We start from the raw sequence: 57,671 nt of genomic DNA on the forward strand, positions 1-57,671 counted from the left end.
TTTTCACTAAGGTACTTTTTCCACTACCTGAAACACCTGTTATCACAGTTAGTACACCAAGCGGGAAATGCACATCGATATTTTTTAAATTATTTTCCCTAGCACCAATAATAGCTACATGGTATTTTGATGTTCTACGGGTTTTAGGAACTTCAATTTTTAGCGTTTCATTTAAATATTTTGCGGTTAAGGAGTTTGAAGCCAAGATATCGGCATAAGTGCCGTGAGCTACTACATGACCACCAAATGTTCCCGCTTCTGGACCAATATCAATAATACTATCGGCAGCTTTCATAATGTCTTCATCATGCTCAACCGCAATAACTGTATTTCCTAAATCGCGCAAGGCTTTTAAAACCACTATCAGTCGCTCGGTATCTTTAGGGTGTAAACCGATACTGGGTTCATCTAAAATATACATAGAACCCACCAAACTGCTCCCTAAAGATGTAGCGAGGTTGATGCGCTGGCTTTCTCCTCCAGATAAGCTGTTCGATTTTCGATTTAAAGTGAGATAATCTAAGCCAACATTGGCTAAAAACAAGAGTCGATTGTTTATTTCTTTTAATAATCGATCGGCAATTTTTGTATCGTACTCATTCAGCTCCAAGCGCTTAAAAAAGAGCGCTAATTTATTTAAGGGCATTTCAACCAAATCGGTTATGGTTACATTCGCAATTTTAACATAGTTAGCTTCAACACGAAGTCGTTTTCCGTTACAGGTTTTACATTTTGTTTTCCCTCTATAACGAGAGAGCATAACTCTGTTTTGGATTTTATAAGCTTTGGATTCTAGTTCTGAAAAAAACGAATTTAAGCCTTCAAAGTGCGCATTACCCGTCCAGATAAGCTGTTTTTGTACATCTGTTAGTTGAAAAAAGGGTTTATGAACGGGAAAATCAAATTTATGGGCATTATTTACCAATTGATCACGATACCAGCTCATACTTTCGCCACGCCATGGAAAAATTGCATTTTCATATACAGAAAGCGCTGTGTTTGGGAAAACCAAATCATCATCTATACCTACAATATCGCCGTAACCCTCACAAGCAGGACAGGCCCCGTAAGGATTATTAAAGCTAAACAAATGCACATTGGGCTCTAAAAAGGTTAACCCATCCGCTTCAAATTTATTGCTAAACTGGCGGATATGGCCTTCTTTTAGGGGCTCGACAAGGCATTCCCCTTTGCCTTCAAAAAAAGCAATTTGAACGGCATCGGCCAAACGGTTATGAAAATCTTCTTCGTCTTTCATAATAATTCGGTCCACTACCAAAAACACAGGGCTTTTGGAATGTTCAACATTATCCAAGTCATCAATTCTCTTTACGGTATCGTTTATTTTTACTCTAGCATAACCTTGTTTTTGAAGGGCTTGCAATTTGTCTTGAAGTTGGCGTCCTTCTTCTAAATAAATAGGAGCGAGTAAGAGTAATTTTTCTCCTGTAGGAAATGTTTTTAAATAATTAATAACATCAGAAACCGTATCTTTTTTTACTTCAACGCCAGAAACAGGGGAGTATGTTTTACCGATTCTGGCAAATAATAATTTAAGATAATCGTATATTTCTGTAGTGGTGCCCACGGTAGAGCGTGGATTTGTGGAGTTTACTTTTTGCTCAATAGCAATTGCCGGTGCAATTCCTTTGATATAATCCACTTTGGGCTTATTCAATCTGCCTAAAAATTGACGTGCATAACTGGAAAGGCTTTCTACATAACGCCTTTGCCCTTCAGCATATAGGGTATCAAAAGCTAAACTTGACTTTCCTGAACCCGATAAACCTGTGATAACAACCAATTTATTTCTTGGTATTACCACATCTATATTTTTTAAATTGTGCAATTTCGCACCTTTAATGATGATATTTTGCTTCGGATTTACTTCTGAAATATTAGTGCTCATGGGGTTTATAAGAAAAATTATTGCAAAGGTAGCATAAGTATTTTAACTGTTATAAAATTAAGGCTTTCAACTTAGTTTTTTAAAAAGTTGAAAAATATGTTGTGAATTAGAAACGATTCTTGTTATATTTGATTTCACTAAAACAAATTCAGCCTATAGTAAAACATTACTTTTCAAACTATTAACACCAAGCAAAGGCACTATTTCTTTGCGCTAAAAGTAATGACTATGCAAGAAAACGAACTTATTTCAGACGCAGCTCTAGTAAGCTCATATATTAAAGGAAACGAAAGCGCTTTGGAGGCTCTCATTGTAAGGCACAAACAAAAAATCTATAATTTTATTTATTCTAAAGTATATGATCGTGATGTTACGGAAGACATTTTCCAAGATACCTTTATAAAGGTTATTAGAACATTAAAACGAGGCGCTTATAATGAAGAAGGCAAGTTTCTACCATGGGTGATGCGTATTGCGCATAATTTGGTAATTGATTTCTTTAGAAAAAATAACCGCATGCCCAAATTTGATAACTCTGGTGAATTTAATATTTTTTCTGTACTCGGCGACCCAGCATTAAATGCAGAAAAAAGAATGATTAAAGAGCAAGTTGATTACGATGTTAGGCGCTTAGTGGACGAACTTCCCTTAGACCAAAAAGAAGTTTTATTGATGCGTATTTACGAGGATATGAGTTTTAGGGAAATATCAGACAAAACAGGGGTTAGCATTAATACCGCCCTGGGCCGTATGCGCTATGCCTTAATTAATTTAAGAAAGATTATAGAAAAACATAATATCGTTTTAACCCATTGATGCTATTTTTTTAGTGTTTTTTGCAATAAAGGTAATTTTGCTGCGTTATTGAGACTATAAATCTTAAATACAGTAACATGGCAAAAATTTACTCTGAGAATTCTTTAAAAAAAATGACAGCATTAGAGCCTAAGGATGAAACCGTTCAATTTCTTCTAAATTACTCTAAGGCTCTAAGTGTTATAGACTGTAGTACATTTAAGTTTGAAACACTTTTAAATTAGTTTTAAAAAATCCTGATGCGCTTGTATCAGGATTTTTTTGCTTTATAATAGGCATTCAAAACCGATTTTCTGCCAATGGTCTTGGTAATGATGTCTTTTTCTAAATCCCACCCTCGGGCAGGCGAGTATTGTCTGCCATACCAAATAATTTGTAAATGCAATTCATTCCAAAGTTCTTTTGGAAACAAGCGTTTAGCGTCTTTCTCTGTTTGCACCACATTTTTACCATTGCTTAAGTTCCATCGGTACATCAACCTATGAATGTGGGTGTCTACAGGGAAAGCTGGCACACCAAAAGCTTGAGACATTACCACGCTTGCCGTTTTGTGGCCAACAGCGGGTAATTCCTCTAAAGCTTCAAAACTTTGGGGCACCTTGCCATCATGTTTATCAATTAAAATATGCGACAATCCGTGGATGCCCTTACTTTTCATTGGCGACAAGCCAACAGGTCTAATAATGTCGCGTATGTCTTCAACAGAAAGCTTTATCATATCATAGGGATTGTCTGCAACTTCAAACAACAAAGGCGTTATTTGATTTACACGAACATCTGTAGATTGAGCAGAGAGGAGTACCGCTATTAAAAGCGTATAGGGATCTTTATGGTCTAGAGGAATTGGAATTTCTGGGTAAATCTTATATAAGGTATTAATTATAAAGTTTACACTTTCTTTTTTGGTCATGGTATTGTATTTTAGCAGACAAAGTTATAAAATATGAACACATTAAAGGTAGGCGATCAAGCGCCAAATTTTGAAGCTCTTGATGAGGAAGGTCGTACTATTAAATTATCTGATTATAAAGGGAAAAAGCTTATCGTTTTTTTCTATCCAAAAGCCAGTACACCTACCTGCACCGTAGAGTCTTGTAATTTAAACGACAACTACGAGCTATTGGAAGAAAAGGGCTATGCTATTTTGGGCGTTAGTGCAGATTCTCAAAAAAGACAATCTAATTTTAAAAACAAATACGGATTTCAATATCCATTATTGGCAGATGTTGAGAAAGAAGTTATTAGTGCCTTTGGAGTTTGGGGGCCTAAAAAATTTATGGGACGTACATTTGATGGGATTCATCGCACCACTTTCGTTATTAATGAGAAAGGTGTTATAGAAAAAGTTATCGATAAAGTAAAAGCTAAAAATCATACCGAACAGATTTTAGAAGACTAAAAAACTTGTCTTAATAGAGAGGGTGTCTGCTTTGATATTTTACAGCCGGTATAAATTTTATAATTTAAAATAAAATTTATACCGGCTGTGCTTTAAATTATACTTTAGAAATCTGCTTTAAATAGATTTTAAGAATCTTTTCTTTTTCTTAAAAGCAAGGGTTTTCTGGAGTAGCCAAAAAGGCGATAATCTTTAATTAAATGTGCCGTGCTTTCTGGCACCATATCTTCCCAACCTTTTTTACCGTTGGAAATCATATCCAAGATCTCTCTGGAAAACACATTCATTATCTTTTCGTCGTAATCTTTAATGTCAATTACTTTTCCATTATATTTAAAGAATTTGTACAGTTCTTTCATGCGTGGGTGCACCTTCAGGTTTTCGCTCGTAATCAATTCTCCAGTATCTAAATCTTTCATAGGGTAGAGATAGACCTTTAAATCTTTAAAGAACAGTTTGCCAAACGCCTCAAGAATACCACCGCTTAAATGACGGTAATATTTCTCGTCGAAAACATCCACCAAATTGCTAACTCCCATGGCTAAGCCTATTCTGGATTTTGTATAATTGGAAAAATACTCCACTACTTTATAATATTCTTGAAAGTTAGATATCATTACAGATTGCCCAAGCGAACATAACAAGTCTGCACGATCCATAAAATCCTGTTCATCAATTTTTCCTTCAGCCCTTAAGTTTGAAAGCGTAATTTCAAAAACGACCACCGTTTTATCTTTATCTACTTTATTTTCTTTGGTAAACATCTCATATGATTTCTCATACATAGCCATGTTAACCCTAGTTACAGGTCTAAAACTTCCTCTAAGAGCCAGTATGTTTTTCTTATAAAATACTTTTGCGGGCAGTACATTTTTACCGTCTGGACCAAACATAACAGCATCGGTCATGCCATTTTTCACCAACTGTAAACTCATCAATCTATTGTCTACATTTTTAAAAACGGGGCCTGAAAAGTTTATGGTATCAATTTCCAATTGATCTTTATCCAAATGATCATATAAATGACGTAGTAATCTTTTGGGCTCATTATACTTATAAAATGCACCATAAATCAAATTAATCCCTAACACCCCCAAAGTTTCCTGTTGTAAACGGGCATCCGTTTCTTTAAAGCGCACATGTAGGATAATTTCGTTATAATCTTGATGCGGATCTACTTGGTATTTAAGACCTACCCAGCCGTGCCCCTTAAATTGTTTGGCAAAATCGATAGTAGCCACAGTATTGGCATACGCGAAAAACAACTTATTGGGATTTTTTTCACGAGTAAGCCGAGTTTCCATATGCTCCATTTCTTGGGTGAGCATTTTTCTTAACCGGGCTTCTGTTACATACCTACCATCTTCCTCTACGCCATAAATAGCATCGCTAAAGTTTTTATCGTAAGCAGACATCGCTTTGGCAATAGTGCCAGAGGCCCCACCAGCTCTAAAAAAATGACGGCAGGTTTCTTGCCCTGCGCCAATTTCTGCAAATGTTCCATAAATATTCTCGTTAAGGTTTATGCGAAGCGCCTTAGACTTTAAAGAGGGTATGTCGTCAAATTCTTTGTCACCTTTTATGGTAATCTCCATGTATTATAAGTTGTTTTCGTATCATGTAAAGGTATCAAATAAGCAAATGAAAGAAAAATTAATCTTATTTTTGTTTCCTTAATAGCATTAGCATTTTGAAAATCACATTTTTAGGCACCGGTACTTCCCAGGGTGTTCCTGTTATAGGAAGCACGCACCCTGTATGTTTAAGCACAGACTTTAAAGATAAGCGGCTTCGGGTTTCTGTTCTTATTGAATGGGATTCTTATGTGTATGTTATTGATTGCGGACCCGATTTTAGGCAACAGATGCTTAGAGCGTCTTGTTCTAAAATAGATGGTATTTTATTTACTCACGAACATTCCGATCATGTTGCAGGTCTAGATGATGTTCGTCCGTTTTACTTTCGTCAAGGCGATATCGATATTTATGCACACGAACGGGTTTTAAAATCATTGGCCGTGCGTTTCGATTATATTTTTAATACCGGTTATAAATACCCTGGTGTTCCTACGCTTACAACGCATGTTGTAGAAAACACTCCTTTTAAATTACACAATTTAGAGGTTGTACCCATACATGGCATGCATCACAAATTACAGGTTTTTGGATATCGGTTTGGTGATTTTGCATACTTGACGGATATGAAAACGGTTGAAGACCATGAAATAGAGAAAATAAAAAACATAAAAGTACTAGTGGTTAATGCTTTAAGAGAAGAACCGCATTTATCGCATTTCAATTTAAAAGAAGCATTGGACTTTATAGAAAAGGTGAATCCAGAAACCGCTTATATTACACACATTAGCCATTTGATGGGATTTCATGAACAGGTGCAAAAAAAATTACCCAAACATGTGTTTTTGGCTTATGATACTTTAGAAATTACGATTTAAAATTTTAAAACAATAGTTATGAAACAAAAAATTTTTATGTATTTATTTATTTTCACAGCCCTTATTGTGCTGTTTCAATATGTAAGTTCAAAACGTATCATGATATTAAAGGGGCATAAAATAGAAAGCCTTGAAAAGCGTGTTGAAAATTATAAAGATTCTATTATTTCATTACAGGACCAAACTTATAGCCTGTCACATTTCAACCTAGATAGAAATGAAGATGCTATTGGCTATTTTGAAAAAGAGGGGTATGATGTGGATAGCCTCATTCCTTTTATTAAAGATGAAATTTATAAATTAAATGAAGTAAAGGGGCAGCACCCTTTAGTACCGTATGCTTCAAGTTCAGGCAGAAAACTAATGGTAAACACTATCAAGCTGTTAAACCACAAATGGATTATTGCCGATTTCTCAGACGGTGAGTTTTGGGGTGAATTGTTTATAACCTACCAAGTGACCTCAAAGAAGGAAGTTGAATTTCAAGTAGTAGAATCTTTTCTGTATCCTTTAAATTAATCGGCTTTATAAGCTATCCCTTTTTGTTTTATAACTTCTCCAACATACGAATACTCAAAGGTGTATGATGAGTCTGTGGTGGTAAGTATTTTTAAATGAATGTCCTTCTTATCGTTCATGCTCTTCGGGTTGATTGTTTTAAAAACAACTTCACAATCGTTGATCCATCGTAGTTTAGAAGAATCTATTTTTTTATTGTACACTTCCACCTGTAAGGTATCTGTTCTTTTAAAAGTAGAACGGTACACAACGTTATCGATTGTAATTTCACTGTAAAAACTTCCCGTTTTATAATCAACACAATGCCGTTCTGATTGATAACAATTAAAAAGCCCGAACAGACTTAAAGCTACAATACCTTTTTTCATGAAAAAATCTTTTGCCAAAGTTAAGGAAAGCAGTTTGTTTATACCAATTAAAATCGCTCGGTTGCTAGATTAAATGCCCTGTTAATATTGAAGGTTTTTAATTTTGAAAGCTTTTAAAGCTACCGTCTGTATAAAAGATAACAATACGCTCAATGGCTTTTTCTTTAGAAGAGACTTTAACGTCTTCATTCCGTTTTGGCTCTGTATTTTGAAAAAGCGAGGGTGCAGGTGCTTGTGTTTTAGGAGTAGATGGAAATGTACCTTTACCATTTAGCAACCAATAGAGTTCTACTTCAGGATATGTGTAGATAATTTTCATAACAAAATCTAAACTCGGTTTATTTCTACCCGAGATGATATGGGAGATGCTAGAACGCTGCACGCCAATTTTTTCTGCGAAGGCCGCTGCAGATTCTCCATAATAATCTATTATAGTTTCAAGTCTTTTAGAGAAATCCTCGCTGTTTACCATTGTAAATTTTAAATTAACTTTTCAAGTGTTACAAATGTAACTATAATATAGTTCATAATGAAATAAATGTGATTTAAAATAAAAATCAGTTAAACAAAAACTTAATTTAAGGCACTTTAAACAACTAGTAAAGAGTATTTTAGGTGTGAATTAATCATAAAACAAATTTTCTGTATACATTTCTAAAATACAAGTGTTTTAAAAACTGTTTTTGTTGTAGAAGTGTAAACAATCATCTCTTAAAACCTTGTTTACAAATGTAAATTAGTAAATGTTTACATTTGTACAATAAATATTTTTCAATGAAACCACTGTCTATTTATACGCTATTTGAAACGCATAAAGAATTAAGCCTTTCTCATCGTTATATCACTAACACACATATTAAACCACTTTTAAACACACTAGGTCCCGACTTTACAGTAGAGACTATTGGCGCATCTGTTATGGGCGACTCTATATATGCTGTTAAGATTGGTAATGGGAAAAAACGAATTTTAATGTGGTCGCAAATGCATGGCAACGAGTCGACCACGACCAAAGCTATTTTCGATATCTTTAACACACTTGCTTTCGGCGGTGCAGATGTGCGTCAGATTATAGAGGACTGTACCCTTTACATTATTCCTATATTAAATCCGGATGGTGCAAAAGCCTATACCCGTATCAATGCCAATGCAATCGATTTAAATAGAGATGCTCAATTGCGCACTCAACCAGAAAGCCAAGTGCTGCGTGCCGTTTTCGAGTCGTTTAAACCCCATTTCTGCTATAATTTACATGGCCAGCGTACGATATTTAGTGTTGGACGCACGAATAAACCCGCTACCGTATCGTTTTTGTCCCCCGCACAGGATAGCGCCTGTACAGTAACTCCAAATAGAAAAATAGCCATGGAGGTTATAGGCGTTATGGATCAGACGCTCCAAGAATTGATACCAAACCAAGTTGGGGTGTATGATGATGCTTTTAATTTAAACTGTGTTGGGGATACGTTCCAAAGTGAAAACGTACCCACCATGTTATTTGAGGCGGGCCACTTTCCAGACGATTATGCACGTGATAAAACCCGTGGGTATATTTACACAGCCATGATAGCTTCTTTGCTCTATATTGCTAAAAACGATGTTCTGGGCGATCATTATAAGGCTTATTTTAATATTCCTGAGAATGGAACCTGTTTTTACGATATCATCATTAGGAATGCCAAAATAGAAAATATAAATCAAGATATCGGAATCCTCTATAAAGAGGTGTTGGTAGATAATAAGGTGCATTTTTCTCCTGTTATTATGAAAATAGAAGATTTAAAAGGCTCTTTCGGACATAAAGAAATTGACGCAGCAGGCCGTGAGGTGCGCACTGAAGGCTTAAAAGGCCTGTGTGTGGATAGTGTTTGTTCATCTGTTTTAATTGAAAACAACATAGTGTCTTTAGAATTAGAATAAAATGTTGAAAGCATATATGTTTATTGATGATAATGTATTATTTTTGAGCTTTATTTAAATTTTCAATAAAGATGGGTAAAATTAAGTTAGACGAAATCGATCATCAGATTCTTGACATGTTGATTGACAATACAAGGATTCCATTTACAGATATTGCAAAAAAATTGTTAATATCTGCAGGAACTGTACACGTTCGTGTTAAAAAAATGGAAGAGTCGGGCATTATTAAAGGGTCTTCGTTAACATTAGATTACAAAAAACTAGGGTATTCCTTTATTGCCTATGTGGGCGTGTTTTTAAATAACACCTCTCAAACGAAGTTTGTTTTAGAACGTATCAGTGAGATACCTTTTGTTACTGTGGCTCATATTACCACTGGAAAATTTAATATTTTCTGTAAAATACGAGGTAAAAGTACCGAACATGCTAAAGAAGTTATTTTTATGCTCGATGATATTGAAGGGGTGTATAGAACCGAAACCATGATTTCTCTCGAAGAAAGTATTAATGATAAAAAACGTTTAATGCATTCTATATTTAATGATATGTAAGCCTTTTAAATAGGTAGTTTTTAATAAAATAAAAAACCAGACACATTTATTTGTGCTGGTTTTTTTTAAAAAAAAGATTAAGGTTTTACTTTCGAATAGATGCTTTTAACTTTAATTATATTTACCTCTAAAATATAATGTGATGTATGGCGTTAGGTCTCTAAAGCCATTATGATATGTGTTTTTTTGGCTTATGCTATTATTAAGCTTATTTTGGTTGATAAATGATTAAAATGAAAATATGTTTTTTAAATATTAAAAGTTTTGATTTATAAGATGTATCCCAAAAATGAATTTTCATTAACATGAAAGAAAAATATTCTGTTTTAATACCTGACGGGAATAGTAAGTTGCTGACCGTTGTTATTAATTGCTTATCAGAACATAAGGGTTATGATATTTATATAATTTCAGATGAAAAACGTAAAGAAATCATTTATCCTAAAAACCTAAAACAGATATTTGTATATCCAAATCTTAATCATAACACTAAGAATGAATGGCTTGCCTACGTGGATAGCTTGGTGGAAAAGTACAATATAGATGTTGTTATGCCTATTGATGTTACGGCAATTAGATGTTTATCAAAATATAAAACAGCCATAAATAAAACAAAGGCTCTAGGGCTTTTGCCTCCTTTTGATAATTTTGATACGGCGAACCATAAAGATGAATTGTCCAAACATTTAATTTTAAATCAATTACCTGCTCCTAAAACCCTATTATACTCCAAAGGGGAAGTCTGTACGAACCCTCCTTTAAAATTCCCTATTATCATGAAGTTGTGTAAAGATTATGAAGGCGGTGGGGAAGGCCTTCATTTTTTTAAAGACCAAGTACAATTAGAACAGTTTTTTTTTAAAACCGAACTCGATTGCTCTTATCTTTTACAAAGCTATATTTCTGGGTATGATATCGATTGTAGCGTGTTATGTGAAAATGGAAAAATATTGGCTTTTACCATTCAAAAAGGGTTTATGAAAGGAGAAAGTGATTTTACGCCACAGCTAGGGGTGGCTTTTTTGTATGAAAAGGCCTTGTATGAAGTTGTAGAACGCTTAATGACGTCTCTTAATTGGTCTGGTGTAGCACATATAGATATGCGGTATGATGAAAATGAAAAGGATTTTAAAATTATAGAAATCAATCCTCGGTTTTGGGGTTCTCTCGATGCTTCGATAATTGCAGGTGTCAATTTTACCCATTTTTATTGTTTGGCCAGTATGGGAATTACTTTTGACGTACCTCAATATAAAAATATACGATTTTTAAAACTATTGGGACTGGTTAAAACCATTAAAAAAAACAAACTGTTTTTATTTAATTTTCGGTTCTTGTTAAAAAACACCCCTTTAAAATTTTATAAAAAAAATCCATGGCCTCTCCTTTATATTGTATATTACAAATTAAGGGCTGGTGTTACAAAAAGAATTTCAAAAACTAATAAAACTTCTTAATCTTAAAAAAACGCTTATTCTTTTCTTTATATAGGAATAAAACACTCTAAATTCTTTTCTTTTTCCAAAAATAAGGATGTTATTGTATATTTACCTGTTTTAATATTTAAAGTGCCGATTTATGCAACTTATAGATGATTTAAAAGATGCTTTTGAAAAGCATGAAGAAAACAATGCTTTTTTCATAAATGACACATATTATACTTATAGGGATTTAGCGCAAGGTGTTTCTAATATAAGGCAGGCCATAAAACCACTTCTAAGTGAGAAAGGGGCTAATATAGGTTTGGTTGTTCATGATAATATCGAAACCTATGCTTCTATTATTGCCTTATGGCTGGAAGGAAAAACCTACGTGCCTTTGCACCCAGATTTTCCAGAAAACCGTAACCAAGCTATCATTGATCAAGCACATATAAATGCTGTGCTAGACGCTTCAAATCAAAACACATTTCAAAACACTTTTACTATACAAACGTGTGCGCTTCCTACATCTAAAATCAATTTAAATCCAAGTACGCTTAATCGAAGTGAAAACGCCTATATTCTATTTACCTCTGGCACTACAGGGGTTCCTAAAGGTGTTCCTATTAGTTTTAGAAACCTATCCAATTTCTTAAAAGCGTTTAATGCGCTTTGTCAAGTGAATAAAAAAGACCGATGTCTTCAAATGTTCGAATTGACATTTGATATGTCTGTGGTCTCTTTCTTGGTACCTCTTCTGGCCGGTGCTTGTGTATATACCATTCCTAAAAATAAAATAAAATATAGTTTTATTTTTGAATTAATGGAAGATTACAAACTCACTATTGCTATAATGGTACCTTCTATTATAAATTATTTACGACCTTATTTTGATGAAATCCATTGTCCGGACATGCGATTTAATCTTTTTGCCGGAGAGGCTTTATATTTAGATGTTTTAGAAGAGTGGAGTAGGTGTTTACCTCATGCCAAAATAGTAAATGCTTATGGCCCCACAGAAACAACCATTATTTGTACCAGCTATGATTTTAATCGGGAACTGGAGAATAAAACCCATAACGGTATCATGTGCATAGGTAAGGATATGGAAGGAACACTCAGTATTGTTGTTGGAGAGCAGGATCAGGAACTTGAAGAAGGGGCAACCGGCGAACTATGTATTAGTGGCAAACAGGTTACGCCAGGCTACTGGGAGGATCCCGAGAAAAATAAAACGTCTTTTTTTTACAAAGACCATAATGGTGAAAATTTAAGATTTTATAGAACCGGAGATGCTTGCTTTAAAGATGCTAATGGTGATTTTATGTATGTGGGAAGAGTAGATTTTCAGGCCAAGATTCAAGGTTTTAGGGTCGAACTAGCAGAAATCGAGTTTCATTCCAAAGCTTTTTTAGAAAAGATAAATGTAGTAGCAATCGCCCTTACAAATCAATTAAATAACACAGAAATTGGAATGGCAATTGAATCTGAAACAATCCCCACAGCAGCATTGATGAGTTATTTGAAAACAAAACTGCCACATTATATGATACCTACACAGGTTATCTTTACAAAACAATTTCCATTAAATTCAAATGGAAAAATAGATAGAAACACATTACGTACATTATTTATAAATAATTAAAACCATATGGAAAAGGACGCTATAATATTAAAATTGGAAAGTATTCTTGCAAACACATTACATCATAATAATTTTGAAATTACAGATGATTTAACAGCAAAAGATGTAGATGGTTGGGATTCCTTATCGCACATGATTATTATATCGGAAATCGAAAAAGATTTTGGTATCACATTTAAATTAAGGGATTTAAATAAACTCAATAATGTAGGCGCTTTAATAGATGTGATTCAAGCGAAGCTTTAAACCAATTATAACACGTATCGGTTTATGATTTTCAATTCTTATGATTTTGTTGTCTTTTTTGTAATAGTATTTGTACTATACTGGTTTGTGTTCCATAAAACCAAAAAAAGTCAAAACATTCTATTGCTACTATCCAGTTTACTTTTTTATGGGTGGGCCGATTGGCGCTTTTTAGGTATCTTGGTTTTTAATATTCTGTTTAATTATTTTTTAGCCAAAAAAATACACAACGCTGATAAGGAAAAACGAAAGCAAAGTATATTATGGATTGGTATTGTTGTTAATATTGGAATTTTAGGTTATTATAAATACTTCGATTTTTTCTACGAAAACCTCTTGCATATTTTTGGGTCTGGTTCTAGTTTTACAGCTTTAAACTTGCTTATTCCCTTGGGCATTAGTTTTTTTACCTTTCAATCTTTAGGGTATATTATCGACGTTTTTTACGAAGAAATAGAACCTTATAACGATTTATTATTGTTTTCCACCTACATGGCATTTTTCCCGAAACTGCTATCCGGTCCCATAGAAAAAGCCCAATTATTTATCCCTCAGATTACTGCTAAAAGACAGTTCGATTACTCCTTGATTGCAGATGGATTGCGCCAAATATTATGGGGGCTATTTGCTAAAATTGTGATAGCAGAAAATTGCGCGGTTATTGTAAACCCTATTTTTGAAAATTATGAAAATGAAGCAGGAAGCACTTTGTTATTAGGTAGTTTCTTTTATATGATTCAATTATATGCCGATTTCTCGGGATATTCCAATATGGCCATTGGTGTTTCTAAGCTTTTGGGCATCAGGTTATCGAAAAACTTTGCAACGCCTTTCTTTTCACTAAATATAAGTGAATTTTGGAGGGGTTGGCATATGACTTTGACCAATTGGATGATGGACTATATTTTTACTCCCTTATCCTTTATACTTCGGTCCTATAAGAAAATAGGATTAATTATCGCTGTGGTTGTTACCTTTTTAATTGTGGGTTTATGGCATGGAGCAAACTGGACCTATATTGTTTTCGGGTTGGTTCATGGCTTATATTTTATACCTGTTATTTTTATGGGCACTGCGGTAAAAACAGCTTCTAATGTGGTGGCTAAAAATAGTTTTTTTCCATCGCTGTCCGAGATCTTAAAAATGCTTGTACTGTTGCTTCAGGTTATGCTGGCATCAGTTTTTTTTAGAGCGGAAAGTGTTTATAAAGCGATAGCGTATTTAGGCGGTATTTTTAATGGCTCTTTAGTACAGTTGCCCTATACTATAATAAATGGCAGAAATGCTTTAATCGTTATGCTTATTTGCTTTTTTATGTTAATAGAATGGATCAACAGGGCCCGGTCGCATGATTTAGATATAGCTCAAAAGCCACTATTCATAAGGTGGTTTCTCTATATTTTTATCTTCATCCTTTTATTGTTTGCAGGTAGAGCAGCAGAAACTTTTATTTATTTTCAATTTTAAAACGATATGGTACTTAAACTAATTAAGAAACTGGCCTTATATACATTGATATGTCTTGGTATTGTAACCTTTTTTTTGGAAACCCAGGGCAGGCACATAGATGCTTTTTATGAAAAATTTACCACACCTAAGGTCAATGCCATGATTGTAGGCGATTCCAGAGGTTTTCAAGGCATAACACCGTATGTCATTAATGAAAAACTATCTTCTGCATCCTATAGTTTGCCTATTTATAATTATAGTTTTACCATTGGTCAAGCGCCCATAGGGCCGCTATATAGAAAAAGTATTCTTAAGAAATTAAAACAAGAAGAAAATAATGGCTTGTTTTTAATAGCGCTTACCCCTTTAATGCTATCCTCTAATAATGAAAATATCAATGAGGCTGGTGAGTTTTCAGAAAGGAAAGAACCGCCACATAACATGATTTTTGTGGATAAACGTCCTAACTACGAGTATTTTATAAAAAACATCAATTACTTTGAGTTTAAAGCTATGTTCAAAAAAGAATATACCGTACATAAAGATGGTTGGATGGAAATCAATCATATCTCAAAGGATAAACGTGTGTTAAAAGCCTGGAAAAACACCCAAATGGATCGATTTAAAGAAATGGCCAAAACGAGTAGTCCTTCTAATTACCGTTTAAAAAGTTTAGACACCTTAGTACAGACATTAAAAATATTTGGTGAGGTGTATCTGTTAAGACTACCTATTGATGCTGATTTTTTAGATTTAGAACATGAGTATTTTCCTGACTTTAATACTAGGATCGATGACGTCGCAAAAAAGAACGGAGTAAAATATTTTAATTTTGGAACGACTGATACTACAGACTATTTTGCTTTTGAGGGCCATCATCTGGATGTAGAATCCGCAGAGTTGTTCAGTAAGAACGTGAGTGATTCCATAATAAAATATAGCACCGCTAATAAATAATATCAGAATTCAGATGGGGCTTTTAATCAAATAGCCAAGGGTTTTTTGCTTTAAGTTTTTTAGGTATTTCCACATATACCGTTCGTCTTACAAAAAAACGCCATTTAGTCACTTGCAGTTTATGGGGTCTGGCTTCTAGTTTTATGGCTCCTTTTAAAGACTCAATATTACTAATTTCTATACAACTTACGGCCCATCTGTAACCTAATTCCAATGCTTTTTTACCTAGGTGATAATTAACAACAGAATAGATATTCATGCCTCTATAGCGCTCAACAGCATACGCTCTTTCAAAAATACACTCATCCTCCTCTAATGAGGGAAAGTTATGGCCAAAAAAACTTTTTATTTTTTCGTTTTGGGAAGGCTCTATAAACCACTCCCTAAAACAAGGCGTACCATCTTGGGTAACTGCCACATAACACGTTGGTATGTTGGCGTTTAAAAGCATGTCGTCTAAAGGTAGCCCCTTAAAATGTTCGTAATCGGAATCTCTGTATGGACGGATGCTTACTTCTATCTTCGCTTCTGGAATATAGGTAATGCCACGATTAAGGTCTCTTCTAAAAAAATAATAAGAGGTATTAGAATAAATTCTATTTTTTATTATTTTAAAAATTACTGTAATATCGCCATGAGTTAGCAGGCTAAAAAATACCTTAATTTTGTTTTTCATAGTAGGGGCGGGGTTTTCTAATCGACAAATATATTAATCTTAAATTTATAACAAAAATTAAAATAGGCTTATCCTTATAAAATAAGGCCGTATTTTAATCGCAGCGATAAGAAGAAAAGGCTGTTTTTTTTATTGGAATAGGCCTTAGTCATCAGCACAAGATTAGCCATTAAACAGCATATAAAAACCTATGGTTTTAAAAGCTTAAGACTTAAAGTTTGTTTTTTGTTTTTCCCTATAATTAAATAATCCTGATTTGCTTTAATCTCGAAAACATTCAAGTCCTTTATATGCTCTTTATGCATGTATAAAAATTCATTTATAGGTTTCTTTATAAAAACGAAAGCTGGACTCTCTTCAGTAATTTGATTAAGGCCATTCGTGTCTATCGCTTTAACATCTTCAAAAGTAAATAAAAACGCTTCTCGATAAGGCGTGTTCTTTTTAAATTTACACTTAATAGTATCCACTAAAACATCTATGTTTTTAGATTTTAAATAATTTTTGATATTTAATTTCTGAATTTGAATAGCCGCCGCTATTTGGGCTAAAGTAGTATGTTTTGGATATAGGATATGATGGTTAAAGCTGTAAATAAGGTTGCTCCAGCGCCTTTTGTATTCTAAGTCGCCATATGCCATATCCATAAGATCGTACTTGTTTTCCACACTCCATTCTAACAACTTATAAAGCGATATGTTTCCTAATGCAAATTTCGCATAGTCTATATCATAAGAAGGTACTGAAACAAATAGTATATTATTAAAATGATGGTTTAAACAGATATGCACAGGAACGGTATTATGATAAATCACAAATAAAGAAGCCTTTTTTTCTTTTATTAAAGCATAGCTTGTTTTTAGGTAATCGTCCCAATGTTTTAAAACCTTATTCGAATCGTTACGTTGGTTAAATCTATGGGTTAACATATGATGTAGGGTATTCATCAAGAAGTGATAATGCGCTTCTGAAATATCACCAAAATACATATGGTACTGTGCATTAAAACAACTTTCGAATCGGTTTACAAATCTTAAAATATTGGCTCTAAAACTCTTTTTGAACTCCGATTTAAAAAGGGTCTCTAGATCCGCATATTCTTTTAAAAGAATGGCATAACCTGTTATTTTATTTTGGGGCATTTCAACAACATTAAACGGAGTGTTGCTATTAAAATTAGGATGCAAATAAGAAGGGAATAGGGCTACATTGGTTGTGTTTTTAATAGTAGCATTCTCTTGGCTATTAGAGGTGAATATGGTTTTTTGATTGTGTTCAAATACTAATTGGCGGTAGCCATCCAAAACCTTGTTTTCTTTAGAAAGCGTATTGTAAAAGTCCTTTTTTACAACCTTATAGTTTTTAAATATCAAATCAATCCGATTTTTTAATGTTAATACTAGATGGGTTCATTTTATAAAATAGCGCCCTGCTCATTTTACTTTATAATGTGTGCTATATTACTCTAGCTCTCAAAATTCAAATATTAAGATATCAATTTTACTGAAACTTTTGGACATTCGACCGTTTTATAATTTATTATTTTCATTTTAAACGCCACATTATTAGTTCCGTCAAGTATTTAGGCTTATTATGTGAGCTAATTGCTACACGGAGTCTGTTTTAAAGCGATATAGAAGAGTCGAAACACAGGTGAATGGCTTTTGTCTTTCCCTTAATTATAATACAATTGTTTTGATTTTTAATTTTATACACTATTATATTATCTAAATGCTCTTGTGTTTTATATAAAAAATCATAAATGGGTTTGTTAATAATTTGGGGGTAATCGCAATGGTTTTTAAAATCTATTTCTAATAACACATCTGGTTTAAAATCCTGAATACTTGTTATGTTTTTTATGGTGTAAGACTCTGTTTTTAAGTGTGATATGTTTGGTCTATTAATTGGAAACTTTAATTTAATTTTATTATAGAGCTCACTTTTTAAAACATCTTTCACGATGTTTTTAAGCTTAATTTTATAGAACGCTTTATTGGCCGATAGCCTAGACCTTATATTTTTGGTTCTGTAAAAAATATGGGTTTCTAAAACATAATGGTAATTGCACCACCTCTTTTTATATTCTAAATCGCCATTGCCCATATCTAAATAGACGTAGTGGTTTGCTATGCACCACTCCAATTGTTTGTAAACTGCCGTATTCCCTAAACCAAATTGGGCATAATCGATGTTATAAGCAGGGATATAAGCAAAAAACGTTTTGCCAAAATGGAAGTTTATAGAGATTTGTATAGGTTCCGTACCATTATAAATTACAAATAAAGAGGCTTTTTTTTCAAGAATTAAAGGATATAAAATAGAATGATACTTTTCCCAATCCCTTAAAATAAAATTATCGTCTTGCCGTTGTTGAAACCTCCTTAACAACATCCCATGGGCAAGCGCCATTAAATAGGTGTAATTTTTCTGTGTAATATCGCCATAAAACACCTTGTAATGAATATGAAAACAATGTTCCAAACGTTTCATTTTTTTTATAATAGGCGTTCTGGAGTTTTTGTTGAAATGTGCGTTTAAATATTGATTGATATCTGTTATTTCAGGGGCGATAACAATACCAAAACAATCTTGCTGATGCTGTTCAATTGTTTTAAAATCTACTCCTTGTGTTTCACCATGAATCTCAGGTTTTAAAAATTTTGGAAATGCTATATGGACCTGCAAGCCTATGTTCTTGTCCTTTGGGCTAAGCTTTGACGCTGTGTTTTGGTAAAATAAAGCGCCATTAAAACCATATGTTAAGGTTTTATATAACGGCGGAACCGTGTGGTCTTCCAGAAGCGCATTTAAAAAGTGGCTTTTTTCAATTTTCATGACCTAGGATATTGATTTTGATAAGGTTACTGCCTGTTTTAAGGATATAGCTATGAGCCTCATTTACGATTTTGTAAACGCTAATGGAGTCCATGTGTAGTTGATTGGAATATAGATATTCGTAAACAGGCTGTTTTAAAACGTCAAACGCTGGACTAGTAATGTCGATATTTTTTAAATCGGATGCTTTATATTGATCATTAGAAGCTACTACCTCTAGAACATAGCTAGGCCTAAAAGGAGTTACTTCTGTCTGCTCGGGTGTTTTTAAAAATGATTTTAACCGCAACACACGTTCCTTGATGTTTAATGTTTTTATTTTGTTTTTTAGCTGTATTTTTTTTACTTCTATTGCTGCAATCGCTTTTGCAAGAATCGAATGCTTTTTATAATAAATATGATATTCGAAATTATAAAACACATTGCACCATTTCATTTTATACTCCATAATACCAAACCCTAGATCTAAAACATTGTAGTTGTTTTTTAGGCACCAATCCAATAAAATATAATTGTCTAAATGCCCCAAACTGAATTTCGAATAAGCGGTATCGTAGGCATTTGTTTTGGCCATCAGCATCGTATCGTTTATATGAACATTAAGAGAAATGCTTATAGGCGATTTGTCGCTATAAATGACAAACAAAGATGCTTTCTTATTATTTATTTGTTTGGCAAGGTTTTTAGTATGCATATCCCATTCCCTTAAAAACATGTTTTCTGTTTTTTTTTCTGAAAAGCGTTTTATTAACATCGCACGAAGTTCAGACAGTAAAAAATCACATTTTTCTTCAGAAATATCTCCGAAATTATATTCGTAACTAATATTAAAAGACGTTTCTAAGCGGCTTATCGCTCTTTTTAAATTAATACGGAGCTGTTTTTTTGTGAATTTTTCTAAATAAGCATCTATTGTATACGGGCCATCTATAAAAATTCCCGCACCATCTTTACCTTTATGTACAACTTTTAGTGAATTATAAAGATCATGATTAACCAATTTATAGTTTAAATATGTAGGCACCAAGCTCACATAAAGCACTTGGTTTTGAGTTGCTTTGGCGTCTTTATTTAAATAATCGGTATGGTTAATAGATACTTTTTCATAACACACAGGAATAACCCCTTGATTAAGGAAATCCCAGATAAATTGTTCTCTTCTTATGTGCTTCATTCTACCAAATGGCTATTCGTTATTAACGCTTGGCTTTTTTTTCCTTTAATGAGAAAGTGAGTATTATCGGTTTTAACGTGATACACCTTAACCTCATTAAAGCGCTCTGTGTTTAAATATAAAAAATCGTAAACAGGTTTTCTTAAATAACCATAAGCCTCTGTATTAACATCAATTTCTATTAAGGTATTACTATCAAGCTCATTAGCATGATTAACTTTAGTTATGGTATAAGTGCTATTAGGGGATGTTTTTTTACTGTTTTTAATCTTATTCTTAAAATCGTGCAGTGCCGTATTAACACCTTTGGCCAAAAGATAATTTATAAGATTGTATTTATGTTTTAATAGAAAAGCATAACGCTTTCCTATGCCTGTTTTGGTACTGTAAATAACATGGTGTTCAAAATTATAACGGGTGTTGCACCAGTTCAGTTTGTTTTCAAACCCCCCATATCCCATATCAAATAAACTAAACTTGTTTTCGATGCACCATTCTAGATTTTTATAAATTACGGTATTGCCTAAAGTAAACTTAGCATAATCTAAATCGAAGGTGGGAATTGCAAAATAAAACACCTTGTTAAAAATAAAATTTAATGAAAACGCAATGGGCTTATCGTTATGGTATATTACAAATAAGCACGCTTTTTTTTGGATAATGCTTTTTAAACTATTTTTTAAATAAAAGTCCCATTGCTGCAACACGATATTTTTATCGTTCCGTTGTTCAAAACGTCTTTTCAGCATTTGGTAGAACCGATCCATTAGAAAAGCATAGGTTTCGGTATCTATGGCGCCATAAAACATCTTATATTCTATATTCAAACAGGTTTCCAAACGTTTTAAAGGCCGCCTCACGTTACCTCTAAAATTTGTTTTACAGTTCGCATTTAAATAGTGTTCTACAGACTCGCATCCATCTAAGTGTGCTGCAAAGCCTGCTTTTTGGAATACTTTTTCAGTTTTTAAATTTTCAGAGGTATTTACGCTTAAATAATCTGGAACATAGGTATAGGAATGAAGTTTGGATTCTTGTTTTTTAGTTACCTGCTCCTTGTTTTTATAAATTGTTTTAGCATGAAATGCCACAGATTTATAAATAGGAGGGATGCTGTTTTTTTCAAACAGGCTAAAGTAAAAATTCCGTTTAATGATGTAATTTTCAATCATCCTAGTTTGTTAGTTTTGAACTTCAAGTACCAAACATTGTTTTGTAGTTTTAAATAAAAAACAATCCTTGGGTTGGTTATTGATTTTAAAAATATGAATATTTTTTATATGAGTACTACTTAAAAACGCAAAATCGAAGAGTTCTTTTTTCAAAAAGGCATATGGAGCCGACAAATTTATGGCCGTTAAGTCTTCTTTTTTATAAACGATGGTTTCGGGCGCTACCACTAACACTGCGCCTTTAGGGCTTATTTCTTTTTTTTGCAGGCTATAGGTGGCTTTATGAAGCTTTTCATGGATGTTTTTAGCTCTTAAATACTGTTTAAACTGAAAAAGGGCGGTTATGGCGTTTGCTTTTAAAGCAGCGCTAAGCGATTTCGAATCATAATAGACATGATACTCAAAATCGTATTTTAAATCGCTCCAACTGGCCTTATAATCAAAATAACCTTTTGAAAAATCAAAGATGCTGTACTTGTTTTTAAAACTCCATTCTAAAGCCTTCATAATAGACACTTTACCGATATGGAATTTAGAATAGTCGATATCGAACACCGTTATCGCATCAAAAACAATAGTTTCCGAAAAATATAAAAGGCGCACACTTATGGGTGTATCCTCGTTGTATAATACATGTAATGCCGCTTTTCGCTCTACAAGTAACGGGTAGGCTACCGCTTTATAAAAAGCCCATTCGTCTGGGTTTAAATTATTATTGGTGATTCTTTTATCTTGAAAGCGCTTGATCAACAATTGGTTAAAATGGTCAAAAACAAAATCATACTCAGCCTTATCAATGGCGCCAATTAACATTTTTTCTTTAATATCAAAACACATTTCCAGGCGTCTTTGGTAGCGGTTTAGTTTTTGAAGGCTACTTTTACTAAAGGTTTTTTTAAGATAATCATTAAAGTCGGTATAATTCTTTTGATGCACTAAAAACCCGGGATATTGTTTTATTTTTTTAAATTTTATGCCTTCAGGAAGCGCTTGGGTATTCACTTCAAAATATTGAGGCACATCATAAATGAGAGCTGTCTTGTTTTTAAAATCTTGCGGCATTTCATTTTCAACTAAAGCATAAGACATCCCTTTAGTTAAATTTTTCCCCACATTGGTGTATATAGATAGCCTATTGGACTTAAAAAAAGACAGTCCTTTTATAAATCCAAATGTTTGGGCCCTCTTTCCTTTATTGAAGTGCGATTCCCATATTTGAGCAAACGTTTCTGAAGCAAAAGGATTTTTTAATGTCACGAGTCTGTATTTAAATGGTTTTCTGCTCTATAAAGCGGAAAGAAATCGGACGCTATTGGACTGTTTTTTTTCGAAACCAATTCATTATAAACCGCCTCGTTCACGATAAGTTTCCATAAATAAAAGGGCTTAAAGTCTTTAGAAAAGGAGGCTTTAAAATCAAATAAAGAATCATCATCCTTACCGCCTAAGCCGCCGCCTAAATTAAAGAACTTATAGCCTTCTTGCGTAGCGATAATACGCATTTCGTCAATTAATAGCTTTGTGGGCATCACATGTAAAAACGCTTCTTTAGTACCCGATAGATGGTATTGTACAATAGTATGGGTCATGATAAACATACTCCCTGCAATAATGGTCCCAGATTCATTATCAATAGCCAACAGCACTTCCGTTCTAAAATCCTTGCTTTTAAGAATATCCTCAAAATAAGCACTACTAAAATAATAGTCTTTTTTAGCCTGTACCCGATCCATATTTTCGTAATAGATGTCGATATAAGCCTGAATTTCGGCAGGCGTTTCCGCTTTTCTAATAGTACATAGTCTTCTGGCCTTATTTACATGGGTTTTAAGCCTGCTGGCATACAGGGCGCGCTGTTTTTCCAGCTTTAAATCTAAATCAATATTCACCACCTGACCTTGTAGACTTACGTCTCCAAAGTTTTTAAGCACGAGGTGTTGATGCGCCATAAAAGGATTGAGTCTAGAAAATACAGAGATAATGTTATTTTCTATAAAATAATTTTTAAGGCTTTTAATAAAATTCGAATTATTAAAGTCTGCCTCTATTTTTTTGGTAATGGGCCCCGGATAACCATACACCGAAGTGGCATCTTTATAAACCGTTCCAGGAATATCCCTAAGCAATAAAGGGATGGCGATTAATGCCCCTACTTTTTTATAAACCACCAACACAGGGGTTTCATCTGGTTTTTTAGAAAGCATGTGGTAGTCGTAGGTGTGATAAAAATCGTAGCTTCCAATGCCTTGAATAAGCTTATCCCAGGGTGCTTTTTTATCAATAACCTCAATTTGGGGGTACGACTCAATTTTTTCTTTAGCATATTTATCTGCATTGTACAGATATTTTTCCCCTTTGGCTATTTCTTTAATCACCTTACCGGGGATGCCGTACACCATTTTATAATCGCCTACTTTTCTGTTTACCAAAGCGCCAGCCCCAATAATCGAGTGGATGCCAATACTTATATCCTGAATAACATTAGCACTTAAGCAGATAGCACTAAAAGCACCTATTTTAACATTACCGCCTACAGTAGCATTAGGCGCTAAACTTGCAAATTTGCCTAAATTACAATCATGTTCTAGCAGAGCGCCTGTGTTTATAATACAGAAGTCTTCTATTTTAGCATCGCTATTCACGATTGCTCCAGCCATAATTACTGTACCTTTTCCTATTTTAACCCCTTTCCCAATGATGGATTTAGGATGAATGGCCGATATAAATTCAAATTCGGGTACAATTTTTATTATTTTTTTATAAATATTTTTACGCGTCCAGTTATCACCAATGGCAATAATACCAGCATAAAAATCATAAGTTTGGCTTAAGGCAGGGATGTCTTTTTCGTTCCCTAATATTTCATATTGAAAAATAAAACTGCCTTTAGGCTTAAAAGAATCTATAAGTCCAACAATAGTATAGTCTTCTAATTGCTCTATAATATCAATAATAACCTTAGCATGACCAGATGCTCCTATTATAATAATGTTTTTAGACATAGCGCTATATTGTTGTTTTACTGCCTGTAAAAACCGGCATGTTTAAATTATCAGCACTATTAACGCCATCCTTAATAATCACTTTTTTAATGGTTAGCAGGATGATTTTAAGGTCTAGCATAAAGGAGAGGTTGTTTACATACCAAGTATCTAAAGCAAACTTTTGTTCCCAAGAAATGGTATTTCTACCGTTTACCTGAGCCCAGCCCGTTATACCGGGTTTTACCAAGTGTCTTTTTTTCTGTTCGGTATTGTATAGCGGTAGATATTCTACCAAGAGCGGTCTTGGGCCAACAAGGCTCATATCGCCTTTAATTACATTGATAAGCTGCGGAATTTCATCTAAGGAATATTTTCTAATAAACGCTCCTACCTTTGTAATACGGTCCTCATAAGGCAATAAGTTACCTTGAGCATCTTTTTTATCGTTCATAGATTTGAATTTAATGATAGAAAAGATACCCTCATTTTTCCCAGGTCTCGCCTGAAAAAAGAAGGGTTTGCCATTATTGCTAAAAAACAAAAAAACAGTAACAAATAGAAAGATGGGAAACAGCACAATAAAGCCCAATACGGCCAAGACAAAGTCCAGTGCTCTTTTTATAATTATACGGTACATAAATTTTAATTTACGGTAAAATTAATCAATAAAACGAGTATTAAAACTTTTAATAGACTAATGGCTGTTTTGTTTGATAAATGGAGAAGCGCTACGGTATAAGGCGCAGTTTTATTTAAAAAAAAAGTAAGTACAGCTAACTCCAATGCCTTGCGAATGCAGAAGAATGCTTTGCTTACATGACAAAAAAATCTATAAAGCAGGGGTAAACCAGAGCCTATATCCTATAATATACTTTTTAAGGAGTCATGTCGTTTACCATCACGCGTCTTTTGCCCGAAGCCAATAAAGGGATCTCATTTACATAGTCCATTTCAATATGTGCATCGTGACCTAAATGCGACTTAAAATCGGCAATAAATTTAGCTTCCTTCTTAAATTCACCATCTATATTTATTTTAAAAACATAATGATTAGCCTTTTTTTGGATTAATTGGCATTGATTGAGTTCGTGGTAGTTGTTAATTAACAGGAGGATGTTATTGGAAATAATCTCGCCTTTGGTGTTGGTTATGGCATCTATTTTTCGGCCTTCCACTTCTGTTAAAACGAAATGGCCATCTATATGGGCTATAGTTCCAATATCGCCCGTGTCATAACGGATCATCGGCATACAATAATTAAATAAATCGGTTATCACGATGCGTCCTTTGGTGCCTTCTGGAACTGGTAGATCTGCATTTAATTCTAGAATTTCAACATGATAACTAGCGGTATTGATTATAAAATAAGAGGTTCCTGGGAATTGTTGTGCAATAATGCCATTTTCTACATTAGAGTATCGGGATACCGTATCTACATTAAAATATGTTTTTAGCGCGTTTTTCGTATAAGGGCTTAGGTGCTCTGAAATAGCAATAGCAGATTGGAGATTACAAGCCATCGGTTGGGCATTTGTTTTATCCAAAAATTTGCACAGCTGCTCGAAGGTTGAAGCATAGCCAATAAAGCTTTTAGGAGTTTTATCACTTTTTAGTTGTTCAACAAGCTTCGCTAAATACGTATCATTTAAATCGAAAACCTCTATAGGTTTAATGTTTTGTACCCATTTTGTAAGCATTCCTTTTTTTTCAAAAGCATGCCACATTCTAAAGTAAAATAGCTTATTTCCTATGGTGTAGCCTGCTTTTCCAGAAAAATATAAATTATCGGCTGCATTTCGTAGTGTTTTGTCTTTGTTTTGAAAAGATTTAAATGGGACACCCGTAGAGCCGCTAGTGCTTTTTTTAACTTTTTTTTTATTTATATACGATAAGGATTGAAATTCATCAAAGTTGTCTTTGATGATGTTTTTATTTATAACAGGAAAGCCCTCTAGGCGACAAACATGCTTATAAGCTGCATAAAAGGGCACGCTTGCTTTCGCATGATTTAAAATATGGGCAATATAGTTGCTCGTTTTATTTATATCGCCATGTTCGATAATGTGTTTGACATCGTTGTAATGCTTGTTTTTTTTACGTCCTGTAATAGCGTCGAAAACATTAAAAAGATAATATCTCGGGTTATTAAATGATAACATGATTGAAAATGCTTAGGGGTTTATTTCTTTTAAAATATCCTTTATTAATGGGTGCTTACAATAGCCTCCATAAGCGATGTCTGCCATGCTTAAGCAAGGGTTTGTATTGCCTTCAACAATAATAGGCCCAAAATTGCCTATAGCAATATCCCATCCAATAATGCGAGTAGGGGTTTTTAGGGATGCTAATTTAGCGAGTTCTAAAGTCTCATGTAGAAATGGAATTTTAAAACCATTTAATATTATTTTTGAGTCGGGGTGGCAGCCATGAACGCCTCCGCCTTTATCGAGGTCTTGAAATCCCGAACCCACAAGGGAACCTGCTTCCATATTAACAGCAACAAAAAAACCACCAGCACTTGTGTTATCGGTTATACTAGTGCCTATTCCAAAACGCATTAATGCCGATAATACATGTGCTTTGCCTTCTGTATCCAAATAGGTGTTTACCCGAATGGTATTTACAGAGTTGCTGTGCACCACATTGATATCAGGGTGCTGATTGATTTTCTCTTGATGAATATAACTAGTCGTTAAAAGGGTGTCTCCATGTTTTAAAATCTGTTCCTTTAATTTTGCTTTTTCAAGTACCAGACATCCTTTGCCACCAATGCCTTTTATTGGTTTTAAAAACAAGGCGTCTTGTGTGGTATCGGTAAAGACCGTAATAAAAAAAGCGGCTAATGCTTTGTGGTTGGTTATTGTATAGGTTTCGGAATTGTAAAAATATGTATGCCTAACGTTATAGCTTATCAATTTAGGTGTAGGCAGTTGGTTTTGTGCAGCATGCCAAGAAAAGCATAGTTTGTTATCTAAAATCATCGCTATTTCAGGAATGAGGATTTTAGGCGATTCGATAATGCTGTAGTACTGCTTTTTAGTTAGATAGGAGGTATGGTCCAGAACTTCTTTTCGGTATAAATATTTTCTAAAATAATCTACCGGTAAGTCTTTTTTAACATACCCAAAGTGTATTAATTCCTTGGCTATTACAAATGGGGGCTTTTTGTTTTTATCTTTTAAAAAAACCTGAAAGTTTTTAAGTCTGGATAGCATTTTTGTTACATTTAAGTTCTTTCATTCCTTTAGATCTATAATTCTAACCCCATATAAAAGGGATTATTTGTTTTGTACCATCACGGGACCATGGGGAGTGCGTTATTCACCAAGTTTCCCCTTTGCTTATTTTCTTTATAACTTTACCTGGTACACCGTAAACCATTTTATAACCCCCTATTTTCCTGTTAATTAGAGCTCCCGCACCAATAACGCAATGTGTTCCAATACTTATACCCTGTATAACATTAGCATTTAAAGCAATGGCACTTAAAGCACCAATTTTTACGTTACCGCCTACAGTAGCATTAGACCCTAAACTAGAATAATTGTTCATTTTACTATCATGACCTAGGGAGGCTTGGGCGTGGATGACACAAAAATCTCCTATTTTCGCATCACTGTTCACCACTGCACCTGCCATAATAACAGCGCCCCGACCTATTTTTACATTTTTATCAATGATGGATTTTGGATGAATGGCGCTTATAAAATTAAAATCCGGGAGGTGTTTTTTAATATCTTTATAGATGTTCTTTCTCGTCCAGTTATCACCAATGGCAATAACCCCCGTAAAAACGTTATAGGTTTTGCTTAAATAGGGAATGTCTTTATCTTGTCCTAAAATTTCATAACCGAAAACCCTTGTGCCTTTACATTTAAAGGAATCAATAAGTCCGATTATACTATAGTTTCCTAAGGTCTCAATAATTTCAATAATAACTTTGGCATGGCCAGAAGCTCCTATTATAATAAGATTTCTTTGCATGAATTCACATAGTTTAATTTAAAAAAAACAATTTTCCCATGGTGTTCGGAGCATACAAAAATGGGGTTGGTTTATATAATCATGCTATTAATATTTAAAAAACAGTAAAAATAAGAAATTTCTTTCTATAGACTAGCTTAAAATAATATAAAGACATCCAATGAAGATGTTGCGCATCTTAAATACATACCTAAAAACGTAAAAATCTTTCGATAATCAGGTGAGCCTAATGCTTTTTTGATTGTTTGTGAGAAAATAAATTAAAATTATGACTTGTGGAATAATTATAGACGAACTGTTAGTTAAGTTTGATAAAGGGATAGGGCTGTATGGTCTTTTATGCTTTTCTTCTCTAGCTTAAAACAGCTATTAGGCGATGCCTATCCATGTCAATCCTATAAGGATTCTTTACTTCGCAAGCTCCGTTCTGAATGACAAGAAAAAGGTGTCAACGCAGTTGAAAAACTAAAGCCGTATATTTCTAATAAATTGTTACGCTAGAAAAACACGGGGATTTAAGATTGTTTCTCTACACCTATAATATAACGACTCATGGGCAAAAGCACAATTAATCTGCAAATAATCAAGCATATTAAAAGTGATAATAATGAAATTAACGGTGTTTCTAATAAAGGATGTGATAATCGGTTTGACTCAAACAAAACCCAAACAAAATCTCTAATAACTAAAATATGCATTAAATATATGCCAAAAGAATACTTTGCAATTATATTCATAGCTCTTTCAATAGGGTCTGGTAAAGTGAAATTTTGAAAAAATAGAAAAATGGAAGTAACAAATAAAGCACTAGTTATCGATAAATTATGAGATGCAATTTCTAAAAATTTTCTATCAACAAAATATGCATATAATAATGGAGTCGCTCCTAAAACAATTAATGCGCTTATAATACAAATACCTTTAAGTTTTCTTTTAAAGATAATGGGGTATTGTCTTAAATAAACACCAAGAAATAAATAGCCAATAAACCCTCCCAGATAAACAGTTATAAAATTATAATGTCCATTAATTTCATAAATATTAGAATGGAATATAAGATTAAGATATGGAATTAGCAGTGTTAAAAACCATATCGCTAAAATTACTTGTAATGTTTTCTTGTTGCTTTCTTTAAGCCAAGGAGAGACGATAGGAATAATTAAATATAGGCCACAAATAGCATACACAAACCAATAAACCCCTGTAACAGGTAAAATAGGAAATAACAATAATTTATTAATAGACTCACTAACAGTTAGTTCATTTTGAAAAAACTTAATAATAACAAATATAAATGACCAGAAGAAAAATGGGGGTATGAGCTTGCTAAATCTTTTTTTGTAAAATGCCAATAATTCTAAACGTGTTGGCGCTAATAAACTGGATGACATGGTAACAAAAAGCTCAGAACTTGGCGAACCCATTATTGAAAAAAGCACCATAAAAGGACCAAAAGAAAGGTCTACGGCAGGCATAGCTGAATGGGTTAGTATAACTAAATAGCAAGCAAACGCTCTTAGATTATTAAAATATTGAATTTGCATATGAAAATTATTGACACTTTTTAGTTGGTTTCAATATGATGTTTTTAGATATGTAATTCTTAAAAAAACTACTATTAATCAATTACTAGGTGTTTTTAATATAAAAACAAGAGTTTCAAGAAACTAATCAAGACTCTTATACTCCTCCAAAATAGCTTCCCAAACCAATCGCCTTTCGTAATGCGATACAATATGGGCTCGGGATTGTTCCCCCATAGCTTTTGCTTCGGCTGGATGTGAACACATATAGATCATCGCCTTTAAAAGCGCTTCTACATCTTTTGTGGGTATAATCAGGCCACTATGCTTGTTTTTAATAATTTCATTACAGCCATTTATATCGGTAACAATACTAGGCAATTCCATAGCGCCCGCTTGCATTACTACATTAGGGAAACCTTCTCTATAGCTAGGGAAGGTGAGCGCATGCGATATTGCCAAGTAAGGTCTTACATCTGCAACCCATCCCGTACTCATAATATTTGTATTAGAGGCTATGGCGGCCATTGTTTCTGGAAGCAGTGGGTCTAAATCATCTTCATAGCCTCCAATAAGTAAAAGCTTTATAGCGCTATGTGTTTGGTTTAAAAGATTAAAAGCGTTTACCAATTCATTGATGCCTTTATCTTTTACTAAGCGCCCCACAAAAACAAATACAAAATCATCTGCGTTTATATGCCACGTTTTTTTTAAAGCAAGCTTTGTTGCCGCAGCTACTTGTTCAGGGTTAAAATGGAGGGTGTCTATACCGTTTGAACTGCCGTTTGCCAAAACTTTTAGTTTCGTTTTTACTGTAAATTTTTGTTCTAAAATAATATCATAGAGCCCATGCGAATTGGGGTATATTTTAGTTGCACAACGGTAGGTGTTTTTTTCTACTAAATTTAAAATATGTCTTTTTGCTCCAACAGCCTCGAGTAGAGGTAAACCGGCAATGGTATGCAGCCGGTGTGGCACACCGGCCAACTTAGCCGCCAACATGCCTAACGTTCCGGCTTTTGGTGTGTGCGTATGTACGATAAATGGCTTTTCTTTCTTAAAAATTTTGTATAGTTGGTAAACGCCTATTATATCCTTTAAAGGAGTGATTTTTCTGGTCATATGAACCGGGTAGGCTTTTATCTGCTCCTTTTTGGCTAAGTGCTCTAAAAAATCTCCAGAAGGGGACGACACGCCCACAACCTCGAAATGTTTGGACATAAACTTTAATTGTCCTTGTAGTAAATCGCGTAGCGATCCTGGCACTGTAGTAATACGGATTAATTTTTGCTTCATTTTAATAAGCTAGACTTTTATAGTCTGACGGCACAAATATAAAAAAGTAATTTGTTTGTAAGCGGATTGTCTGTTTTAGTGCACGAATTTTGCGACGAACGGAATTTGATGTGTTTGTCCTATAAAAAAACGCTAATTCCGGTATCTATAAGCAATTTAGCACCTATTCTAAGCGCTAACCTATTAACAGTAAATAATTTATATCAAATTATTAACAATACATTCACTTATTTAATTGTAAATATTATATTTGCGTGCCTGAAAAAAAATCAATTTTTTTTAATCCAAAAAATCTAAATATTAACCTGATGCGTATATGGGGTAGAACTGGACTCAAAAACACTTCTAAACGCTAATTTTTTGCATTTTGTCGATAATTTTTAATCTCAAATGAGTATTTCGTCGAAAAAAAACGTGTTTAATCGATTTTAGTCTGTTTTAGTAATACTATTGTAAAATTATTTATTCCAGTGCCCTTTAATGATTATGAAAAAGACGATTAAAATGAAAAAAATGATTAAAAACATGTTACCCGCGCTCCTTTTAATAATAACCCTAGCATCTTGTAATACAGAAGACCTATATGTAGAATCGGTAACCCAATCGACTACAGATATCGAAAAAGAGGAAGATATAGGCTTGCCTGAGGGTGAAGCTTTAGATATCACGACCCCTTGCGATTATGCTTTAGACCAAGTCGAGCCAAATTCCACGCTTATTATTAACTGTGTTTTAGATTTAAAAGGCCAAACGGTGACCTTACCAGCAAATGTGACCATTGAGTATCAAGGCGGGGAGGTGATTAACGGAACCCTTAATTTTTCTCAAAATACGACTATAGATAGTGGTATTTTAAATCAATCTTTAGAGATAGGGGGCGCTAAACCTTCTGTAAAAGATACAAGCTTTGATTTTATTCCTAGTAAATGGGGGATTGTTGAGGGGAAAGTAACGTCTGAAGTTGCATTAAGAAATAGAGATATTTTAGAGTCTACTATGAATACCGTTAAAAATTTGGGAATTAATACGTTTTCCATAGGTAAAATGGATGCTTATTTTGAGGTTAGTAAAGTTACGAGCACCACGACTAACCAGAATTTTTACCCAAGTACAGAAGCTATAAATATACCGTCTGATTTTAATTTAGAAATGGCGGATAATACTATACTCAGAGTTTTTCCAACAACAAACAAAGGCTCAGCCTCACTTCTTGCAATTGCAGATGCTAGCAATGTTACTGTTAAAGGCGGAGTTTTGTATGGAGATCGGGATTTAAGACAATATGATAAAGCGAATGCAGAAGATGGCGCTTTATTATTTACTATTAGGTCTGGGAAAAATATAATATTGGATGGTATTAAGTTTACCATGAGTTCTAGAACTGCCCTAACCATAAATTCATTTGGTTTTACTTTCAATCCAGATTATAATCCAGGTAATAATATTACGGTAAGAAATTGTCTTTTTGAAAGAAATAGAGGTATGGCCTGTTCAATAACCGATGGACATAACATATTGGTTGAAAGCAATACTTTTATAGACACTGCACAACCAACTAAGCTCTCTGATGGAGGTGTAGTAGGTTTTGCTATAAATATTGAGCCCGTTAGGACGCGTAATGTTGCTACAGGTGAATTAGTATATTATCAGAATGTTTATGATGTGACTATTAAAAATAATACTGAAATAAACAGTAGAATAGGTGCATTTAATATTTATTTAGGCGATAATATTTTAATTGAGGGAAATAATATAGATACTGGTGTGGGGTATACATTTGCTACAAATTGCAAAATTTATAATAATGATTTTGTTCAAAAAATTGCTGGACTTAGGCCAGCCATTCTTGCTGGCGGGGCAGGTGAGACTGTTTTTGGAAATGAGATTTCTAATAATAGTATACTAGGGTACGGTGTTGGAATTGCAGCCAATCATAAAAATGTGAATATTTTTAATAATAAAATAAATGATTGTAAAATAGGCATACAGCTAAAACAATCAACTAATATGAAAATATATGGTAATTCTATTAAAAATATTAAAACTGCAAGTAAGGGAATTACAGCACATATCGCAGAAGTTAACGATGTCGATATTTATAATAACGATATTGATGTGGTTACGAACCCTTTGTATTTTGTTCAATTAAATAAACTTAGTACTTCTGCAAAATTTAACGTGAAGGTTTATAGTAATAAACTTAGTAACAGCAATAATGGAGCTTTATCTTTTTCAAATGCTAACGGGGTAGATTTTTATAATAATAGTGTAAAAGGAGGCTTGCAATTAGGAACTGTTCAAAATTTCAAAATATCGAATAATACCATTACAAGTTATAATAAACATGGTATCCATTTGACTAAATCTAATTCAAATGTTCAGATTAACCTCAATAAAACGACTGTTGAAGGAACGAACACACGTTTTCAATGTATAAAAAACGAAACAATTGGGGGAAGCAATATAATTTTAAGCTCAAATAATGTATGTATTTAATAAATAAGTAAATAGAACAATTAATTAATCGGTGATTATTAAATAATATTCAAAATTAATTAGTTTACATTTTTTAAAGAAAAAGTTTTATGAAACAATCACAGATGTTTTATAAAACTTTTTCTAATCTGAATAAATTCCACACTGTATCAAAAAGGGATTTCCTTTTGGATATTGATTGAGTCTTTCTTATGAAGAAAAGTTGGACTACGATGATATATATTCCAATTCATATTAAAAATAAACTCTTAATAATTCAATGAATTTTTAACAAGTCTAAACTTGCCACTCTTTTCAACTGCAATGTCTTTAACATAGGTCACGTTTATTTCCATTTTAGCACCTACACGCTCTCTTAAATTACTTGTAAACCTTTTACTATCGTTATCTGTAAACGTTTCTTCATCTTTAATGATAAGCACTAACAGTTTGTTTTTATGATGTTGTTGTACTTGAAATTTAACAATACCCTTTACGCCTTTAAGACAGTTGGATACATTTCCTAAGTTTATTTTCCCTGTTTCTTCTGAATAAATATAATCTGAAGCACGTCCTAGAATTTCTTTTACTAATGGGTTGTTATTCCCGCAGATACACTTATCAGAGCTTAATTCTATTACATCACCAATATCATAACGAATTAAAGGGGTGCCATGAGTATGGAACGCTGTAACTACTAATCGCCCTTTATGTGCTGGTTTAAAAGCATCGTCTAACACTTCAAAAACCCCACTTTGTAATTCCATATGCAGATTTTTGTTTCGGCACTCTGTAATAAATGGTGCACCTTCCGATGATGCATATTGGTTGTACACATTTGTTTTAAAATAATGTTCTAATGTGCTTCTAATAGCTTGCGTTACTGTTTCTGCCGTTGGAAATATGGCTTTAATGGTGTGTGGAGGAAAAGGAATATTATGTTTTTCTCCGTATTTTGCAATTTCATACATCGTAGAAGGAAAACCTACCATGAATTCAGGTCTAAATTTTATTAAATTTTGTAAATAATACTTTAAGTATTTTTCATGTATATAAAAAGTAGAATAATACCTTACTTTATATAGATAATCTGTTTTCCAAAACCTGTTTTTTTTCACATCGCGCTCTGATAGTAAACTTTTTCCGCTAAACCAAGCCGTTTTTTTTCCTAATGTATACCCAAATTTTGATCTAAAATTGTCTAATATAGCAAAGCGCTCCGCTGTGTCTTCAGCTGTGTATACCACCTCTAGAGACTTTCCTGTTGTACCTCCGGTTTTAGAAACATGCCCCTTATTTTTAGTAATAGTATAAACGCTGTCAATATCAATGCGTAGGGCTTCTTTATCTATTATAGGCAAAGTTTCAATGTTGTCGATATTTTCAGGATTTGCAATCTCGCTATATTTCTTTTTATAAAATGATGAATATGATATGGCATGCGCAATAAATTCGCCGTATTTTTCTTTTTGAATTTTTAATAAGGCATCTAAAGCTAACTTATTATTGGCTTTATAGTGTTTTAAATACTCATAATATAATGTGGAATAGCGTTTGCGGTAGGCAAGTATATTAAAAAAGGTGATGATTAAGTTCTGAATACTATGAGGTGCAGAGCGATATATTTTTTCTTTAAAGCCTTCCATATCCTTATTTGTAATGTTGTATATAAAAATTTTCGATGTTTAATGCATTTTCAGTGATATCATAGTTACCATCCGTAATCTGTTTTAAATTATTTTTCTTTTCGAAAGGAACAAGTGATACAACTGTATTGGCCCAATATTGAGGCTTTAAATCAATTGATAAATAGTGGATATCATCAGTTAATTGAACTTCTTTTGTTATGGTGTCTGAGGCTAAAATTTTAACTCCAGCAGCTTGTGCCTCTATCAATGTAACGGGCAAGCCTTCATAAAAGGACGGGAAAACAAAAATATCTATAAGCTGTAAAAGTTCGGGTATATTGGTGCGTAAACCTAAAAATTTCACTTGATTGCTAACCTCTAATTTTTCTGTAAGCCTTTTTATTTGATCATCTAAATGACCATCGCCTATTAAGATTAAAATAAAATTCTTGTTTATTTTGAGAACTTCTGCAAAAATCCGGATTAAATACTCATGGTTTTTTTGATGTGTAAATCGGCCTATATGGCCTAAAACCGTTTGATTGTCTATTTGAAATTCCTTTTTTAATTGTTCTGATAGAGATGGATTATAAACAAATGTTTTGGCGTTAATGGCATTATTCATAACCTTAAACGGCATTTGCTCTCCAAACAACCATTTGCCTGCTTTAATACCACAGGCGAACCGATGCGTACTATGCTTGTGAATTTTTTTCTTTACTTGAATCTTTATTATTTTTTTTATGGCTTCAATAAAGTTTGCTTTACTTTTTAAAGTTGTTTTTATGTTAATGGGATCCATGGCAATATGCGCATGTGCTATTCTGACTGGTATATTAAATTCTTCAGCAACCTTTAGAGGAAAACAACTAAAAGTGTTTAAATGGGAGTGTACAATTTTATAAGTATGATGTGTTTTGAAAAATTCACGTAGCGCATTATAATAATTTTGGGGAAATATGGGGTTTATTTCAGGCAACCGATATATCACGCCACCCAGTTGTTCTATCTCTGCATCGAAGGCAGCTGAGCCTTCTCGATGTACTAAAAAATCAAATTGTATTTTGGTTTTATCTATGTGTCTGTAATAATTCATGATCATAGACTCGGCACCGCCTCGCCCCATGGTCGTAAAAACTTGTAATATTCGAATAGGTTGCATATTAAAAATCGCTTTTGGTTTTATATCGGATATATAAATTTAAAGCAATACCGAATGGGATTGCCAATAGAGTTAAGCCTTTATTAGGAGATTCCTTAATGAAATTCCAATTTTTAGAAAACATAGCGCTGGATATATAATGTATAGTGTTTTTTAATTTATCTTTAGGATTTTTAGCGAGTGCCATTCTCGATTTTCTTGAAAAAGCAAAACCTTTTGGATGTTTTCTGTATTGTTTTAATATGTTCATACTAGAACCGTCCGCCATATATTCTACAATGCAAAACACTTCATTAACCGGATGTAATACGTAGTCTTGATCGATTAGTTGATATAAATAGCCCAAAGGCACAAAGCGCTCGCCTTTGAAAATAGGGTAGGGTGGATATTTTTTCACAACTTCTGTTCTGTATACTAATTTTTTATCTCCTAAAACACCATGTGTATTATAAACATCATACAATGTGGTACTCTTAACGGTATTGGGTATTTTTGTTCCAATAATAGCTCCCGTTTTATCGGCATCTAAGCCTATTAAACCCGCATATTCAGGTTTGTTCTCAATAGTTTTCCAGTGTTTTAAAATAATTTCCACCGCATTACTGGGCATAAAGTCATCTGAATCAATACAAACATTTAACTCCGTTTCAATTAAGCGGTATGCAGCGTTATGCCCGCCGTGCATGCCTTGGTTTTCTTGATAATGATATTGGATTTTAATTTTATTTTCTTGAATCCAGGAATCTACTAATGCTTTGGTATTATCTGTAGATCCGTCATCTATAATTAACCAAAGGAAGTCCTTATTGGTTTGCGATACAAAGCTGTCGTAACATTGGTGCAAACAGTAAGCTCTATTAAAAGTGGGTGTGAAAATAGTGATTTTCTCCATAAGGTTAAGAATTAAGCATAATAAATAAAAAACATTAAAAATGTAAATAAAAAATAGGCGGTGACTACTTTTGCAATAATCAGTTGCTGATTATTAAAGAATTTTTGTTTAAGTAAGGGATATATAATGATAATTGCCATAAGAAACCAAGATAAGTATGCAAAACGATTTGAAAAATTGGCACGTATCACTAAAATCCAAAATCCATTACAAATTAAATAAGTAATTAAAATTTGATTATAAAAAACATCATTAAATTTTTTTATAAAAATAAAATAATAGCCTGCAAAAACAGGGAAAGCACTATAGAATAAAAAATCCCAACGAAAACGAGTATCTGTTTGAGAAGTTCCAGATAGGTAAGCTGTTAGTCTATCGTCTCCAAAGCCTAAACTTGTAAATAATGCAATAAATAAAGAGCCTAAAAAGAAGGATAACGGTATCGCAAACAACCACAATTTAAAATATGTTTTTGGAACATTATATAAATAAGTTAAACCAAATGCTGCAATCGGAAGTAAAAGCGTTTTGTGGAGTAACATTGCTATTAAAAAAAAGAAAGACATGATAATTTTTTTTCTAGTATAACATAAACCCCATAAAAATAAGGATGTTGCCAATCCATTTCGGATTCCATTTGTACCATAAGAAAAAAAAGAGAATGAGACTATAAACATTAAAAATGAATAAAACCAATATTCTTTAAAATGCACTTTAGATAGAAGATACATGGGCCAAACATAAATAAATGTCGTTATTAGAAAGAATGCGTGTACGCCCATGATTTGTGATGCTGCTTTCATATAATAGTGAAAAAAAACATCTTTATTACTTGTTATTTCTGCACCCATCATGTATCCATTGTAATAGCGTGCATATGTAATCATATCACCAAAAGCATATCCACTTATAGGTCTTAACCCTATATATAAAATAATTAACACTAATAATATAAACCCAGTAGATCTTAAAAATTTTAAGTTTTTATCATGGTCTAAATTTAAACTATATCCGTGTAATAAATTTATAATGACTAAACACAAAGTAAAATAAATATATACTTCGTAATAATGTTGTAATGGTATAAAGTTTATCATTTACTTGATACTAGTTGTTTTTGAAAATATTTAGCCAAATTGGCATAATCTTTTCTTCACTAAAACGTTGGACATTTATTTTCCCTTGTTTACCATAAATCATTCTAGTTTTTTCGTTGTTTATAAGTTTTAGAGTATTTTCTGCTAGCATTTGTATGTTTTCTTTTTCTACCAATAAACCATCAACTTCATGATTAATGATATGCCGAGGCCCATTGGGGCAATCAAAAGAGACTATTGGTACACCGCAAGCTTGAGCTTCAAGTAAAACCATTGGAAAACACTCAGTATGCGAAGACATCACATAAATGGAGGATTCTAAGATTTTTTCTTCTAAATTATTAGTTGCCCCTTTAAAATACACATGGTTGTTTAAATTTAATTTAGATATTTGAGCTTTTAATTTGTCTATATAATCTACCTCTCCATCTCCATAGATTTCTAATACCCAATCTGGTTGCCTTTTAGCAACTTCTTGCCAAGCCCATATTAAGTTTTCGAACCCTTTTACAGGTGCTATTCTTCCTGCACTTATTGCTTTTTTATTTGTTAAATTAGCAGTTTTAGAATTAAAATGAGTAATAGCGTTCGGGATAACTAGTTTATTTTCTGATTTATAATAGTTGAGTTCATCAGATGTTAAAACAACAATGTGGTTATATTTAGCTTCAAAATAATCTGTTACCTTATAGAGGATTTTTTTTATGATATTAGTGTTTTGTTGCCGTTTTAAATTATAAAAATAACGAGAGGAATGGTATTCTTTAATGATGTTCTTTTTTTTAGCTAAAAAAGGTATAAAATAAAATCCATATTCATAATTACAAACTACAACAACATCAGGATTGATAGTTTTAAGCACTTTTTTAAGCCGCTTGTAGTGTGTGTAAGCATATTTAATGTTTGAAGGATGTAAAAAACTAACAGCTCTATTATATGGAATTTCTAAGTCATGTAAATTAACAGTATCAGGAAGCGGATAGCATGGTAGATTTTCTTCCTGTTGAAAGGTTACCACATGTAGACTGGCCTTAGTATGTTCACTCAAATAATTAAGTTTATTAGCCATGACACGTTCCAAGCCTCCGTGCATATGTATTTGATCTGTGTAATAAACAATTGTCATTTTATATTATATTATTACATTTTAAAAGAATTCAATTTATTCTTGTCTAATTACTTGAAATTTGAAACTCTATAAATTAACAAAAAAACAAGTTATAAACTAAGTTTAAAATAATTATTTACTTATTAGCTGTTGAAAAAGCAAATCCCATTGATGGACTATTTTTTCGGGCTGATATCTCAAAACATTAACTCGTGCATTATGCCCCATACTTTGTCTCAAAGATTCGTTTTCTATCAACTCACAAATTTTGTCGGCAAATCCTGGAATGTTATGATTAGGAACTAAAAAACCATCAACACCATTTTTAATAATATCTCCAGGGCCATGTGGGCAGTCAAACGACACACAAGGCACACCGTATGCCATGGCTTCTGTTAAAACCATACCAAAACCTTCGTATCTTGAAGACATGGCATAAATGGATGCTTTTTGGTACTTTTCGCCTATGTTCTTTTCTGGTGGAAAAAAAGTGACTGTTTTTTCAATCTGTAATTTATGTGCTAATTCTAATAAACCTTCCTTTTTATCAATAGTGCCATAAATTTCTAGTTTCCATTCTGGATGTTTATCAATTACCATTTTCCAACTTTGCAATAACCGATTATAGCCTTTTTGGTAGCAATGTTTCCCTACTGCAATCACCATTTTATTTTGTAATGTTGAAAACTCGGAAGGATAAAAGGAAAGCGGGTTTGAGATAACCTGTATGTTTTTTAATGCCCATTCTTTTAAATTCCCATGAGTTAAAACAATAAACGTATCATATTGTTTTGCGCCAAAATCCATAAGCGCATAGGTTAGTTTTAATTTTATTTTTTGAAGTAAAGACTGTTTGTCATTTTTTATTTCAATGTTTTTAGACACATGCCGTTCGTATACCATAGGGCAGGGCTTATTAATAAACCAAGGTACAAACAACCCTTTTAAGCCATCATCGCACACCAATATTATATCGGGTTTAATCTGGTTTACAGCTTGCTTTAAACCTTTTTTATAACTTAAAAAATAATTAAATTTAGAACCTTTGGCAGTAACATTGTGATAAATTAATTGGTCACTAAATTTATAGAACAAAGGTGTATCGCCTTGATTTAAAGTGAGTATATGTACCTCGTAATCTAAATTTTCTGCTAAATAACTTGCCTTAATAGATAACACGCGCTCTAAGCCTCCAGAACCGCATATTTGATTGGTGATGTAAAGTAATTTAATTTTACTAGACATTGACTATGAATTTTTCACACGTTTCTTTTAATGCATTAGCCATTTCATGATGCCGCTCTAAATTTTTAACTACTGTATTACTATCAATTTTCCCTTTTAAATCAAAGTTAGCACTAAAGTCTCCTGTTTTACTATTCACATCGATACGATTAAAAAGTTCCAATATGCCATCAAAACGACAAGAATCTACAAAACTATCAAACCCATTAACAAATATAACGGGGGTACCCATTGCCAAGCAGGGTAAAGCACAATGGATACGGGAGGTGATGACTAATCTTGCTCTAGCGTATTTTTTTAAAAGTGTTTCTGCCATCTCAAATTTTTCTTCATGAGAATAGGTATTCGATGGGGGCTCTTGATTGATGAATTCGGCAGAACTTAAAAGATCTTTAGAAATAAATTTTTCTAAATGGTTTTTCTTTTTTGATAATTGAAAGGCCGTACCGTTTAGTAGGTTTCTTACTGTAGCTTTTGTATTGTAAAATATCTTTTCTGGTCTTGGATAACTATATAAAGGATCGACGATATAAATATCATCACCTCTTTCGGTATCCTCCACTTTATAAGAGTCTAAGGTTAAGGTTAAGCAGCCCGTAAAGTAAGCGTCAATACCTTTTGCATTTAGCGTATCGGCAGTAAATTTATCTCTACAACCAATAGGTGCATGTTTTTTCAAATAGGCTATTCCTTTTTCGCTCAGCATAAACGGCGCGGCGGTATTATTCATATGAAAAGACACAAAAAGTGGGTCTATAGCGTCTGAAGGCACCCAATTATGAATGTTATGGGTAAACCAACCGTTCATAATCAGCTTTGTTTTTTCTCCTTTATATTCTGCTAACTTTTCTCGATTCAATAAAACATCTGTTTGAGGCAAAAATTGTTTAGCCGCTAAACTTTGAATGTTATCGCCCACGTTAAAAAAACGTTTATTTTCATCGTATTTTAGTAATCCGTACTTCATAATTAAGAATATCTAATTTTTTTATATAATGTGTAAATAGTGGATAAACGATTTCTTAAAACAAACTTCACCCTGTAAATCAATCGTTTAGGGTTATTCGCTTTTTTATCTAAAAGTTTATGTAATTCACCACTTCTTATTTTATCTATTTGTTTTTTTTCTACTTCTTTGTTCTTGAATACAAAAAAAGAAGTGCTGCTTTTCGCTTTTTCCATAAGTTCAAACCAAAAATACTGCATCCCTTTACTTGCAGTACCTTGTTCTAACAACTTAAACATATTTTCATATAGGCTTTCATTTACATTAAAGCCATAATTATTGGGATTTTCACCATTTAAAATAAGTCCAAGTATTGTTCGATAACATTTCTCACACTTACCACAATTGAATTGGGTTCTTAATTCTGAATAACAAACCCTTAACTTAAACTTGCTTTTATTTTCTATAGAAAATTGACTAATTAAATCAACTTTATCCTGTCTTTTAAGTTCGTAGCCATCATGAAACACTTTAATGCCAGCCCAACTAATTTTTTCATCGCTTAAAGGGGTAGAACCCCAAGCAATGTCAATATCTTTAGTATAAGATGAGGCAATGTAAATGTTGCCATATCCTTTTATATATGATAAAGGCGCTAATACGCCTATAAGTGATAATCCATGCTGGACTTTCCCCCACCATCCAATATCTTTTAAAAGTAACTCTACCTGATATGTATAAAACTCTCTTACATTAGTTTCAATATACTCTTTTTGGTTATTTTCTAAAAGAGATTCACTTTCGATGAATTTAGTAAAGCTGACCCATTGCTGTTCGTCTTTTATCTCTATATCTGCACCTAAAATAGTTACTAGATCTGGAGTTTTATTAAAAACCCTAATATATGTAGCATAAGCATCTACACCTCCGCTAAAAAGCATAGCCGAAGTATGTCCTTCAATTTCATTTTTAATTAATTTTTTAGCAATTAAATCACCTTTTAGTTGATAGTCTGGAAATTGTTTTTGAAATTCAATTTTAACCAAGTTTAAAGCATTAAAGAAATCCTCATCTACTTCTTGAATTTCAATATTAAAACCAGCAAACCATGCAATAGGCATTACATTTGACAAAAATGGAATCACTAAAATACTTTTAGGAACGTTCTTAATACTTACCCCATATTTAGCATAAAAAGGCTGTTTTACGTTAAAGTGTTTTTTTGTGAAGCTGTTAGTCGCACTGTAATCATAAAAGATTTTTTTGCCATCAGCTTCTATCTCAATATTATTTAGTTTTAGCATGGAAATTTAATTTATTTAAAATTGGAGCGAAATACTGTTTAAACAAGTCTTTTTCAAAAGCAATAAGGCCTAACTTATATATTAAAGTAGCGTAAACAACGGAATAGACGATAGCTTTTACTATGAAATTGATCCAACCTGTACCTGGTATATAATTAATAAAATAACTGATAATAAAAACCAATCCAACAGTTGGTAGTGTTTTGTATGCTAATTCTTTAAAAAATCTTAAAATATTTAGACCTATAACCTTATGATAATAAAAATTCATGACATTTTGAACAATAAGCCAGCCCGTTACCGTACCAGTAATCATCCCTATAGCCCCATAAGATTGCGCTAGAAACGCTCCTAAAATAGCTCCTAATATTAAAAAGGATAAATATAAAATCGCTTTAAATGACAATTTGCTTTTGGCCTCTAAAATAGAGTTTCCAAACCCCTGAACCAAGGGTAGGGTATAGGCTAGCATAATTAATAAGGCAATAAGCCAAGTTTCTCGGCTTCCTGCTTCACCTAAAGTCTTGCCTACCCATAAATCTACAAATTGATTACCAAATAGCGCAAAAGCACCTAAAATATACATGAGTATAATAAAAGAGATACGGCCTATTTTAATCATCATACTTGTTAATTCTTCCCCAGTAGCATTACCAACAGCCATTTTGGTCGCTCTTGGCAAAAACACACTAGATATGGCAGTTGAGAATGCCCCATAATAGGTGCCTAAAACAATACCAATGCCATATATGGTAAGTACTTCTGGCGTGGCAACTCTCCCCAAAATCCAATGGCCTGCTTTCCATTGTAATATGCTAACTATTGCGAAAATGAAAATCCATGTAGAATAACCAAAAATTTGTTTAACATATTTAAACTTAAACTCGTGTAGTATAAATTTCACTTTAAGTTTAAAAAACACATAATATATTTCTATACACAGAAATATTCCATTAAACACCGTATCAATTACCACGAGTGCAATGGCTTTTCCACCCATGGTTAATACCGCCACAACGGTTACGGTTCTAAGAATATAACGGATGATATTAACTGTTTTTGGAAAAACAAATTTTTCGTATCCATAACAAATACCTGTAAAACTGCCACCGGGCAAACCTATGGCAATATTAAAAATTAGTAGCACAAAAATAGTTTTGGCGATACTGATTTCATCAGGCGTCATTTTAGTAAAATAGGTATCGATATACCCATAAAACGTAAAACCTATTATAAAAACGATGGTGGAGATAACCGCATAAATAAGCATGGTGGTCGCCAAAAAATTCTCTTCACCTTTACGGTCGTTTTCAGCTCTGTACTTGGCTACAAACCGCACGATTGTATTATTAAGTCCAAAATCTAAAAGCGATATAGTACCCACAAGCGCCCCAATAGCAATATAAATACCATATTCCGCTTGTCCAACATGGCTCAGAATAAAGGGAGTAATAAAAAGCCCCACCACATTGGTTAAAAATATGGTTGTATAATTTAATAAGGCCCCTTTTTTTAATTGACTCACAAGTTTATGTATTAGTTTTTGTAATTGTTCGGTTTACAATCTACCGTTTACTTTTCCTTTTAAAATGCCTTTCACATCATATAAAATGCCACTGGGTTTTAAAAGCGTATTTAGGTCCAACTTTAAAAATTCATCATGGGCTACGGTTAAAATAATAGCATCGTATTTTTCGTTAGCTAATGTTTTTGTTGTGCTTAAACCGTATTCATGCAACACCTCTTCTGGGTTTGCCCAAGGGTCGTAAATACTCACGTTGGTACCAAAACTTTTAAGCTGGTTGATCACATCTACTGCTTTAGTATTCCGTACATCGGGGCAGTTTTCCTTAAAGGTAATCCCTAAGTTTAATACTTTAGCGTCTTTAATACGAATGTCGTGCTGTACCATTAACTTAATAATTTCTGAAGCTACATATTGCCCCATGCTATCGTTAACACGACGGCCTGCCAAAATAATTTCGGGATGATAGCCTACTTCTTGCGCTTTTTGTGCTAAATAATACGGGTCTACACCAATACAATGGCCACCAACCAAACCGGGTTTAAAGGGCAGGAAGTTCCATTTGGTTCCAGCGGCTTCTAAAACGGCATGGGTATCAATACCCATCAGGTTGAAAATTTTAGCCAATTCGTTTACAAATGCAATATTGATATCGCGTTGTGAATTTTCTATAACCTTGGCCGCTTCTGCCACCTTAATTGTAGGCGCAAGATGTGTACCCGCGGTAATAATACTAGCGTATAAGGCGTCTACTTTTTTGCCTATTTCTGGGGTAGAGCCCGCCGTTACTTTTAATATTTTATCTACCGTATGAAATTTATCGCCCGGATTGATACGTTCTGGAGAATACCCAGCATAAAAATCGCTGTTGAAGGTTAGGCCACTCACCTTTTCTAAAATGGGGACACATTCGTCTTCGGTAACGCCAGGGTATACCGTCGATTCATAAATAACAATATCGCCTTTGGCCAAAACCTTAGCAACGGTTTCGCTAGACTTGTACAACGGGGTTAAATCGGGACGGTTGTTTTTATCGATGGGTGTAGGCACAGTCACGATATAGTAATTACAGTCTTTAATGTCTGCTATATCGGATGAGCAATACAGCCCTAAGGCATCGCTGGCAGCTGGTTTTAAAACGGATTTCAAAACATCGGAGGCAACTTCTAAGGTGTCATCGGTGCCTTGCTGTAAGGCGTCTATCCGTTTTTGATTGATATCGAAGCCCACAACGGCATATTTGGTCGCAAATAAACGGGCTAGTGGTAAGCCTACATACCCTAAGCCTATAATGGCAATTTTATCTTGTTTAGTCATATTCTATTTATTGTCCTATGGCGTAATAATCGAAGCCAATAGCCTTCATTTCAGATTTATCCAAGAGGTTTCTACCATCAAATATAAAGGCTGGTTTTTTCATATCTGTATATATTTTTTTCCAATCATAGGTTTTAAATTCATCCCATTCCGTCATTATCGCAACAGCATGCGCATTTTTTAAAGCCTCGTAAGGACAGGTTTCTACAGTAACCCCATCATTGTTTTCTTGTTCCGATCGTGTGTTTAGATAATTTAGATCGGATTGGATTTTAACACGTGACACTTTAGGATCGTAAACGGATAAAAGAGCTTGTTCGTTTAAGAGGTGGTCTGTAACATATATGGCAGCAGACTCTCTCGTGTCGTTGGTATCTTTTTTAAAAGCCCATCCCAAAACACCTATCTTTTTCCCCGATACGGTATCGTAAAGGGTTTTTATTAAACGCTCAGAAAAACGTCTTTTTTGATGGTCGTTCATTATGATCACTTGTTCCCAGTAATCGGCCACTTCATTAAGGTTATAGCTTCTGGCAATGTAAACCAAATTTAAAATATCCTTTTGAAAACAGGAGCCACCAAAACCGATAGAGGCTTGAAGAAATTTAGGGCCAATTCGCGAATCCATACCAATAGCCTTAGCCACTTCATTTATATTTGCTCCTGTGAGTTCACATAATTCGGAAATGGCATTAATGGACGAGACGCGCTGCGCTAAAAACGCATTAGCGGTTAGTTTTGATAATTCTGAAGACCACAAATTGGTTCGTAATATTTTGGCTTCAGGTACCCAAGTATTATAAATCTTCACTAAACTGTCTATCGCCGCTTCAGATTCGCCCCCTATTAACACCCGGTCTGGATGTAATAAGTCTTGAACAGCTGTACCTTCAGCTAAAAATTCTGGATTAGAAAGAATATGAAAGTTTATATCGCTACCTGTATTGTGCAAAATGCTTTTAATGGCTTCGGCAGTACGCACAGGTAAAGTGGATTTTTCTACAACTATTTTATCTGTTTTGGCCACTTCTGCAATATTTCGTGCACAAAGCTCGATATATTTTAAATCGGATGCCATCCCTTTTCCTTTGCCATAGGTTTTAGTAGGCGTGTTAACAGAAATGAATATCATTTCAGATTCATCGATAGCCGCATCGATATTGGTAGAGAAAAACAAATTTTTATTACGGGTTTCTTTTACAATATCTGCTAAGCCAGGTTCGTATATAGGGAGTTTAGAGAGGTCGGAATCATTCCAAGCATCAATACGGTCTTGATTAATATCGACTACTGTTATTTTTAAATGCGGATTGTTTTTAGCGATAACAGCCATAGTTGGGCCTCCAACATAACCAGCACCTATACAGCAAATTTTAGTAATTTTCATATCTATTTTAAATTTTTCCAATACCAGGTTACAGCCTGTTTTAGGCCTTTATTTATGTCGAATTTCGGGTCGTATCCCAGCAATGTTTTTGCCTTGTCTATAGATGCCAAAGAGTGTGGAATATCGCCAGCCCTTTGTGCGCCGTGCTTAATTTCCACTGTTTTAATTTTTGGATCGAATTCAGATAAATAATCTTTTAATAGGGTGGTTAATTCCAACAGTGTGGTACGTTCGCCATAGGCCACATTATAAACAGTATTTAAAGCCGCTTTATTAGTGGTTGTTAATGCTCTAATATTCATCTGAAGCACATTATCTATATACGTAAAATCACGTGAGTAACTGCCGTCTCCATTAATCGTTGGCGATTCGTAATCCATAAATTGCTGCACAAATTTTGGAATAACAGCTGCATAAGCCCCATTGGGGTCTTGACGCTGCCCGAACACATTAAAATAGCGCAGCCCTATGGTATCTAAGCCATAGGTACTACCAAAAATATCGGCATATAATTCGTTAACATATTTCGTAATGGCGTAGGGGGAAAGTGGTTTCCCGATATGGTCTTCTAGTTTAGGAAGCGCTTTTGAGTCGCCGTAAGTAGAAGAACTGGCTGCGTATACGAAGCGTTTTACTTTGGCGTCGCGAGCAGCGACCAGCATGTTTAAAAAGCCAGAGGTATTTACATCATTTGTGGTAATGGGGTCGTTTATAGATCTTGGTACAGATCCTAATGCGGCTTGGTGCAACACATAATCCACATTTTTACAGGCTGTATGGCAATCGTCAAGCGTTCGAATATCGCCTTCAATAAGTTTGAAGTTTTGGTTTTCAAGAAAAGGCGCTATATTTTTACGCTTGCCGGTAGCAAAATTATCTAGGCACACCACACGAACCTCATGATTTAAAAGCGTTTCACATAAATTGGAGCCAATAAAGCCAGCGCCACCTGTAACCAATACAGTTTTATTTCGTAGATTTTCAATCATTACATTTGGGTTTGGTTGTTTTGCGGGACAAATATGAAAAAAAATATCTAAACAAAAGATATTATTATATTAACTAAGCGTTTTTAACGATTAAAATCATGTTCTGATCAACATAGGGGGTTTTATCGATGAAATACCACGTTCAACTTAATATGGTCTTTTTTCACAGCTGTCATTCAGAGCGAAGCTTTATTCTGTCATTCAGAGCAAAGCGAAGAATCTTAGCTTACTATTAATTGTTAGATTCTTCAGTCGTTCCTCCTTCTGAATGACAGGGCATTAAGGATTGTTTTGTCATTCAGAGCGGAGCGAAGAATCTTAGCTTACTATTAATTGTTAGATTCTTCAGTCGCACCTCCTTCTGAATGACAAGGCATTAAGGATTGTTTTGTCATTCAGAGCGAAGCTTGTTTTGTCATTCAGGGCAAAGCGAAGAATCTTAGCTTAATTATGAATTATGAGGTTCTTCAGTCGTTCCTCCTTCTGAATGACAGGGCATTAAAGTTTGTTTTGTCATTCAGAGCAAAGCGAAGAATCTTAGCTTACTATTAATTGTTAGGTTCTTCAGTCGTGCCTCCTTCTGAAGGACGGGGCATTAAAGTTTGTTCTATCATTCAAAACGATTTTGTCATTCAGAGCAAAGCGAAGAATCTTAGCTTACTATTAATTGTTAGATTCTTCAGTCGTTCCTCCTTCTGAATGACAGGGCATTAAAGTTTGTTTTGTCATTCAGAGCGACTTTGTCATTCAGAGTGATTTTGTCATTCAGAGCAAAGCGAAGAATCTTAGCTTACTATTAATTGTTAGATTCTTCAGTCGTTCCTCCTTCTGAATGACAGGGCATTAAAGTTTGTTTTGTCATTCAGAGCGACTTTGTCATTCAGAGCAAAGCGAAGAATCTTAGCTTACTATTAATTGTAAGATTCTTCAGTCGTACCTCCTTCTGAATGACAAGACATTAAAGTTTGTTCTATCATTCAAAACGATTTTGTCATTCAGAGTGATTTTGTCATTCAGAGCAAAGCGAAGAATCTCATCTCAACTATCGATTGTTAGATTCTTCAGTCGTTCCTCCTTCTGAATGACAGGGCATTAAAGTTTGTTCTGTCATTCAGAGCGACTTTGTCATTCAGAGCAAAGCGAAGAATCTTGTCTTAATTATGGATTATGAGGTTCTTCAGTCGTTCCTCCTTCTGAATGACAAGGCATTAAGGGTTGTTTTGTCATTCAGAGCAAAGCGAAGAATCTTAGCTTAATTATGAATTGTTAGATTCATCAGTCGTGCCTCCTTCTGAAGGACAGGGGAATCAAAATACATAATTCACACCAAAAACAAAAAACATTCATTAAAAAGTCATTTTAACTTTTTAAATCTTACTTTTGATGTGCGTAAAAACTTTCATTAGTAGAGGTGATTCTCTTTCTTTGTAACGCTAGGCAGGACGTGCTGTTCCGACAAATAGCATGTTTTTCTGTTAAGAAAAAACAAGAGGGCATTTAACCGAGTTTAATTACTATTATAACGAATTAAATGAATTCTTGTCCCTTGAATTCGAAACTATTACTAAATTTACACCATAAAAAAACGCAGAATTAAATTGATTAATAGCAGAAAAATTGATTTAATATTTTTATAAGCATGCATTATTATAGTAAAAACATGACGCGCCAATCCCTCTTACGACCCATGTATATTGCAAAATGTTATTAGAAATGTTAAAAAAAAGTGTTATTGAAATTTAATTGTGTTTTATGTGAGAGGGAAAGTCACAAAAAACAAGTTATAAAAACAAATAGAGCGTTAAGAGCATTATTCTTAACGACCTCATGCTGAATCGTTATTTTTTAAAAATATATAAAATGTTGACAAAAACTAAAATATGGTTATCTTCTCCTCACATGGGCGGTACAGAACAAACCTTTGTTAACGAAGCTTTTGAAACCAATTGGATTGCCCCTTTAGGGCCTAATGTGAATGGTTTTGAAAAGGATTTAAAACAGTATCTTGGAGATGACAACCATGTGGCTGCTTTAACGTCTGGTACAGCTGCCATTCATATGGCGCTGATGTTATTGAACGTAAAGCAGGGCGACGAAGTGCTTTGCCAAAGTTTTACGTTTTCTGCTTCGGCAAATCCTATAGTATACCAAGGAGCAACCCCTGTTTTTATCGATAGCGAATCGGATACTTGGAATATGTCGCCAGATTTACTCGAAATAGCTATTAAAGATAGAATTGCAAAATATAAAAAGCCCAAAGCGATTATTGCGGTACACCTATATGGTATGCCTTATAAAGCAAAAGAAATTAATGCCATTGCAAAACAGTATGATATTCCTGTAATTGAAGATAGTGCAGAAGCCTTAGGCAGCACTTATTTTGGACAGAAATGTGGTGCTTTGTCCGATCTTGGCATCATTTCTTTTAACGGCAATAAAATTATTACCACTTCTGGAGGTGGCGTTTTAGTTACAAAAAATCTTAAACTAAAAGAAAAAGCTGTTTTTCTGGCCACACAAGCTCGAGATGATGCGCCCCATTATGAGCATTCTTCTGTAGGCTATAACTACAGAATGAGCAATGTTTTAGCAGGTATTGGCCGTGGCCAAATGGAAGTAATCGATGATCGCGTACAGGCGAGAAGACGAAATTTTGATTTTTACAAATCGCATTTAGCACAGCATAAGGAGATTACATTTTTAGAGGAACCAGAAGGGTTTTACTCTAACCGATGGATTACCTGTATAGAAACGCCTTCTTTTGAATACAGAGAGGCAATAAGGTTAGCATTACAAGAAGAAGACATCGAATCTAGGCCTTTATGGAAACCGATGCATTTGCAGCCTGTTTTTAAAGAACACCCATCTTTTACAGATGGCACATCCGAACACTTATTTGACAAAGGACTTTGCCTACCAAGTGGTTCTAATTTAACCGAAGACGACTTGAATAGAGTTCTTGATACCATAACTAACACTCTCAAATCATGATCAAAAATTATTTCATGCATTATTCACAAAAATATGCCTCTAAATGGCTTGTTTTTGGAATAGACTTACTAACCGTATTATCTACATTTTTTATCGCATACATCATACGGTTTAATTTCACCTTAAATTTCGATTTAAACCAATTTCTTGTTCAGTTACCTGTATTATTGGTTGTGGCCATTTTTTGTTTTTTATTGATTGGTTCTTTTAAAAGTGTGATTAGGCATACAGGCTTTACAGATGTTATGAATCTGTTTAAATCCATAAGCTTAATGTCTGCTATATTAGTGCTTTGCGTGCTATTTAATAGAACATCAGGTTCTGTGCCAGGCTTTACCATTCCGCTTTCTATTATAGTTATGCATGCCTTAATTAGTTTTGTAGCATTAAGTGCCAGTAGATTGTTGTTTAAAATATTGTACAGATATGGAAAGAGCCGTTATATGTCCAATAAAAACATTCTTATTTACGGTGCAGGCGATTCTGGTATTGTTACCTATAACGCTTTGGTAAACAATGTAAAAACCACTATTAAAGTGGTTGCTTTTATAGACGATAACTCTAAAAAGAACGGTAAATTTATTAATGGTGTTCCTATCTTATCTAGAGAAAAGATAACCGAATCGTATATCAAATCCCATAACATCGAAGAAGTTATTATCGCAACTCAAAGCGTAGACACCGACTATTTGATAGGTTTACTGGACAGTCTAATGGACTTAAATGTTAAAATAACTAAAGTACCACCTATTGAAAAATGGATTAATGGCGAATTGAGTGCTAGCCAAATTAAACAGTTTCAAATTGAAGACCTTTTAGGTAGGGATCCTATTAAAATAGATAACCCTAACTTATTGGATGAATTTAGTGGAGAAACCGTTATGGTTACTGGTGCTGCGGGTTCTATTGGGAGCGAATTGGTAAAACAATTGTCTTATTTTGATGTAAAGCAATTGATTTTAGTAGATCAAGCCGAGTCTGCATTATATGATGTACAACAAGAATTGACACGTAATGGTAAAACAGAATTTACAGCTATTGTAGCCGATATTCGTGATGGCTTGCGAATAGATAATATTTTTCAAGAATTTAAGCCTACTATGGTTTTTCATGCAGCAGCTTACAAACATGTGCCGTTAATGGAAAAATCACCTTATGAAGCTATAAAGATAAACGTTAATGGAACCAAACTTTTAGCAGATACAGCATCGCGCTATAATGTTAAAAAGTTTGTTTTTGTTTCCACAGATAAAGCGGTAAACCCTACAAGCGTTATGGGGGCTACTAAAAGAATATCTGAAATGTACATCAGTTGCTTACAAAAGGAAAGCAAGACAAAATTTATAACCACTAGATTTGGAAATGTTTTAGGCTCAAATGGTTCCGTAATCCCTTTATTTAAAAAACAAATTGAAAGTGGAGGGCCCTTAACCCTTACCCATAAAGATATTACCAGATACTTTATGACGATTCCGGAAGCGGCACAGTTAGTGCTTGAAGCAGGAACAATGGGCAAAGGTGGGGAGATATTTATTTTCGATATGGGCGAGTCTGTTAAGATATATGATCTTGCTGTTAACATGATTAAATTATCTGGACTTCGATTCCCAGAAGATATTGATATCCATATTACAGGCCTGAGACCTGGAGAAAAACTTTACGAAGAGTTGCTTGCAAACGGCGAGAACACCTTGTCTACTTATAATAAAAAGATTTTAATAAGCAAGACGAGAGCGTTAGATTATGAGCAAGTAAAATCTGAAATAGAAGCTTTATGCATAACCAATCGTTTCCAAAACAATAATATTGTTATGAAAATGAAAAGCTTAATACCAGAATATAAATCTAACAATTCTGATTACGAAAGGTTTGATAAGAAAGTGGAAACCTATAAAAAAGCTAAAGGCTTAGCTTCTAAAGACAGCACAGACAAAACCTATATCAATTTAAAATAACATTCAGTATTTTTTACTATATTACCCAAATCCTAATTGTGAAAATGACATTAACAAACATCCTAAATATCCGTTTAGTTTATCTTCTTTGCGCCCTAATGGTGGCCACTTCCTGTAAATCTAAAAAAGATATTGTATATTTTCAAAACGTTAAAGATTTTGAAACCATTGTTGATACCGAAACGTTTGAACCTCGGTTTAAAATAAACGATATTGTTAGTATTTACGTTTCTACGTTTAACCTTGAGGCTACACGACCTTTCAATTTAGTTAAAAACACAGGGTCTACAGGTCAAGAAATCGATTATTTAGTAGATATGGATGGCAATATCGACTACCCCGTACTTGGAAAAATAAAGTTATTGGGACTAACGGTTGAGGAAGCCAAAGAGCTGCTTAAAGAAAAGTTGTCTAAGGATTATTTAAAGGATCCCGTTATCAATATTCGGATTTTAAATTTCCGGGTTACCGTGGCCGGTGAAGTACGAACGCCAGGAGTTTATGTGGTTTCCGGAGAACGGATTACTATTTTAGAAGCCTTAGGTTTGGCAGGCGATTTAACTATTAAGGGCAGAAGAGACAATGTGTTGGTTGTAAGAGACTTTGCTGGAACTAAAACTTATACTAGAGTAGATTTAACGAGTAAAGAATTATTCAATTCTCCGGTTTATTATCTCACCCAAAATGACTATATATACGTTGAGCCCAATAACTCTGCCATCAGTGGAGCATCTGGAGATTTAAGAATAGGCACGATTATCAGTATCACCTCTTTTATTTTAACAACCACACTTATATTTGTGACTAGAAAATAAAGTTTTAATATGTTAAACCAAAATACTCCTGAATCAACATCTGTAAATACTACAGAAGGCTTTAATTTAAAACAAACCATTTCCATTTATGCAAAACAATGGAAATGGTTTGTTTTAAGCTGTTTGATATGTCTTACCTATGCTTATTTTAATATTCGATATACCACGCCGCAATATGTAGCCTCTGCAAAGATTATGCTATTAGATGAGAATGACGGGAACTCTCCTAATGCGGCCTTTAAAGATTTATCGTTATTTGCTAAAAGTGAAGACGCTAGAATTGAAGATGAAATCCATGTGGTTAAATCCAGGGAGTTTTTAAAGAGTCTTGTAAAAAAACTAGGTATAAACTTAACTTTTTATACCCAAGGGCGGGTTTATGAATCTGAGTTATATAAAAAAACACCAATTCATGTTAATTTCTTAGCTTCAGATTCTATTATAGATAAAACCCACTTTAATTTTTATGTAGATGTGATTTCTGATTCGAAATTTAAGTATAAAATAAGTGAAGACGGCGAGTCTAAATTGGTATCTTTTGGTGAAATTATACCTACTTCTTTTGGGGAGATGATTATTACGCCAAAAGGGGATTATGTAACAAGTTATATAGGCAAAAGCATTCGGGTTAATTTAAGACCTGTTGCCGCTATAGCCGAATCTTTAAAGAATAGAGTTAACATCATGCCTACACGTGAGTCTTCAAAAGTCTTGGACGTTAGTTTGCAAGATGCTATTGTGGATAAAGCGAAAGACATTATCAATACTTTAATTGTAGAATACAATAAAGCCACTGTTGACCAAAAAAATATAAAAACTAGAAATACAGCAAATTTCATTAATGAAAGAGTAGAGCTAATCGCCTCCGATTTGGTGAATGTAGATGACAGTATTGTTCGTTTTAAAACCGGCAACAAGATTACAGACGTAAGTTCGGATGCCGGACAGTTTTTAACAGCCAGTGCAGAAACTGAAAGTCAGCTTAATGTGAGCAAAACACAGATGCACATTTTAGATTATATGAACGAATCGCTTGGTGTAGATTCAGGCTCTTATGAACCCATCAACTTAAATGTGGGCGACCCGTCTTTAGATGCTTTGTCTATGAAGTATAATGAGATTTTAACACAGAGACAAAGCTTACTTAAAAGTGCTGGAGAAAAAAATGCCACGGTACAAGAATTAAACCAGTCTTTAAATAACATTCGCCATAATTTAAAAAGCAATATTGAAAACTCCATACAGTCTCTTGATATTAGAATAAACAGCTTAGAAAATCAATCAAGCCGTATTAATTCTAGAATTTATTCTGTTCCAGGTCAAGAACGAAAATTAAGGTCTATTGAGCGAAAGCAAGGCGTAAAAGAATCCATTTATCTCTTTCTTTTACAAAAAAGAGAAGAAGTAACGATCTCTCTTGCGGCAACCTCTCCAAACTCCAAAATAATCGATGAGGCATATTCTACAAATTCACCAGTATCCCCTAATGGTCGGATTATATATATTGCATCGTTATTTATTGGGCTCCTTGTTCCATTTGGTTTTATATATGTTAAAGACCTTCTAGATAATAAGATTCATAATAAAGAAGACTTAGAAAAAACCATACAAATGGGAATTCCTGTTTTAGGGGAAATACCAAGGTTAAAAGGGAAAAAAGAAAGCGTTACAGTTCAGAAAAACGATAGATCGTTACTATCAGAGTCTTTCCGAATTATTAGAACCAATTTCGATTATGTGAGTAAAGGCAGAAATGTTAAAGATTATAATAATGTAATTTTTGTAACGTCTACCATTAACGGTGAAGGAAAATCTTTTTTCAGCATTAATATGGCCTTAACATTGGCCAATACCAATAAGAGTGTTTTGTTAATTGGTGCAGATATTAGAAATCCTAAAACTCATCTAGATTTAAAAGCTAAAGCGGATAAGAAACGTTCGGAAATTGGTTTAACAGAGTATTTAGTTGATAAAACCGTTTTAGTAGGTGAAGGCATCAATACTTACGATATAAATGGCAATGAAATTGATGTGATGCTGTCTGGAAAAGTTCCACCTAACCCTGCAGAGCTTTTAATGAACGAAAGAATGAAACCCCTTTTTGATACGGTTTCTGAGCAGTATGATTATGTTATTGTAGACACAGCGCCATCGATGTTAGTAACAGACACTTTGTTGTTTAGCAAATATGCTGGCCACACTATTTATGTAACCCGAGCGGGTTATACTGAGAAACGTCTGTTAAATTTTGCTAAAGAATTACAAACCAATGGTAAGTTAAACGGTATGGCCTTTGTGGTTAACGATGTCGATCAATCCAATTTTGGTTATGGTGCCAGATACGGCTATTACGGTTCTACAGATAAGAAATCTTGGTTTAAAAAGAAGAAAGCTTAGTAACCTAGCATTATGAACCTGTTTTAAATTGAAACATTGAGGAGGTTTAAAAAACGATTTTCGTAAAACTAAAAAAAGAAAGGAGACTGTAAAATTTACAGTCTCTTTTCTTTTTAATAACATCAATTAAAGTCCTCGACTTTTATACAAGGACTTTAAATCTTGAAAAGAGGTAAAATTCTAAGCCATTATTATAATTAAAAAGCCCTTTAAAGCCATCTTTTTTAAATATGGATTCTTATAACGAATAGACTGTAAAAGAAATTTCTTGTAAATTATACAAGTAAAACAGGGTGAATTAAATACATAAATGGGGGGAGGTACTCAATTTAATTATGTCATTAGGTATTCCTCCAGAATCAGCTGGAATGTTATGGGAAATGATTAAAAGCTCATTTAGTGAACTAAAACTGAAAGGTTGAAAATAATTTAAACATTAAGAAAAATAACTGTTGCCAATAACTAAGTATTCAACTCGCCGATAGGCTAGAGCTGAATATGGTGTTGATGCATCCGGTTGATTTGCCACGCTATGGATAAAACAATGCGTTGAGGGAAGGCTAATGGTCGTACTGTTTTTTGCTTGTTGATTACGTATCTTATTTACTCCATTTTCGATTTTATTTTGGCTTTTAGGTGTTTCTTTTTCTAAAAGTGTTGGTTTTTAGTGTTTAATTTTAAGCTTTAGGCATAGCAGGGCCTGTCCGCATGTGCAGAATATTTTTTTAGTTGCCCCTATTCAATTTTCTATCTTTCAGTAAAACGCACCAGTTTTCTGGAGGCCCACGGTCATTGAACAGCAAAATGGTATGCAGCTTCCCTTTTTTACAGACAGGACAGCGGCGGTGCAAAAGGGGTTCTTTTGTTACGGCAACCTCTATTTTTACCGTAGCCAGTTCGGCCTGGAGTTTTGGTAATTTCTCCTTTTTCCAACTGCTGCTCAAGATACCATAATGCCGTATCCGTCACTTTTTACCAAACACTTTATTGTAAACTTTTTGAGGAATCTTTAACTCACTTTTCCTAAGCGCTGCTCCAATCTGTTCTGGAGCGTACCGAAGCCCGCTACTTCCTCAAAAGCGCGCTCAGCAATGGTCTTACTTTTTTTTAAACATGATTATAGATTTAAAATCTAGCTA

At 33.8% G+C, this 57,671-nt stretch carries 46 protein-coding genes and 1 pseudogene (1 of these 47 only partly in view); 16 read left to right on the forward strand and 31 right to left on the reverse strand.

Annotation, left to right across the window (positions count from 1 at the left end; all coding sequences use genetic code 11):
- Positions 1–1,909: the 5' portion of an excinuclease ABC subunit UvrA gene (uvrA, locus tag ACFFU9_RS12590; RefSeq protein ID WP_379861815.1), read on the reverse strand. 878 nt of this gene lie to the left of the window's left edge; 1,909 of the gene's 2,787 nt are visible here — the first part of the coding sequence; its start codon is at positions 1,907–1,909; the stop codon falls past the left edge of the window.
- Between the two features lie 228 nt (positions 1,910–2,137).
- Between uvrA and ACFFU9_RS12595 the strand changes: the two genes are divergently transcribed.
- On the forward strand, positions 2,138–2,725 hold the full coding sequence (locus tag ACFFU9_RS12595; RefSeq protein ID WP_379861816.1) for an RNA polymerase sigma factor: 588 nt from the start codon (positions 2,138–2,140) through the stop codon (positions 2,723–2,725).
- Between the two features lie 250 nt (positions 2,726–2,975).
- Here the strand turns inward: ACFFU9_RS12595 and ACFFU9_RS12600 are convergent, their stop codons facing one another.
- Positions 2,976–3,635: an endonuclease III domain-containing protein gene (locus ACFFU9_RS12600; protein WP_379861817.1), complete on the reverse strand. Its 660-nt coding sequence runs from the start codon at positions 3,633–3,635 to the stop codon at positions 2,976–2,978.
- 33 nt (positions 3,636–3,668) lie between these two features.
- Between ACFFU9_RS12600 and bcp the strand changes: the two genes are divergently transcribed.
- Positions 3,669–4,124, forward strand: a complete 456-nt coding sequence (gene bcp, locus ACFFU9_RS12605; protein ID WP_379861818.1) for a thioredoxin-dependent thiol peroxidase — start codon at positions 3,669–3,671, stop codon at positions 4,122–4,124.
- 128 nt (positions 4,125–4,252) lie between these two features.
- Here bcp and ACFFU9_RS12610 read toward each other — a convergent pair whose 3' ends face one another.
- Positions 4,253–5,719 (reverse strand): TonB-dependent receptor, encoded by a 1,467-nt coding sequence (locus ACFFU9_RS12610; protein WP_379861819.1) that lies wholly within the window; start codon positions 5,717–5,719, stop codon positions 4,253–4,255.
- Positions 5,720–5,814: 95 nt separating this feature from the next.
- On the opposite strand from ACFFU9_RS12610, the gene ACFFU9_RS12615 reads away from it, so the two are divergent.
- The gene (locus ACFFU9_RS12615) at positions 5,815–6,576 is read left to right on the forward strand and encodes an MBL fold metallo-hydrolase (RefSeq protein ID WP_379861820.1); all 762 of its coding nucleotides are present in this window, start codon (positions 5,815–5,817) and stop codon (positions 6,574–6,576) included.
- 18 nt (positions 6,577–6,594) lie between these two features.
- Positions 6,595–7,095, forward strand: a complete 501-nt coding sequence (locus ACFFU9_RS12620) for a hydrolase (protein ID WP_379861821.1) — start codon at positions 6,595–6,597, stop codon at positions 7,093–7,095.
- Here the strand turns inward: ACFFU9_RS12620 and ACFFU9_RS12625 are convergent.
- Positions 7,092–7,463 (reverse strand): DNA topoisomerase IV, encoded by a 372-nt coding sequence (locus ACFFU9_RS12625; protein ID WP_379861822.1) that lies wholly within the window; start codon positions 7,461–7,463, stop codon positions 7,092–7,094. The genes ACFFU9_RS12620 and ACFFU9_RS12625 overlap by 4 nt on opposite strands.
- A gap of 97 nt (positions 7,464–7,560) precedes the next feature.
- Positions 7,561–7,935: a helix-turn-helix domain-containing protein gene (locus tag ACFFU9_RS12630; RefSeq protein WP_379861823.1), complete on the reverse strand. Its 375-nt coding sequence runs from the start codon at positions 7,933–7,935 to the stop codon at positions 7,561–7,563.
- Positions 7,936–8,237: 302 nt separating this feature from the next.
- Between ACFFU9_RS12630 and ACFFU9_RS12635 the strand changes: the two genes are divergently transcribed.
- The 7 genes from ACFFU9_RS12635 (at position 8,238) to ACFFU9_RS12665 (ending at position 15,652) form a co-directional block, all read left to right on the forward strand.
- The gene (locus ACFFU9_RS12635) at positions 8,238–9,383 is read left to right on the forward strand and encodes a M14 family zinc carboxypeptidase (protein WP_379861824.1); all 1,146 of its coding nucleotides are present in this window, start codon (positions 8,238–8,240) and stop codon (positions 9,381–9,383) included.
- 71 nt (positions 9,384–9,454) lie between these two features.
- Positions 9,455–9,934: an Lrp/AsnC family transcriptional regulator gene (locus ACFFU9_RS12640; RefSeq protein WP_379861825.1), complete on the forward strand. Its 480-nt coding sequence runs from the start codon at positions 9,455–9,457 to the stop codon at positions 9,932–9,934.
- A 305-nt stretch (positions 9,935–10,239) separates the two neighbouring features.
- The gene (locus ACFFU9_RS12645; protein ID WP_379861826.1) at positions 10,240–11,391 is read left to right on the forward strand and encodes an ATP-grasp domain-containing protein; all 1,152 of its coding nucleotides are present in this window, start codon (positions 10,240–10,242) and stop codon (positions 11,389–11,391) included.
- A gap of 121 nt (positions 11,392–11,512) precedes the next feature.
- Positions 11,513–13,000, forward strand: coding sequence for an AMP-binding protein (locus tag ACFFU9_RS12650; protein WP_379861827.1), 1,488 nt, complete (start codon positions 11,513–11,515; stop codon positions 12,998–13,000).
- A gap of 6 nt (positions 13,001–13,006) precedes the next feature.
- Positions 13,007–13,246, forward strand: a complete 240-nt coding sequence (locus tag ACFFU9_RS12655) for an acyl carrier protein (protein ID WP_379861828.1) — start codon at positions 13,007–13,009, stop codon at positions 13,244–13,246.
- 24 nt (positions 13,247–13,270) lie between these two features.
- Complete coding sequence (locus ACFFU9_RS12660; RefSeq protein ID WP_379861829.1) at positions 13,271–14,713, forward strand: MBOAT family O-acyltransferase; 1,443 nt, start codon at positions 13,271–13,273, stop codon at positions 14,711–14,713.
- 6 nt (positions 14,714–14,719) lie between these two features.
- Positions 14,720–15,652, forward strand: a complete 933-nt coding sequence (locus ACFFU9_RS12665) for an SGNH/GDSL hydrolase family protein (protein WP_379861830.1) — start codon at positions 14,720–14,722, stop codon at positions 15,650–15,652.
- 22 nt (positions 15,653–15,674) lie between these two features.
- Here ACFFU9_RS12665 and ACFFU9_RS12670 read toward each other — a convergent pair whose 3' ends face one another.
- The 13 genes from ACFFU9_RS12670 to ACFFU9_RS12730 form a co-directional block, all read right to left on the reverse strand.
- Positions 15,675–16,328 (reverse strand): hypothetical protein, encoded by a 654-nt coding sequence (locus ACFFU9_RS12670; protein WP_379861832.1) that lies wholly within the window; start codon positions 16,326–16,328, stop codon positions 15,675–15,677.
- Positions 16,329–16,516: 188 nt separating this feature from the next.
- Complete coding sequence (locus ACFFU9_RS12675; RefSeq protein ID WP_379861833.1) at positions 16,517–17,701, reverse strand: GNAT family N-acetyltransferase; 1,185 nt, start codon at positions 17,699–17,701, stop codon at positions 16,517–16,519.
- A 250-nt stretch (positions 17,702–17,951) separates the two neighbouring features.
- A complete protein-coding gene (locus ACFFU9_RS12680; RefSeq protein ID WP_379861834.1) occupies positions 17,952–19,166 on the reverse strand; it encodes a GNAT family N-acetyltransferase in 1,215 nt (404 codons plus the stop codon).
- Positions 19,156–20,340: a GNAT family N-acetyltransferase gene (locus ACFFU9_RS12685; RefSeq protein ID WP_379861836.1), complete on the reverse strand. Its 1,185-nt coding sequence runs from the start codon at positions 20,338–20,340 to the stop codon at positions 19,156–19,158. The genes ACFFU9_RS12680 and ACFFU9_RS12685 overlap by 11 nt, the downstream gene beginning before the upstream one ends.
- Positions 20,337–21,512, reverse strand: a complete 1,176-nt coding sequence (locus ACFFU9_RS12690; protein WP_379861837.1) for a GNAT family N-acetyltransferase — start codon at positions 21,510–21,512, stop codon at positions 20,337–20,339. The genes ACFFU9_RS12685 and ACFFU9_RS12690 overlap by 4 nt, the downstream gene beginning before the upstream one ends.
- A gap of 9 nt (positions 21,513–21,521) precedes the next feature.
- A complete protein-coding gene (locus ACFFU9_RS12695; RefSeq protein WP_379861838.1) occupies positions 21,522–22,769 on the reverse strand; it encodes a GNAT family N-acetyltransferase in 1,248 nt (415 codons plus the stop codon).
- Positions 22,766–24,514 carry an acetyltransferase gene (locus tag ACFFU9_RS12700; RefSeq protein ID WP_379861839.1) on the reverse strand — a complete coding sequence of 583 codons (1,749 nt, stop codon included), beginning with the start codon at positions 24,512–24,514 and terminating at the stop codon, positions 22,766–22,768. The genes ACFFU9_RS12695 and ACFFU9_RS12700 overlap by 4 nt, the downstream gene beginning before the upstream one ends.
- A 4-nt stretch (positions 24,515–24,518) precedes the next feature.
- Positions 24,519–25,133 (reverse strand): sugar transferase, encoded by a 615-nt coding sequence (locus ACFFU9_RS12705; RefSeq protein WP_379861840.1) that lies wholly within the window; start codon positions 25,131–25,133, stop codon positions 24,519–24,521.
- A 238-nt stretch (positions 25,134–25,371) separates the two neighbouring features.
- Positions 25,372–26,655 (reverse strand): phenylacetate--CoA ligase family protein, encoded by a 1,284-nt coding sequence (locus tag ACFFU9_RS12710; protein WP_379861841.1) that lies wholly within the window; start codon positions 26,653–26,655, stop codon positions 25,372–25,374.
- 12 nt (positions 26,656–26,667) lie between these two features.
- Positions 26,668–27,711 (reverse strand): sugar-transfer associated ATP-grasp domain-containing protein, encoded by a 1,044-nt coding sequence (locus ACFFU9_RS12715; RefSeq protein WP_379861842.1) that lies wholly within the window; start codon positions 27,709–27,711, stop codon positions 26,668–26,670.
- A 106-nt stretch (positions 27,712–27,817) separates the two neighbouring features.
- Entirely contained in the window at positions 27,818–28,480 is a 663-nt protein-coding gene (locus tag ACFFU9_RS12720) for an acetyltransferase (RefSeq protein WP_379861843.1), read from the reverse strand.
- Positions 28,481–28,995: 515 nt separating this feature from the next.
- Complete coding sequence (locus tag ACFFU9_RS12725; protein ID WP_379861844.1) at positions 28,996–30,024, reverse strand: acyltransferase; 1,029 nt, start codon at positions 30,022–30,024, stop codon at positions 28,996–28,998.
- A gap of 123 nt (positions 30,025–30,147) precedes the next feature.
- Positions 30,148–31,299, reverse strand: a complete 1,152-nt coding sequence (locus tag ACFFU9_RS12730; protein ID WP_379861845.1) for a glycosyltransferase family 4 protein — start codon at positions 31,297–31,299, stop codon at positions 30,148–30,150.
- A gap of 504 nt (positions 31,300–31,803) precedes the next feature.
- Between ACFFU9_RS12730 and ACFFU9_RS12735 the strand changes: the two genes are divergently transcribed.
- Complete coding sequence (locus ACFFU9_RS12735; RefSeq protein WP_379861846.1) at positions 31,804–33,795, forward strand: right-handed parallel beta-helix repeat-containing protein; 1,992 nt, start codon at positions 31,804–31,806, stop codon at positions 33,793–33,795.
- Between the two features lie 248 nt (positions 33,796–34,043).
- On the opposite strand, the gene ACFFU9_RS12740 is transcribed toward ACFFU9_RS12735, so the two are convergent.
- The 12 genes from ACFFU9_RS12740 to ACFFU9_RS12795 form a co-directional block, all read right to left on the reverse strand.
- Positions 34,044–35,420, reverse strand: coding sequence for a phenylacetate--CoA ligase family protein (locus ACFFU9_RS12740; protein ID WP_379861848.1), 1,377 nt, complete (start codon positions 35,418–35,420; stop codon positions 34,044–34,046).
- A gap of 4 nt (positions 35,421–35,424) precedes the next feature.
- A complete protein-coding gene (locus ACFFU9_RS12745) occupies positions 35,425–36,564 on the reverse strand; it encodes a glycosyltransferase family 1 protein (protein ID WP_379861849.1) in 1,140 nt (379 codons plus the stop codon).
- Between the two features lies 1 nt (position 36,565).
- Entirely contained in the window at positions 36,566–37,456 is an 891-nt protein-coding gene (locus ACFFU9_RS12750) for a glycosyltransferase family 2 protein (RefSeq protein WP_379861850.1), read from the reverse strand.
- Between the two features lie 11 nt (positions 37,457–37,467).
- Positions 37,468–38,553 carry an EpsG family protein gene (locus tag ACFFU9_RS12755; RefSeq protein WP_379861851.1) on the reverse strand — a complete coding sequence of 362 codons (1,086 nt, stop codon included), beginning with the start codon at positions 38,551–38,553 and terminating at the stop codon, positions 37,468–37,470.
- A gap of 10 nt (positions 38,554–38,563) precedes the next feature.
- The gene (locus tag ACFFU9_RS12760; RefSeq protein ID WP_379861852.1) at positions 38,564–39,679 is read right to left on the reverse strand and encodes a glycosyltransferase family 4 protein; all 1,116 of its coding nucleotides are present in this window, start codon (positions 39,677–39,679) and stop codon (positions 38,564–38,566) included.
- Positions 39,680–39,793: 114 nt separating this feature from the next.
- Entirely contained in the window at positions 39,794–40,906 is a 1,113-nt protein-coding gene (locus ACFFU9_RS12765) for a glycosyltransferase family 4 protein (protein WP_379861853.1), read from the reverse strand.
- A complete protein-coding gene (locus tag ACFFU9_RS12770) occupies positions 40,899–41,873 on the reverse strand; it encodes a polysaccharide pyruvyl transferase family protein (RefSeq protein WP_379861854.1) in 975 nt (324 codons plus the stop codon). The genes ACFFU9_RS12765 and ACFFU9_RS12770 overlap by 8 nt, the downstream gene beginning before the upstream one ends.
- A gap of 2 nt (positions 41,874–41,875) precedes the next feature.
- Positions 41,876–43,156 carry a hypothetical protein gene (locus tag ACFFU9_RS12775; protein WP_379861855.1) on the reverse strand — a complete coding sequence of 427 codons (1,281 nt, stop codon included), beginning with the start codon at positions 43,154–43,156 and terminating at the stop codon, positions 41,876–41,878.
- Complete coding sequence (locus ACFFU9_RS12780) at positions 43,140–44,681, reverse strand: lipopolysaccharide biosynthesis protein (protein WP_379861856.1); 1,542 nt, start codon at positions 44,679–44,681, stop codon at positions 43,140–43,142. The genes ACFFU9_RS12775 and ACFFU9_RS12780 overlap by 17 nt, the downstream gene beginning before the upstream one ends.
- Positions 44,682–44,714: 33 nt before the next feature.
- A complete protein-coding gene (locus tag ACFFU9_RS12785; RefSeq protein WP_379861857.1) occupies positions 44,715–45,998 on the reverse strand; it encodes a nucleotide sugar dehydrogenase in 1,284 nt (427 codons plus the stop codon).
- Positions 45,999–46,005: 7 nt separating this feature from the next.
- Positions 46,006–47,385: a nucleotide sugar dehydrogenase gene (locus ACFFU9_RS12790; RefSeq protein ID WP_379861859.1), complete on the reverse strand. Its 1,380-nt coding sequence runs from the start codon at positions 47,383–47,385 to the stop codon at positions 46,006–46,008.
- Between the two features lie 2 nt (positions 47,386–47,387).
- A complete protein-coding gene (locus ACFFU9_RS12795) occupies positions 47,388–48,374 on the reverse strand; it encodes an SDR family oxidoreductase (protein WP_379861860.1) in 987 nt (328 codons plus the stop codon).
- A gap of 1,860 nt (positions 48,375–50,234) precedes the next feature.
- Here ACFFU9_RS12795 and ACFFU9_RS12800 point away from each other — a divergent pair.
- From ACFFU9_RS12800 to ACFFU9_RS12815, 4 genes are read left to right on the forward strand one after another with little or no spacing between them, the layout of a single operon-like run.
- A complete protein-coding gene (locus ACFFU9_RS12800) occupies positions 50,235–51,365 on the forward strand; it encodes a DegT/DnrJ/EryC1/StrS family aminotransferase (RefSeq protein WP_379861861.1) in 1,131 nt (376 codons plus the stop codon).
- Positions 51,362–53,320, forward strand: a complete 1,959-nt coding sequence (locus tag ACFFU9_RS12805) for a polysaccharide biosynthesis protein (protein ID WP_379861862.1) — start codon at positions 51,362–51,364, stop codon at positions 53,318–53,320. The genes ACFFU9_RS12800 and ACFFU9_RS12805 overlap by 4 nt, the downstream gene beginning before the upstream one ends.
- A 44-nt stretch (positions 53,321–53,364) precedes the next feature.
- Positions 53,365–54,135 carry a polysaccharide biosynthesis/export family protein gene (locus ACFFU9_RS12810; protein WP_379861863.1) on the forward strand — a complete coding sequence of 257 codons (771 nt, stop codon included), beginning with the start codon at positions 53,365–53,367 and terminating at the stop codon, positions 54,133–54,135.
- A 9-nt stretch (positions 54,136–54,144) separates the two neighbouring features.
- Complete coding sequence (locus ACFFU9_RS12815) at positions 54,145–56,532, forward strand: GumC family protein (protein ID WP_379861864.1); 2,388 nt, start codon at positions 54,145–54,147, stop codon at positions 56,530–56,532.
- Between the two features lie 725 nt (positions 56,533–57,257).
- On the opposite strand, the pseudogene ACFFU9_RS16250 reads toward ACFFU9_RS12815, so the two are convergent.
- Positions 57,258–57,497: pseudogene (locus tag ACFFU9_RS16250) on the reverse strand (IS91 family transposase); the annotation flags it as partial.
- Between the last annotated feature and the right edge of the window lie 174 nt (positions 57,498–57,671).

Source organism: Mariniflexile ostreae (assembly GCF_042427585.1).
Classification (GTDB): Bacteria; Bacteroidota; Bacteroidia; order Flavobacteriales; family Flavobacteriaceae; genus Pseudalgibacter; species Pseudalgibacter ostreae.

Excerpts from the sequence above, each read along its gene's own strand:
- ACFFU9_RS12815 (WP_379861864.1), top strand. The coding sequence starts at position 54,145 with ATGTTAAACCAAAATACTCCTGAATCAACATCTGTAAATACTACAGAA.
- ACFFU9_RS12735 (WP_379861846.1), top strand. The coding sequence starts at position 31,804 with ATGAAAAAAATGATTAAAAACATGTTACCCGCGCTCCTTTTAATAATA.
- ACFFU9_RS12745 (WP_379861849.1), bottom strand. The coding sequence starts at position 36,564 with ATGCAACCTATTCGAATATTACAAGTTTTTACGACCATGGGGCGAGGC.
- ACFFU9_RS12645 (WP_379861826.1), top strand. The coding sequence starts at position 10,240 with ATGAAAGAAAAATATTCTGTTTTAATACCTGACGGGAATAGTAAGTTG.
- ACFFU9_RS12685 (WP_379861836.1), bottom strand. The coding sequence starts at position 20,340 with ATGAAGCACATAAGAAGAGAACAATTTATCTGGGATTTCCTTAATCAA.
- ACFFU9_RS12790 (WP_379861859.1), bottom strand. The coding sequence starts at position 47,385 with ATGAAAATTACTAAAATTTGCTGTATAGGTGCTGGTTATGTTGGAGGC.
- ACFFU9_RS12710 (WP_379861841.1), bottom strand. The coding sequence starts at position 26,655 with ATGTTATCATTTAATAACCCGAGATATTATCTTTTTAATGTTTTCGAC.
- ACFFU9_RS12595 (WP_379861816.1), top strand. The coding sequence starts at position 2,138 with ATGCAAGAAAACGAACTTATTTCAGACGCAGCTCTAGTAAGCTCATAT.
- ACFFU9_RS12755 (WP_379861851.1), bottom strand. The coding sequence starts at position 38,553 with ATGATAAACTTTATACCATTACAACATTATTACGAAGTATATATTTAT.
- ACFFU9_RS12665 (WP_379861830.1), top strand. The coding sequence starts at position 14,720 with ATGGTACTTAAACTAATTAAGAAACTGGCCTTATATACATTGATATGT.
- ACFFU9_RS12705 (WP_379861840.1), bottom strand. The coding sequence starts at position 25,133 with ATGTACCGTATAATTATAAAAAGAGCACTGGACTTTGTCTTGGCCGTA.
- ACFFU9_RS12770 (WP_379861854.1), bottom strand. The coding sequence starts at position 41,873 with ATGAAGTACGGATTACTAAAATACGATGAAAATAAACGTTTTTTTAAC.
- ACFFU9_RS12740 (WP_379861848.1), bottom strand. The coding sequence starts at position 35,420 with ATGGAAGGCTTTAAAGAAAAAATATATCGCTCTGCACCTCATAGTATT.
- ACFFU9_RS12660 (WP_379861829.1), top strand. The coding sequence starts at position 13,271 with ATGATTTTCAATTCTTATGATTTTGTTGTCTTTTTTGTAATAGTATTT.
- ACFFU9_RS12720 (WP_379861843.1), bottom strand. The coding sequence starts at position 28,480 with ATGCAAAGAAATCTTATTATAATAGGAGCTTCTGGCCATGCCAAAGTT.
- ACFFU9_RS12810 (WP_379861863.1), top strand. The coding sequence starts at position 53,365 with ATGACATTAACAAACATCCTAAATATCCGTTTAGTTTATCTTCTTTGC.
- ACFFU9_RS12800 (WP_379861861.1), top strand. The coding sequence starts at position 50,235 with ATGTTGACAAAAACTAAAATATGGTTATCTTCTCCTCACATGGGCGGT.
- ACFFU9_RS12760 (WP_379861852.1), bottom strand. The coding sequence starts at position 39,679 with ATGACAATTGTTTATTACACAGATCAAATACATATGCACGGAGGCTTG.
- ACFFU9_RS12750 (WP_379861850.1), bottom strand. The coding sequence starts at position 37,456 with ATGGAGAAAATCACTATTTTCACACCCACTTTTAATAGAGCTTACTGT.
- ACFFU9_RS12765 (WP_379861853.1), bottom strand. The coding sequence starts at position 40,906 with ATGTCTAGTAAAATTAAATTACTTTACATCACCAATCAAATATGCGGT.
- ACFFU9_RS12620 (WP_379861821.1), top strand. The coding sequence starts at position 6,595 with ATGAAACAAAAAATTTTTATGTATTTATTTATTTTCACAGCCCTTATT.
- ACFFU9_RS12680 (WP_379861834.1), bottom strand. The coding sequence starts at position 19,166 with ATGAAAATTGAAAAAAGCCACTTTTTAAATGCGCTTCTGGAAGACCAC.
- ACFFU9_RS12775 (WP_379861855.1), bottom strand. The coding sequence starts at position 43,156 with ATGCTAAAACTAAATAATATTGAGATAGAAGCTGATGGCAAAAAAATC.
- ACFFU9_RS12610 (WP_379861819.1), bottom strand. The coding sequence starts at position 5,719 with ATGGAGATTACCATAAAAGGTGACAAAGAATTTGACGACATACCCTCT.
- ACFFU9_RS12600 (WP_379861817.1), bottom strand. The coding sequence starts at position 3,635 with ATGACCAAAAAAGAAAGTGTAAACTTTATAATTAATACCTTATATAAG.
- ACFFU9_RS12655 (WP_379861828.1), top strand. The coding sequence starts at position 13,007 with ATGGAAAAGGACGCTATAATATTAAAATTGGAAAGTATTCTTGCAAAC.
- ACFFU9_RS12630 (WP_379861823.1), bottom strand. The coding sequence starts at position 7,935 with ATGGTAAACAGCGAGGATTTCTCTAAAAGACTTGAAACTATAATAGAT.
- ACFFU9_RS12785 (WP_379861857.1), bottom strand. The coding sequence starts at position 45,998 with ATGACTAAACAAGATAAAATTGCCATTATAGGCTTAGGGTATGTAGGC.
- ACFFU9_RS12715 (WP_379861842.1), bottom strand. The coding sequence starts at position 27,711 with ATGCTATCCAGACTTAAAAACTTTCAGGTTTTTTTAAAAGATAAAAAC.
- ACFFU9_RS12650 (WP_379861827.1), top strand. The coding sequence starts at position 11,513 with ATGCAACTTATAGATGATTTAAAAGATGCTTTTGAAAAGCATGAAGAA.
- ACFFU9_RS12640 (WP_379861825.1), top strand. The coding sequence starts at position 9,455 with ATGGGTAAAATTAAGTTAGACGAAATCGATCATCAGATTCTTGACATG.
- ACFFU9_RS12670 (WP_379861832.1), bottom strand. The coding sequence starts at position 16,328 with ATGAAAAACAAAATTAAGGTATTTTTTAGCCTGCTAACTCATGGCGAT.
- ACFFU9_RS12690 (WP_379861837.1), bottom strand. The coding sequence starts at position 21,512 with ATGATTGAAAATTACATCATTAAACGGAATTTTTACTTTAGCCTGTTT.
- ACFFU9_RS12805 (WP_379861862.1), top strand. The coding sequence starts at position 51,362 with ATGATCAAAAATTATTTCATGCATTATTCACAAAAATATGCCTCTAAA.
- ACFFU9_RS12730 (WP_379861845.1), bottom strand. The coding sequence starts at position 31,299 with ATGAAGCAAAAATTAATCCGTATTACTACAGTGCCAGGATCGCTACGC.
- ACFFU9_RS12725 (WP_379861844.1), bottom strand. The coding sequence starts at position 30,024 with ATGCAAATTCAATATTTTAATAATCTAAGAGCGTTTGCTTGCTATTTA.
- ACFFU9_RS12795 (WP_379861860.1), bottom strand. The coding sequence starts at position 48,374 with ATGATTGAAAATCTACGAAATAAAACTGTATTGGTTACAGGTGGCGCT.
- bcp (WP_379861818.1), top strand. The coding sequence starts at position 3,669 with ATGAACACATTAAAGGTAGGCGATCAAGCGCCAAATTTTGAAGCTCTT.
- ACFFU9_RS12700 (WP_379861839.1), bottom strand. The coding sequence starts at position 24,514 with ATGTCTAAAAACATTATTATAATAGGAGCATCTGGTCATGCTAAGGTT.
- ACFFU9_RS12625 (WP_379861822.1), bottom strand. The coding sequence starts at position 7,463 with ATGAAAAAAGGTATTGTAGCTTTAAGTCTGTTCGGGCTTTTTAATTGT.
- ACFFU9_RS12635 (WP_379861824.1), top strand. The coding sequence starts at position 8,238 with ATGAAACCACTGTCTATTTATACGCTATTTGAAACGCATAAAGAATTA.